The 55,787-nt window shown below is 72.4% G+C and carries 53 protein-coding genes, 1 pseudogene and 1 riboswitch (1 of these 55 running past the window's edge); of the genes and pseudogenes, 32 read left to right on the plus strand and 22 right to left on the minus strand.

From position 1 onward, the window contains the following. A pseudogene (locus ACIQM0_RS37560) lies at positions 1-299 on the minus strand (glycoside hydrolase family 16 protein); the annotation flags it as partial. A gap of 196 nt (positions 300-495) precedes the next feature. After that, the gene (locus tag ACIQM0_RS37565) at positions 496-1,074 is read right to left on the minus strand and encodes a histidine phosphatase family protein (RefSeq protein ID WP_401295373.1); all 579 of its coding nucleotides are present in this window, start codon (positions 1,072-1,074) and stop codon (positions 496-498) included. 137 nt (positions 1,075-1,211) lie between these two features. Continuing rightward, positions 1,212-1,305, plus strand: a riboswitch (adenosylcobalamin (AdoCbl) riboswitch). A gap of 45 nt (positions 1,306-1,350) precedes the next feature. Between ACIQM0_RS37565 and ACIQM0_RS37570 the strand changes: the two genes are divergently transcribed. Further along, positions 1,351-1,566 carry a CbtB-domain containing protein gene (locus ACIQM0_RS37570; protein WP_362964241.1) on the plus strand — a complete coding sequence of 72 codons (216 nt, stop codon included), beginning with the start codon at positions 1,351-1,353 and terminating at the stop codon, positions 1,564-1,566. A 29-nt stretch (positions 1,567-1,595) separates the two neighbouring features. Further along, the gene (locus ACIQM0_RS37575) at positions 1,596-2,366 is read left to right on the plus strand and encodes a CbtA family protein (protein WP_401295376.1); all 771 of its coding nucleotides are present in this window, start codon (positions 1,596-1,598) and stop codon (positions 2,364-2,366) included. 99 nt (positions 2,367-2,465) lie between these two features. Here the strand turns inward: ACIQM0_RS37575 and ACIQM0_RS37580 are convergent, their stop codons facing one another. Further along, positions 2,466-2,972: a GNAT family N-acetyltransferase gene (locus ACIQM0_RS37580; RefSeq protein ID WP_401295378.1), complete on the minus strand. Its 507-nt coding sequence runs from the start codon at positions 2,970-2,972 to the stop codon at positions 2,466-2,468. Between the two features lie 113 nt (positions 2,973-3,085). Next, the gene (locus tag ACIQM0_RS37585; protein ID WP_401295380.1) at positions 3,086-3,442 is read right to left on the minus strand and encodes a tetratricopeptide repeat protein; all 357 of its coding nucleotides are present in this window, start codon (positions 3,440-3,442) and stop codon (positions 3,086-3,088) included. 142 nt (positions 3,443-3,584) lie between these two features. Here ACIQM0_RS37585 and ACIQM0_RS37590 point away from each other — a divergent pair, with 142 nt between their 5' ends. The 4 genes from ACIQM0_RS37590 to ACIQM0_RS37605 all read left to right on the plus strand — a co-directional run bounded on the left by ACIQM0_RS37590 (position 3,585) and on the right by ACIQM0_RS37605 (position 8,988). After that, positions 3,585-4,550 (plus strand): pirin family protein, encoded by a 966-nt coding sequence (locus tag ACIQM0_RS37590; RefSeq protein WP_401295382.1) that lies wholly within the window; start codon positions 3,585-3,587, stop codon positions 4,548-4,550. Positions 4,551-5,147: 597 nt separating this feature from the next. Continuing rightward, positions 5,148-6,074, plus strand: coding sequence for a universal stress protein (locus ACIQM0_RS37595; protein ID WP_401295384.1), 927 nt, complete (start codon positions 5,148-5,150; stop codon positions 6,072-6,074). A 273-nt stretch (positions 6,075-6,347) separates the two neighbouring features. Next, positions 6,348-6,968: a hypothetical protein gene (locus ACIQM0_RS37600; protein ID WP_401295386.1), complete on the plus strand. Its 621-nt coding sequence runs from the start codon at positions 6,348-6,350 to the stop codon at positions 6,966-6,968. A 310-nt stretch (positions 6,969-7,278) separates the two neighbouring features. Continuing rightward, entirely contained in the window at positions 7,279-8,988 is a 1,710-nt protein-coding gene (locus ACIQM0_RS37605; RefSeq protein WP_401295388.1) for a GAF domain-containing protein, read from the plus strand. A gap of 91 nt (positions 8,989-9,079) precedes the next feature. Here the strand turns inward: ACIQM0_RS37605 and ACIQM0_RS37610 are convergent, their stop codons facing one another. Then, entirely contained in the window at positions 9,080-9,790 is a 711-nt protein-coding gene (locus ACIQM0_RS37610; protein WP_401295389.1) for a response regulator, read from the minus strand. 440 nt (positions 9,791-10,230) lie between these two features. Between ACIQM0_RS37610 and ACIQM0_RS37615 the strand changes: the two genes are divergently transcribed. Then, on the plus strand, positions 10,231-11,667 hold the full coding sequence (locus ACIQM0_RS37615; RefSeq protein WP_401295391.1) for an FAD-dependent oxidoreductase: 1,437 nt from the start codon (positions 10,231-10,233) through the stop codon (positions 11,665-11,667). Positions 11,668-11,698: 31 nt separating this feature from the next. Here ACIQM0_RS37615 and ACIQM0_RS37620 read toward each other — a convergent pair whose 3' ends face one another. Next, complete coding sequence (locus tag ACIQM0_RS37620) at positions 11,699-12,520, minus strand: NAD-binding protein (RefSeq protein WP_401295393.1); 822 nt, start codon at positions 12,518-12,520, stop codon at positions 11,699-11,701. A 224-nt stretch (positions 12,521-12,744) separates the two neighbouring features. On the opposite strand from ACIQM0_RS37620, the gene ACIQM0_RS37625 reads away from it, so the two are divergent. The 3 genes from ACIQM0_RS37625 (at position 12,745) to ACIQM0_RS37635 (ending at position 15,960) form a co-directional block, all read left to right on the plus strand. After that, positions 12,745-14,358, plus strand: coding sequence for a class I adenylate-forming enzyme family protein (locus tag ACIQM0_RS37625; RefSeq protein ID WP_401295395.1), 1,614 nt, complete (start codon positions 12,745-12,747; stop codon positions 14,356-14,358). Positions 14,359-14,379: 21 nt separating this feature from the next. Beyond that, entirely contained in the window at positions 14,380-15,222 is an 843-nt protein-coding gene (locus tag ACIQM0_RS37630; protein WP_326733357.1) for a DUF4437 domain-containing protein, read from the plus strand. A 318-nt stretch (positions 15,223-15,540) separates the two neighbouring features. Then, positions 15,541-15,960, plus strand: a complete 420-nt coding sequence (locus tag ACIQM0_RS37635) for a hypothetical protein (protein WP_401295397.1) — start codon at positions 15,541-15,543, stop codon at positions 15,958-15,960. Between the two features lie 20 nt (positions 15,961-15,980). On the opposite strand, the gene ACIQM0_RS37640 is transcribed toward ACIQM0_RS37635, so the two are convergent. Genes ACIQM0_RS37640 through ACIQM0_RS37690 form a run of 11 tightly spaced genes read right to left on the minus strand, consistent with a single transcriptional unit; the run spans position 15,981 to position 26,088 of the window. Next, the gene (locus ACIQM0_RS37640; protein ID WP_401295399.1) at positions 15,981-16,832 is read right to left on the minus strand and encodes an HpcH/HpaI aldolase/citrate lyase family protein; all 852 of its coding nucleotides are present in this window, start codon (positions 16,830-16,832) and stop codon (positions 15,981-15,983) included. A gap of 4 nt (positions 16,833-16,836) precedes the next feature. Further along, complete coding sequence (locus ACIQM0_RS37645; protein ID WP_401295401.1) at positions 16,837-18,000, minus strand: acyl-CoA dehydrogenase family protein; 1,164 nt, start codon at positions 17,998-18,000, stop codon at positions 16,837-16,839. Between the two features lie 3 nt (positions 18,001-18,003). Beyond that, entirely contained in the window at positions 18,004-18,453 is a 450-nt protein-coding gene (locus tag ACIQM0_RS37650) for a Zn-ribbon domain-containing OB-fold protein (RefSeq protein WP_401295403.1), read from the minus strand. Next, positions 18,450-19,592 (minus strand): acetyl-CoA acetyltransferase, encoded by a 1,143-nt coding sequence (locus tag ACIQM0_RS37655; RefSeq protein ID WP_401295405.1) that lies wholly within the window; start codon positions 19,590-19,592, stop codon positions 18,450-18,452. Before ACIQM0_RS37655 ends, ACIQM0_RS37650 begins: the two co-directional genes overlap by 4 nt. Then, entirely contained in the window at positions 19,589-20,035 is a 447-nt protein-coding gene (locus ACIQM0_RS37660; protein ID WP_401295407.1) for a MaoC/PaaZ C-terminal domain-containing protein, read from the minus strand. Before ACIQM0_RS37660 ends, ACIQM0_RS37655 begins: the two co-directional genes overlap by 4 nt. Next, a complete protein-coding gene (locus tag ACIQM0_RS37665) occupies positions 20,032-20,568 on the minus strand; it encodes a MaoC family dehydratase N-terminal domain-containing protein (RefSeq protein WP_401295485.1) in 537 nt (178 codons plus the stop codon). Before ACIQM0_RS37665 ends, ACIQM0_RS37660 begins: the two co-directional genes overlap by 4 nt. Positions 20,569-20,570: 2 nt before the next feature. Next, positions 20,571-21,620, minus strand: coding sequence for a RidA family protein (locus ACIQM0_RS37670; protein WP_401295409.1), 1,050 nt, complete (start codon positions 21,618-21,620; stop codon positions 20,571-20,573). A 29-nt stretch (positions 21,621-21,649) separates the two neighbouring features. After that, positions 21,650-23,233 (minus strand): MmgE/PrpD family protein, encoded by a 1,584-nt coding sequence (locus ACIQM0_RS37675; protein ID WP_401295411.1) that lies wholly within the window; start codon positions 23,231-23,233, stop codon positions 21,650-21,652. Next, complete coding sequence (locus ACIQM0_RS37680) at positions 23,226-24,452, minus strand: CaiB/BaiF CoA transferase family protein (RefSeq protein WP_401295413.1); 1,227 nt, start codon at positions 24,450-24,452, stop codon at positions 23,226-23,228. The genes ACIQM0_RS37675 and ACIQM0_RS37680 overlap by 8 nt, the downstream gene beginning before the upstream one ends. Then, positions 24,449-25,489 (minus strand): LLM class flavin-dependent oxidoreductase, encoded by a 1,041-nt coding sequence (locus ACIQM0_RS37685; RefSeq protein ID WP_401295415.1) that lies wholly within the window; start codon positions 25,487-25,489, stop codon positions 24,449-24,451. The genes ACIQM0_RS37680 and ACIQM0_RS37685 overlap by 4 nt, the downstream gene beginning before the upstream one ends. Further along, positions 25,486-26,088 carry a MaoC/PaaZ C-terminal domain-containing protein gene (locus tag ACIQM0_RS37690; protein WP_401295417.1) on the minus strand — a complete coding sequence of 201 codons (603 nt, stop codon included), beginning with the start codon at positions 26,086-26,088 and terminating at the stop codon, positions 25,486-25,488. Before ACIQM0_RS37690 ends, ACIQM0_RS37685 begins: the two co-directional genes overlap by 4 nt. 464 nt (positions 26,089-26,552) lie before the next feature. Between ACIQM0_RS37690 and ACIQM0_RS37695 the strand changes: the two genes are divergently transcribed. From ACIQM0_RS37695 to ACIQM0_RS37720, 6 genes are all read left to right on the plus strand, one after another. Continuing rightward, positions 26,553-28,169 carry a hypothetical protein gene (locus ACIQM0_RS37695; protein WP_401295419.1) on the plus strand — a complete coding sequence of 539 codons (1,617 nt, stop codon included), beginning with the start codon at positions 26,553-26,555 and terminating at the stop codon, positions 28,167-28,169. A gap of 119 nt (positions 28,170-28,288) precedes the next feature. Further along, entirely contained in the window at positions 28,289-29,296 is a 1,008-nt protein-coding gene (locus ACIQM0_RS37700) for a WxL protein peptidoglycan domain-containing protein (RefSeq protein WP_401295421.1), read from the plus strand. Further along, complete coding sequence (locus tag ACIQM0_RS37705) at positions 29,293-30,480, plus strand: hypothetical protein (protein ID WP_401295423.1); 1,188 nt, start codon at positions 29,293-29,295, stop codon at positions 30,478-30,480. Before ACIQM0_RS37700 ends, ACIQM0_RS37705 begins: the two co-directional genes overlap by 4 nt. Further along, positions 30,477-32,360, plus strand: a complete 1,884-nt coding sequence (locus ACIQM0_RS37710) for a hypothetical protein (RefSeq protein ID WP_401295425.1) — start codon at positions 30,477-30,479, stop codon at positions 32,358-32,360. The genes ACIQM0_RS37705 and ACIQM0_RS37710 overlap by 4 nt, the downstream gene beginning before the upstream one ends. Continuing rightward, on the plus strand, positions 32,357-33,016 hold the full coding sequence (locus ACIQM0_RS37715) for a neocarzinostatin apoprotein domain-containing protein (protein ID WP_401295427.1): 660 nt from the start codon (positions 32,357-32,359) through the stop codon (positions 33,014-33,016). Before ACIQM0_RS37710 ends, ACIQM0_RS37715 begins: the two co-directional genes overlap by 4 nt. Next, positions 33,016-33,702 (plus strand): neocarzinostatin apoprotein domain-containing protein, encoded by a 687-nt coding sequence (locus tag ACIQM0_RS37720; protein WP_401295429.1) that lies wholly within the window; start codon positions 33,016-33,018, stop codon positions 33,700-33,702. The genes ACIQM0_RS37715 and ACIQM0_RS37720 overlap by 1 nt, the downstream gene beginning before the upstream one ends. A gap of 101 nt (positions 33,703-33,803) precedes the next feature. On the opposite strand, the gene ACIQM0_RS37725 is transcribed toward ACIQM0_RS37720, so the two are convergent. Both ACIQM0_RS37725 and ACIQM0_RS37730 read right to left on the minus strand, forming a co-directional pair. Further along, on the minus strand, positions 33,804-34,448 hold the full coding sequence (locus ACIQM0_RS37725) for an isochorismatase family protein (RefSeq protein ID WP_401295431.1): 645 nt from the start codon (positions 34,446-34,448) through the stop codon (positions 33,804-33,806). Beyond that, the gene (locus ACIQM0_RS37730; RefSeq protein ID WP_401295433.1) at positions 34,449-35,642 is read right to left on the minus strand and encodes a CaiB/BaiF CoA transferase family protein; all 1,194 of its coding nucleotides are present in this window, start codon (positions 35,640-35,642) and stop codon (positions 34,449-34,451) included. A 65-nt stretch (positions 35,643-35,707) separates the two neighbouring features. Between ACIQM0_RS37730 and ACIQM0_RS37735 the strand changes: the two genes are divergently transcribed. Continuing rightward, positions 35,708-36,694 (plus strand): hydroxymethylglutaryl-CoA lyase, encoded by a 987-nt coding sequence (locus ACIQM0_RS37735; RefSeq protein ID WP_401295435.1) that lies wholly within the window; start codon positions 35,708-35,710, stop codon positions 36,692-36,694. 8 nt (positions 36,695-36,702) lie between these two features. Next, positions 36,703-37,395: a hypothetical protein gene (locus ACIQM0_RS37740; protein WP_401295437.1), complete on the plus strand. Its 693-nt coding sequence runs from the start codon at positions 36,703-36,705 to the stop codon at positions 37,393-37,395. A 63-nt stretch (positions 37,396-37,458) separates the two neighbouring features. Here the strand turns inward: ACIQM0_RS37740 and ACIQM0_RS37745 are convergent, their stop codons facing one another. Continuing rightward, positions 37,459-38,244, minus strand: coding sequence for an IclR family transcriptional regulator (locus ACIQM0_RS37745; RefSeq protein WP_385354404.1), 786 nt, complete (start codon positions 38,242-38,244; stop codon positions 37,459-37,461). A 238-nt stretch (positions 38,245-38,482) separates the two neighbouring features. Here ACIQM0_RS37745 and ACIQM0_RS37750 point away from each other — a divergent pair, with 238 nt between their 5' ends. The 5 genes from ACIQM0_RS37750 to ACIQM0_RS37770 all read left to right on the plus strand — a co-directional run bounded on the left by ACIQM0_RS37750 (position 38,483) and on the right by ACIQM0_RS37770 (position 45,356). Next, entirely contained in the window at positions 38,483-39,760 is a 1,278-nt protein-coding gene (locus ACIQM0_RS37750; RefSeq protein WP_401295439.1) for a flavin reductase, read from the plus strand. 116 nt (positions 39,761-39,876) lie between these two features. Further along, complete coding sequence (locus ACIQM0_RS37755) at positions 39,877-41,160, plus strand: acyl-CoA dehydrogenase family protein (RefSeq protein WP_401295441.1); 1,284 nt, start codon at positions 39,877-39,879, stop codon at positions 41,158-41,160. Then, entirely contained in the window at positions 41,157-42,662 is a 1,506-nt protein-coding gene (locus ACIQM0_RS37760; protein ID WP_401295443.1) for an aldehyde dehydrogenase family protein, read from the plus strand. Before ACIQM0_RS37755 ends, ACIQM0_RS37760 begins: the two co-directional genes overlap by 4 nt. Beyond that, positions 42,659-43,867, plus strand: a complete 1,209-nt coding sequence (locus tag ACIQM0_RS37765) for an FAD-dependent oxidoreductase (RefSeq protein ID WP_401295445.1) — start codon at positions 42,659-42,661, stop codon at positions 43,865-43,867. The genes ACIQM0_RS37760 and ACIQM0_RS37765 overlap by 4 nt, the downstream gene beginning before the upstream one ends. A 31-nt stretch (positions 43,868-43,898) precedes the next feature. Continuing rightward, the gene (locus tag ACIQM0_RS37770; protein WP_401295447.1) at positions 43,899-45,356 is read left to right on the plus strand and encodes an aldehyde dehydrogenase family protein; all 1,458 of its coding nucleotides are present in this window, start codon (positions 43,899-43,901) and stop codon (positions 45,354-45,356) included. Positions 45,357-45,426: 70 nt separating this feature from the next. Here ACIQM0_RS37770 and ACIQM0_RS37775 read toward each other — a convergent pair whose 3' ends face one another. Beyond that, entirely contained in the window at positions 45,427-46,353 is a 927-nt protein-coding gene (locus tag ACIQM0_RS37775; protein ID WP_401295449.1) for a hypothetical protein, read from the minus strand. A 269-nt stretch (positions 46,354-46,622) separates the two neighbouring features. On the opposite strand from ACIQM0_RS37775, the gene ACIQM0_RS37780 reads away from it, so the two are divergent. Beyond that, a complete protein-coding gene (locus ACIQM0_RS37780; RefSeq protein ID WP_401295451.1) occupies positions 46,623-47,618 on the plus strand; it encodes a hypothetical protein in 996 nt (331 codons plus the stop codon). A gap of 61 nt (positions 47,619-47,679) precedes the next feature. Here ACIQM0_RS37780 and ACIQM0_RS37785 read toward each other — a convergent pair whose 3' ends face one another. Further along, positions 47,680-47,973 (minus strand): Dabb family protein, encoded by a 294-nt coding sequence (locus ACIQM0_RS37785; RefSeq protein WP_401295453.1) that lies wholly within the window; start codon positions 47,971-47,973, stop codon positions 47,680-47,682. 105 nt (positions 47,974-48,078) lie between these two features. Between ACIQM0_RS37785 and ACIQM0_RS37790 the strand changes: the two genes are divergently transcribed. From ACIQM0_RS37790 to ACIQM0_RS37825, 8 genes are all read left to right on the plus strand, one after another. Then, the gene (locus ACIQM0_RS37790) at positions 48,079-49,845 is read left to right on the plus strand and encodes a nitrilase-related carbon-nitrogen hydrolase (protein WP_401295455.1); all 1,767 of its coding nucleotides are present in this window, start codon (positions 48,079-48,081) and stop codon (positions 49,843-49,845) included. Between the two features lie 157 nt (positions 49,846-50,002). Beyond that, positions 50,003-50,809 carry a hypothetical protein gene (locus ACIQM0_RS37795; RefSeq protein ID WP_401295457.1) on the plus strand — a complete coding sequence of 269 codons (807 nt, stop codon included), beginning with the start codon at positions 50,003-50,005 and terminating at the stop codon, positions 50,807-50,809. After that, the gene (locus ACIQM0_RS37800; protein WP_401295459.1) at positions 50,806-51,798 is read left to right on the plus strand and encodes a hypothetical protein; all 993 of its coding nucleotides are present in this window, start codon (positions 50,806-50,808) and stop codon (positions 51,796-51,798) included. Before ACIQM0_RS37795 ends, ACIQM0_RS37800 begins: the two co-directional genes overlap by 4 nt. A gap of 40 nt (positions 51,799-51,838) precedes the next feature. Continuing rightward, entirely contained in the window at positions 51,839-53,029 is a 1,191-nt protein-coding gene (locus tag ACIQM0_RS37805; protein ID WP_401295461.1) for a Rieske 2Fe-2S domain-containing protein, read from the plus strand. After that, a complete protein-coding gene (locus tag ACIQM0_RS37810; RefSeq protein ID WP_401295463.1) occupies positions 53,026-53,805 on the plus strand; it encodes a hypothetical protein in 780 nt (259 codons plus the stop codon). The genes ACIQM0_RS37805 and ACIQM0_RS37810 overlap by 4 nt, the downstream gene beginning before the upstream one ends. Beyond that, positions 53,802-54,785 (plus strand): hypothetical protein, encoded by a 984-nt coding sequence (locus ACIQM0_RS37815; protein WP_401295465.1) that lies wholly within the window; start codon positions 53,802-53,804, stop codon positions 54,783-54,785. Before ACIQM0_RS37810 ends, ACIQM0_RS37815 begins: the two co-directional genes overlap by 4 nt. Then, complete coding sequence (locus ACIQM0_RS37820; protein WP_401295467.1) at positions 54,782-55,645, plus strand: SDR family oxidoreductase; 864 nt, start codon at positions 54,782-54,784, stop codon at positions 55,643-55,645. Before ACIQM0_RS37815 ends, ACIQM0_RS37820 begins: the two co-directional genes overlap by 4 nt. After that, on the plus strand, positions 55,642-55,787 hold the beginning of the coding sequence (locus ACIQM0_RS37825) for a hypothetical protein (RefSeq protein WP_401295469.1). 550 nt of this gene lie beyond the right edge of the window; the window shows 146 of its 696 coding nt (coding positions 1-146); it begins with the start codon at positions 55,642-55,644; its stop codon lies beyond the right edge, outside the window. The genes ACIQM0_RS37820 and ACIQM0_RS37825 overlap by 4 nt, the downstream gene beginning before the upstream one ends.

Below are 55,787 nucleotides of genomic sequence, written 5' to 3' on the forward strand. Positions count from 1 at the left end.
AGATGACCCTGGCCGTCCAGCGCGGCGTTGCTGTTGCCCGCCGTGTAGTACTGCCGCTCGTGGTTGTCGACGTTGTCACCGGTCTCGATCTGCCACTTGCTGCCGTCCACGGCAGAACCGGCGGCACCGTCGAAGTCGTCGGTGAAGGACGCGGCGGCGGACGACTGGGTGGTGCCCGATTCCTGCGCCGAGCCGGGCGCCGCCGGGGCGCCGGAGGCGAAGCCGGAGGTGGCCGAGACGAGGGCGAGCACCGACAGTGCGGAGACCAGGAGGCGCCTGGTCAGGTGGGGGGAACTCATGGAATTTCCTTTCCGTACAGGACGGAGGAAAAGTGACTAACCATGCATATGACAAGTGGGGGCATGGCGGCCACGTGGGGGAGAGTTGGGGCCTTAGTTCACTACGTGATTTAAGAAGTGAACCAAGAGCGTGTCAAGGCTCCGTACAGGCCACAGTTCTTGCACGCACCGAATCCGCGCTGCTCCGGTACGTTCATCAGCTGGCCGGCTCCGGTGCGAGCGGCCTGCCGCAGCGCAGGTTCCACCGCCCCGACCTGCCGCTGAGCTCCGTGACCGTCAGCGGGACCACGTCGAGGCGCCAGAAGGCCTGCGGCGGGAGATCCAGTGCACGGACTGCCGCGGCGCGGATCACGGCAGGCTCGGCCACCCCCAGCACCCGGCCGCCGTCACTGCCGTCGGGGGAGTCGAGTGCGTCGAGCCACGCGCCCACTCGGGCGCACAGCTCCAGCAGCGACTCGCCCCCGTGCGGAGCGGCTGACGGATCCGCCAGCCAGGCCGCCACCCCCTCCGGCTCCCGCGCACTCACCTCGGAGAGCCGTGCGCCGGACCAGCGGCCCATCTCCCAGTCCCGGAGCGCGTGTTCGACGCCGGCCCGGAGGCCGAGCGCGTCCGCGGTGCCGGCGCAGCGCAGTGACGGACCCCGCAGACACCGGTCCGCGGCCGGCACCGCGTCCGCGGCTGCTCCGGCCTGCCGGAGCCCGGAGTCGTCAAGCGGTGCGTCACCGGCGAACCGGGCCTCGCGCAGCGCGGCGTTCATCGCCGGTGAGATCAACATCACCCGTACCGTCACTACCGCTCTCAACTCCCTGAACTGTGGCCACTTGGCCAAGCACACCATGACATCCGGGCCCTCGGTGCCGCGGACGGCACCATGGCGGCGCCCACGTCCAGGCGGTATGGTCGCGACGACATGACGAGGGTGTGACGGAAGTCCGGTGAGAATCCGGCACGGTCGCGCCACTGTGAACCCGTACCTGTGCGGGAAGTCAGACCCAGCACCTTCGTCTCAGGCACCACGATCGGGACGCGTGTTCCCTCAGGAGGTTCTGCCATGGCACAGACTGCTGCCCCCGCCACCGGCGCACCCGCCATCACCCCCATCTCGCTCAAGGCCATCGCCCCGTGGGCGGTCTTCTTCGGCATCGTCATGCTGATCCTGCTGTACTTCGTCGGCGCCGAACAGGGCGCCACCTCCGTCATCTCGGGTGCGGGCGTGCACGAGTGGGTCCACGACGGCCGTCACCTGCTCGGTTTCCCCTGCCACTGACCCACCGGGCTGATCCAGGGGAATCCCTCATGAACTCCATATCTGTCAGAGCCATCCTGGTCCGCGGCATGCTCGCGGGCCTCATCGCGGGCGCGCTCGCGATGATCGTCGCCTACTGCCTCGGCGAGTCCCGCGTGGACGCGGCCATCGCCCTCGAGGAGGCGCACAGCCACGAGCACGGCGGCGAGGAACTCGTCAGCCGCACCCTGCAGTCCACCGCGGGCCTCGCCACCGGTGTACTCGTCTTCGGGGTGGCCATCGGCGGCATCGCCGCACTCGTCTTCTGCTACGCGCTCGGCCGGATGGGCCGGTTCGGCCCGCGGGCCACGGCGGCGCTGATCGCGGCAGCGGCCCTGCTGACCGTGTACGTCGTGCCGTTCCTGAAGTACCCGGCCAATCCGCCGGCCGTCGGCAACCCCGACACCATCGGCAAACGCACCGGGCTGTTCTTCCTGATGGTCGCCCTCAGCGTGTTGCTGGCCGTCGCCGCGGTCATCCTCGGCAGGCGGCTGGCCCCCCGCCTGGGTGCCTGGAACGCGACGATCGCCGCAGCGGCCGGCTATGTGCTGCTGATCGGTCTCGCGTACGCCTTCCTGCCCGCGTTCAACGAGGTGGGAAGGGACTTCCCGGCCACCCTGCTGTGGCAGTTCAGGCTGGCCACGCTCGCGGTTCAGTTCACGCTCTGGACCACCTTCGGGCTGGTCTTCGGCTACCTCACCGAACGGCTGCTCGTGCCAAGGGCCGAGGCGGCCGAGGCCGGAAGCGGAACGGCGAAGCGAGCCGTCACCGCCGCAGGCTGACCGACGCGAACGCGCGGCCACGGACACGCGGTCCGGGCCGGAGCACGGCGGAACCCGCAGGGCGAATCCCTGCGGGTTCCGCCGTGCTCCGGCCCCGGCTCACTCCTGGGCGGGCCCGTTCCAGTCCACCCGGTAGTGCTTCAGTTGGGAGTCCTGCTTCACGAGGCGCATGCCCGCGGCGGTCATGACGCGCTGGGACGCGATGTTGTCGAGGTCGGAGTCCCCGTGCACGCAGGCGACGCCCCGGGCACGGGCGAACCGCAGCAGCGCGCGGAGCGCCTCGGAGGCGTACCCCATACCCCGGACCGACGGCACGAGTCCATAACCGATCACGACGTGCCCGTCCTCGTCGGGTACTCCGTGGAACCCCAGCCCTCCGATCACCGGCCCGTCCTCGCCGAGCCGTATCTCGTACGAGCCGAACGGGCTCGGATCCCCGGTGTCCGCACAGGTGTTGAGCAAGCGCGTGGCCGCCGCCCGCTCGCCGGGCGAGGGGTACCCGGCCGCCCAGCGGACGCCGTCCGGCGGCCGGCCCGCCACCACGTGCTCGGCGTCAAAGATGCTCATCGGACGGAGCAGGAGGCGCGGGGTGCTGAGGACGGTCATGGTTCAGGTGACTATCACGCGGTACAGGCGGGCCGCATCCGGATATCCTCCGGCCGAGGCCCGCCCGTACCGAACGTTTCGCATGTCTCCGGTGATCCCCGGGGGACCTGCGGCTACTCGCCGCCGGCCGGGGTGAAGTCCCCGGACAGTGCGGCGGCCACCCGCAGGTGCGTGGCCGCCTCCGTCGGGTGCCCCTGCCGCTCCAGCGTGCGGCCGAGCATCAGCCGTGCGTAGTACTCGACGGGATCGAGCTCCAGCACCGCGCGCAGCTCCGTCTCGGCCCGGCCCAGCCGCGCCGAGTGGTAGTAGGCCCTCGCCAGCAGCAACCGCACCGCGACCTGCTCCGGCGCCTCCTCGACGAGCCCGCCCAGAATCCGGGCCGCGACCATGTACTCCTTCGACTCGAAGAAGAACTGCGCCCGCTCCCACCGCTCGGCGGCGGTACCGAACTCGTAGTAGGTGTCGCTCATTCGTCCTCCTCGGTCGAGGCTCGCCGCGGGCCGGTCCCGTACGCGTCGCATCGCCACAACGCATCGAGATGGTTTAACATTCCACTAAATATTCGGCGTGGGCGACGCCCGCCCGGATCCCCGCGGGAATAGGTTGAGCGCCATGAGCAATCTCGATCGGCAGGCAGCACTCTCCGTCTGTGGAGGGCGCGGCTTCGTCGTCGCCGAACCGGTACGTGAACTCCTCACCCCGCGCCGCGTGAAGCTCGGGGAGTCCACCGAAGTGCGCAGGCTGCTGCCCAATCTGGGCCGTCGCATGGTCGGGGCATGGGCCTTCGTCGATCACTACGGCCCCGACGACATCGCCGACGAGCCCGGCATGCAGGTGCCGCCCCACCCCCACATGGGCCTGCAGACGGTCAGCTGGCTGCACGAGGGCGAGGTCCTGCACCGCGACAGCCTCGGCAGCCTGGCCACGATCCGCCCGTACGAACTCGGTCTGATGACCTCGGGCCGGGCGATCAGCCACTCCGAGGAGAGCCCCAGGTCGCACGCCGCGCTGCTGCACGGCGCCCAGCTCTGGGTCGCGCTGCCGGACGCCCACCGCGACGTCGAGCCGCACTTCCAGCACCACTCCGGCCTGCCGACGGTCACCGCCCCGGGCCTCACCGCCACCGTGATCCTCGGCGACCTCGACGGCGCGACCTCGCCCGGCACCGCGTACACCCCGATCGTCGGCGCGGACCTGGCGCTGAGCCGCGGCGCCGAGGCGCGTCTCCCGCTCGACCCCGACTTCGAGTACGCGGTGCTGTCGATGTCCGGCGAGGCCGAGGTCGACGGCGTACCCGTCCTGCCCGGCTCGATGCTCTACCTCGGCTGCGGTCGCACGGAACTCCCGCTGCGCGCGGAATCCGACGCCGGCCTGATGCTCGTGGGCGGTGAGCCCTTCGAGGAGGAGATCCTCATGTGGTGGAACTTCGTGGGCAGAACCCAGGACGAGATCGAGCGGGCCCGCGAGGAGTGGATGAACGGCGATCGGTTCGGCACCGTACGCGGCTATGACGGTGCACCGCTCCCCGCTCCGGCGTTGCCCCCGGTGCCCTTGAAGCCCCGGGGACGGGTCCGCTGACCTGCGCGGATACCGGTACCGGGTCGTCCTCGTGCCGGGCGATTCCGGGATCGGCGGCGGTTTTCGCCGAGGTGTGCCAGGAAGGCGACGGGGCCGAGGGGCCGTCGGCGCTCGCCAGTTCTTGCGCCAAGGTCGGTGCCGCCCAGGTGCTGCCTCTCACCCTGGCCCGCGGCCGCCGCACGTTGTCAGAGCCCCGCGGGGAGCGGCTTCGGTTCGCCGGGAGCCGCCCGGTTGCGACACGTGCGGCGAGGGCCGCATGCCCCGACGAGTGGCCAACTCGCCCTTCCGCTCGGCTCTGTCCTCAGTGACAGGTGCAGCTGGACATGCTCCCGCCTGTCAGTGGCAGTGGGAACGGTGCTGACGACCGGCCGGCGGCGACGCGTATCCGCTTGAGTTGTTGCTGGGCTGGAAGCACGCCGTGAGGCCGACGGATTGCCGATGGTCCCCAGAACGGGGCCGGTTGACCCCTGACCTGGGCGACGGGTGGGCCGGATGCTGGGGGCGAGCCTCCGGCATCCGGACAACGGAACAGGGGGCTGTTCACGGGCCCATGCGCCACAGGTTCGCAAGGGCCCCGGCATATCTGAGGAGCGAACCATGAGCGGTTCCAACGTACGAAGTGTGGTGGTCGGTGTAGATGCCTCGGCCCACGCCCAGGAAGCTCTCGACTGGGCCGCCGACGAGGCTGTCCTGCGCGGTGTGCCACTGCGTATCGCCCATGCCTGGACCATGGCCCCGCATCGTGTGCCGGGCACCGGCGGGGTCGGGGCCGCGAAGAGCCTGCTCCAGGCGGCGGAGGAGATTCTGGCTCGGGCCGGCAGCCGCGCCCAGGCGCGGCACAGCGGATTGCGGGTGGACTTCGAGGTGCTGCCCGAGGAGGCGGTGCCGGGGCTGATCCGGCTGGCGCGCGACGCCGAGCTGCTGGTGGTTGGCTGCCGGGGGCTGGGCCGCTTCAGGTCCGTACTGATCGGTTCGGTCAGCCAGAGCCTGGTTGCCCATGCGTCCTGCCCGGTCGTCGTCTTCCGCGGCCCCTCCGAGGCGGCTGATCCGGTGGCTGACCGGGCTGAGCCGAACGATACGTCGACGAGGTGCGATCCCGGTGCGGTCGTCCTGGGAGCGGCTCCGGGCGAGACGGCCGGGCCGGTGGCGTTCGCGTTCGCCGAGGCGGCCAGGCGCGGAGTCCCGCTGCTGGCCGTTCGCACCTGGATGTACCCGGCGAGTTACAGCCCCTACGTGGCGGTGCCGCTGGACGGCTCGGATATGTGCGACGAGCAGGAGAGCCGGGACTTGCTGGAGGTCATTGCCGCACCCCGCGAGGAGTACCCGGACGTGAAGGTGTTCACGGAGGTCGGGATGAGCGAGGCGGCCACGACACTGGTCCGCCTCTCAGCCGGGGCCGGTCTGGTGGTGCTCGGAGCCGACCGCAACCGCAACCGTTTCGCACCACCGACAGGCCGCGTCACCCAGCAAGTGCTGCACCACGCCCACGCTCCCGTCGCCGTCGTGCCCCACGGGCACTCCTGACGGGCCGTTCGGGTCCCCGCCATCGAAGGACGGTGAACGGCAGTGCCGCGAGAACCCAGCCGTCCGGCGGTCGGAGCACCAGGGCCACCACCTCGCCGAGCAGTGACGGCCTGCCGCAAGAGCCTCTTGGAATAGGGCCGTTCGGCTGCTGGATGGGGCCGGTGAGCCTCTGCGGTCCCGGAACCGGGCTCGGCAGGATACGGAGCAGCAGCACCACACACGGGATTGCGCACCGCGCATTGCCCACCGGAGTCCCGAAGGGACGTGCACACCATGGCAGTCAACGAGCGCACACACCGAAACACCGGAATTCGGTTTCCCGGCTGGCACCGGACCGCTTCACCCGCTGACCCCGGAGAGATCGCGGCAGGAGCGTCCAGCACCCGTGCGCAGGTGTTCGCCGGCGTGCGGCTGCTGCTCGGGGCCGTCTTCCTGTGGGCTTTCCTCGACAAGGCGTTCGGCTGGGGATACGCGACCCCGTCGGGCAAGGGCTGGGTCGACGGTGGCTCACCCACCAAAGGCTTCCTCAGCGGTGTAGCCGCAGGGCCGATGGAGAGCACCTTCCACTCCTGGGCAGGAGCCGGCTGGGTGGACTGGTCGTTCATGCTCGGACTGCTCGCCATCGGCCTGGCCCTGGTCAGCGGGATCGCCCTGAGGGCCGCCGCCGTGGCCGGCACGGTCATGATGGCGTTCATGTGGGTGGCCGAATGGCCGCCGGCCAGGCACCTGTCCGACGGATCGCCGAGCATGTCGAGCAATCCGATCGTCGACTACCACGTCGTGTACGCCGCCGCCATGATCGCCCTCGCTGTTGCTTCCGCCGGGACCACCTGGGGATTCGGTCGGATCTGGGCACGGTTGCCGATCGTCGAGCGCTACCGATGGCTCCGCTGAACCTTCAGCTGAAGGCATCGCCCACCCCGTGTGCGCCGCCCGGATCCCCGGGTCGGCGCACATGGCCGTCCGGCCCGCAGACACGGGACCAACGGCCCACTGCGTGGGACCGGGTGCGAGGCCGGCTCACCGCCGCAACCGAGGAAGCGAGTACCAGCCCGCTGCGCGTTGCCCGTAGACCTGTCCGTTTGCGGTGGGGTGGGCCGAACAGGGCGGGGCAGAGGGCCGGGCCCCCGACGGAATGCACGTAACGTGGCCTGGACCGCCGCCTCAGCGGCCACGGGCGGTCGGCGTTCCCAGGGAGACCCACATGATCGGCGAGACAGAGGACGACCAGGGCACATATCAACTGGACCCGTCGCTACGCGAACTCCAGACGCGGCTGGACCTGACCCGTGACGCGAGGGACCGGGTGCACAGCCTGCTGGGAGCGGTCCTGGCGGTGGGAAGGGAACTGGAGCTGGACCAGGTGCTACGGCACATCGTGGAGTCCGCGGTGGCACTGGTGGACGCCCAGTACGGGGCGTTGGGGGTGATTGGTGTGGGTCAGCGGCTGTCCCAGTTCATCACCGTCGGCTTCGATGACGCGCAGGTGGCGGCGATCGGTAGGCTTCCGGAGGGACACGGCCTGCTCGGGGAACTGATCCGGAACCCGGAGCCGCTCAGGCTGAGGGAGTTGTCCACGCATCCGGCTTCGTACGGCTTCCCACCCAACCATCCGCCGATGGACACGTTCCTCGGTGTGCCGATCTGGGTTCGCGGTGAGGTGTTCGGCAACATCTATCTGGCCGAGAAGCACGGTGGCGGCCAGTTCGCCGCCGAGGATGAGGAAGTGCTGAAGACCCTGGCTGTGGCGGCCGGTGTGGCGATTGACAACGCTTCGCTCTACAGCCAGGCACGGCAGCGCGAGCGGTGGCTCACTGCCAGCGCCGAGGTCACGAACAGCCTGCTCACCGGGTCCGGGCGTACTGATGTGCTGCAGTTGCTGGCCGAACGGTCACGGACCATTGCCGAATCGGACCTGGCCGTGATCGCTCTGGCCTTCGGCCCGGACCAACTCATCGTCGAAGTGGCTGTGGGCGAGGGGGCCGCGGCCCACCGGGGCTTGGTTCTGCCGGCGGAAGGGTCTTTCGTCGGGGCGGCCCTACACTCAGGAGAGCCGATCATCAGTGCTGCCGTCAACAAGGACGCGAGGATCACGGCCGGTTCGGCGCGCTGGCAGGGGCTCGGGCCCGCTGTCGCCGTGCGCATGGGGACGGCCAAGGGCGGAGTGCGCGGGGTGTTGATGCTGGCCCGCACCGAGGGGGGCGTCGAGTTCACCGCGGAGGACGCGGGCCCGCTGCTGGGTTTTGCCGGTCAGGCCGCGCTGGCCCTGGAACTGGCCGAGCGGCGTCGTGACGTCGAGCAGATCACCCTGCTGGAGGACCGTGACCGGATCGCCCGCGACCTGCACGACCTGGCGATCCAGCGACTCTTCGCGACCGGCATGACGTTGCAGAGTGCGGAGCGTTTCATAGAGCACCCGGAGGCACTGGAGCGGGTCCACCGCGCCGTGGACGATCTGGACGCCACCGTGAAGATAATCCGGTCGACCATCTTCGGTCTGCGGGCCCGCGATATCGGGCCCGGCGGCCAGGGCCTGCGGGCTCGCGTGGTGGACACCGTGGAGCGGGCGGTCGCCACGCTGGGCTGCACGCCCGCTCTGCGGATGGAGGGCCTGCTCGACACCGAAGTCCCCAGCGACCTGGTCGACAGTCTTCTGGCTGTGCTGGGCGAGGCGTTGAGTAATGTGACCCGCCACGCCGAGGCGCGGACCGTCGAGGTCGTGGTCGCGGCGACACGCACGGATCTGACGCTCACCGTGGTCGATGACGGGGTCGGTATCGCGGACGGCGCGGTTCGGAGCGGATTGGCCAACCTCGACGAGCGGGCCCGGCAGTGCGGGGGAACATTCGTCGTCGCTCCGCGGATCCCGCGCGGGACCCGACTGGAGTGGCAGGTGCCGATCAGGCGCGCCTGACATCGGGTTGCTGGACGGGGGCACGGAGACCGCGCGTCCTGGGACGCGTCGGGCCGGTCGGACGGCGGGCAGCAGCGCTCCGGAGCCGGTACTAGCGGAGACTCTGGTCCCGGTCCCTGCCCACCAGCATCGCGGCCTGAATGCGGCGCTCGACGCCGAGTTTGGCCAGGATGCGCGATATGTGGTTCTTGATGGTCTTTTCGGCGAGGAAGAGGGTCTCACCGATCTGGCGATTGGTCAGACCGTCTCCGATGAGGTTGAGAATGGCCATTTCGCGTTCGGTCAGTTGGGCCAGCACCGGATCGGCCTGCGGGGTCGGTGCCTGCGGACGTCGCAGACTCGCCATCAGACGTCCTGTGGTCGCCGGGTCGAGCATCGACTGGCCGGAGGCGACCGTGCGGACGGCGGTGACCAGATCGGATCCCTTGATCTGCTTGAGCACGTAGCCTGCCGCCCCGGCCATGATCGAGTCGAGCAGAGCATCATCGTCGTCGAAGGAGGTGAGGATCAGGCAGGCCAGCTCGGGCATCCGTGAGCGCAACTCCCGGCACAGGGTGACTCCGTTCCCGTCCGGAAGCCGCATGTCCAGGACAGCGACCTGGGGGCGGAGTGCGGGGATTCGGACCAATGCCTGTGCGCACGTTCCGGCCTCGCCCACGACCGCGATGTTCTCCTCTGCCTGCAGCAGGTCGCGCACTCCGCGCCGGACCACCTCGTGGTCGTCCAGGAGGAACACCTGGATCGGTTGGGATGCCCCGCTCGACGAGGAAATGGGGTCTTCCGGAGGACTTACCGCGTTCATGGGTCTTTCCTCGCAAAGGTGTGTCGTCGGACACCGGGCGGCAGGCGCGGCCGGGTGCTGCCAGCATGACCCTTGCGGAGGCCCTCCGCACAGGGCCGACCGGTCCCCTCTTCGACCCGTACGGCGTGGGGCGAGGGTATGTGGGAGCACGTCGCGGACGATCTCTTCTTGGGTCGCTGTGTCGTTACGCAGGAACACACGAAGGACGTCGCCGCGGCCTCCGCCTTCTCCTTGTCCTCGCTCAAGCAGAGACCGTCCGCGGTGAGGTGTGATGACGTCAGTTTCCACCGCGGGTCGGGGCCCGGCCGACGGTCGCCACGCGTCCGTCGTCTTCGCGTCGCGTCTTGACCGATCCGCCTCCTGTCGGAAACGGTGTCTCCTGGAGCGGAACGTTTCTCGGTTGGCCGGCCGCCGGTCCGACAGTGGGGGAGAGGTTGTCTGTGGGCAGGGAAACGGACATCGTGGTGGTCGGTGCGGGACCCGGCGGGATCGCGTGTGCGATCGCGGCGGCCGAGGGCGGATCACGCGTCGTACTCCTGGAGAAGACCGCCGACATCGGCGGAGCCCTGCCGTGGTCGGGCGGCCATCTCTCGGCCGGTGGCTTCTCGCTCCAGCGCGCGCGGGGTATCGAGGACGATCCCGAGCAGCACTGGCAGGATATCGCCCGGATCAGTAGCGGTACCGGGCGCGAGGACCTGACCCGGCTGTCGCTGGCGGAGCAGCCGTCCGTGCTGGAGTGGCTGCTCGACGCGGGTTTCGCCGTCGACCCGACGACGCCGCGCATCGTCCACGGGCACGAGCAGTACCTCGTCCCGCGCACTGTCCACGCGGCCGAAGTGCCGGGCGGGCCGGCCCTGCTGGCAGTTCTGCGCCGCCTGCTCGCTCCGCACCTGGCCTCCGGTGCCGTCCGGCTTCACTGTGGTGTCCGGGTTGTGGAGCTCTGTGCCGCCCCGGACGGCCGGGTGGCCGGCGTACGGACCGAGGGCGGCCGAGGTTTCGACGCGGCGGCCGTCGTCCTCGCCACAGGAGGATTCGGCCATGATCCCGAACTCTTCGACGAGTTGGACAACGCCCCGCTGACCACCTCGGCGGCGCCCACGGCGACAGGCGACGGTATTCGTCTGGGGCGTTCGGTGGGGGCGGGCATCCAGGGCCGGGGGAAGTACCTGCCGACCTTCGGCGGCCTGCCGCCAGAGCCCGGCACGCTCCGCGTGGACTGGCTGCATCGCCCGCAGCTCGTCGCCCCGGAAAGGCCGCCGTGGGAGGTGTACGTGGATGTGCGCGGGAGGCGCTGGACGGCGGAGGACGAGCCGTCCATCGACCGCAAGGAGCGTGCCCTGGCTCGCCTCGACCGGATGACCTTCTGGACGGTCTTCGACGCGCGGGCGCTCCGATCATCCCGGCCGATGGTGCACGGCTGGAGTCCGGAGGAGTTCGATGCCGCCTGCGGCCGCCGCCCCGGCCTGCACCGCGCGCCGGATGTCCCCGGCCTCGCCCGCCTGGCCGGCATCACACCGGGCGGCCTGGCCGAACAGGTGGCGCGCTACAACGGCTTCGTCGCAGCCGGGCGTGACCCGGAATTCGGCCGGACCCACCTGCCCGCGCCTCTGGTGGAGCCGCCGTTCTACGCGGTGGAGAACCGGCCGGTCACCGTCATCACCTTCGCGGGACTGGACGTCGACACCCGCCTGCGGGTGCTCCGTGAGGACGGGCGTGCGCTTTTGGGCCTCTACGCGGTGGGCGAGGTCATCGGGTCGGCGGCGGTCAACGGCAACTCCTTCTGTTCCGGGATGTGCCTCACTCCAGCCATGGCCTTCGGTCGCATCCTCGGACGTGCGCTGGCGGACCAACCCGGCACCCCGGGGCCGGCGGCTTGACCCCGGCGAGGGCCGGCCGCCGGCGGTGGTCTCACGAGTGCTGGAACGTGAACCCCGCCCGGCGCAGCAGTGCCGAGGAGATCGGGTGCGCCGGAGTGCGGATCTGCTCCCCGAAGGTGAGCGGTGGGAGGCCGGCGGCCGCGCACACCTTACCGAAGGACTCGGCGTTGGTGGGCGGCACCGTGGTGTCGGGCACGGCGTTGTAGAGGCCGCTCAGTTGCTCGGTCAGCACGAAGGTGAGCGCGCCCGCGGCGTCCTGGTGGTCGATGCGGTGGCGCAGAGCGCCCGACGCGAACGGCACGGTGCCACCGAGGTGTTCGTGAGCAAGTCTCACCCGCGCGGTGTCGTCCAGGTCTCCGGGATGCCCGGTGACGTCGGGGAGCCGTACGACCGCGCCCCCGGGCAGCGCCAGCACGGCGGCCTCGGCCGCCAGGAAACTCCGCGGGGACGCGTCCTCGCTCGTGGTCGGCGCCGTGTTCTCGTCGACGACCGGGCCGGCGGCGTCACCGTAGACGGAGACCGACCCGGCCATCACCACCCGGGGGTGGGCCGTCGCGGCCGCCCATGCGGTCGCCACCAGCGCTTCGGCGTACTCCGCTGCCCGGGCGGCCGGGTCCAGGGCCCGTCGCAGCCGGGGGCTGACCGTGAGGACCAGCCCGTCCGCCCCCTCGGCGACCCGCCGGATCGCCTCGGTGTCCCGGCCGGAAAGCACCACCGCCTCACCGCACACCTCAGCCACCTCCGCCCGTCGCTCCTCGGAGGTGGTGGTGCCCACCACCTCGTGCCCGTCCGCGCGCAGCAGCCGCGCGACGCCCCCGCCGACATTGCCGCAGCCGATCACGACATAGCGCACCCGACACACCTCCAAAAGGAAACAGTGTTCCACTGTGGCGCACGAGGCGTCGGCGCGCCAGTGCCGAAGCGCTGTTGGCCGCGGCGACGGTCCTGTGCCGCCGGGCCGCGCGGTGCGTCGTCGCGTTTCCATCAGGGAAACTATGTTGACGTAGGTGGAACCGTGGCAGTAGACAAGGGGGGTGCTCATCTCCGATCACCGCTGGGCCCGCGGAGGACGTCGTCATGCCTGATGCACCATCCCTGCCCGACCCGGTCCGGCGGATCATGGCCGGCGGGGTCACCGTCACCATGGCGGACGGCGTGCGCGAACGCGCCCTCGACTCCGCCGGCCGGACCGCGGTGGTCGACGGGGAACGCACTCTGACCTTCGCCGCGGTCCACGCGCGGTCGAACCGGCTCGCCCAGGCGCTGCTCGGTGCCGGTCTGGTACCGGGCGATCCGGTCGCGGTCCTGCTGGGTAACCGCCTGGAATACCCCGAGGTGGCCGCCGCCCTGGCCAAGGCCGGACTGCCGATGGTGCCCCTGGGTATCCGTCAGACCGGCCCCGAGGCCGCCTGGATCGTCGGGCACAGCAGGGCGCGCGCCCTGATCGTCCAGGGCGAGCGGGCCGAGGAAGTGCTCGACGCCCTTTCGGCGAGCGCCGACCGGATCGCCCTGGTGCTCACTGTGGGCGGGCCCGGCCCCGGGCGTGCGTACGAGGAGGCGCTTGCCACCGCACCCGACCGTGACCCGCTGGTACGGGTCGGCGGCGAAGACGTCTTCTGCATCCAGTACACCTCCGGGACCACCGGCCGTCCCAAGGGCGCGCTGCTCACCCATCGGGGCCGGGCACTGACCGCGCTGCTCTCGGCCCACGAGTGGGGGCTGGGGGCCGGCCGGACGAGCCTGGCGGTCGCTCCGATGAGCCATGGGGCGGGGTTCATGTTCGGCTTCGCGCCGGTCCTGACCGGTGGCACCGTCGTGATGCTGCCCCGCTGGGACCCCGCCCGCATGCTCTCCCTGGCCGAGGAGCACCGGGTCCAGTCCGTGTTCCTCGTGCCGACACATGCGCAGACCCTTCGGGCGCTGGGCGAGGACGCACCCGCCCGGCACCGTCTCGACGCCCTGGACACGCTGTACTTCAACGCCGCCGCTCTGCCGGTTCAGTTGAAGGAATGGGTGCTGGACGCCTTTCCGCTCTGCGGGGTGCATGAACTGTACGGTTCGACCGAGGGCGGCGTGGTCACCGACCTGCGCCCTGAGGACGCCCGCCGCAAGGCCGGTTCGGTCGGTCGGGCCTGGCATCTGACCGAGGTCCGCGTGGTCGACGACGAAGGCCGTGCCGTGCCCTCCGGCGAGCCCGGCGAACTGTTCAGCAGCTCTCCCTTCCTGATGGCCGGATACCTCGACGACCCCGAGGCGACCGCCGCCTGTACCGCGCCGGACGGCGCGCTGTCGGTGGGCGACGTCGCGACCATGGACGACGAGGGGTACGTGACCATCGTCGACCGGAAGAAGGACCTGATCGTCTCCGGCGGGCTCAACGTCTACCCGCGCGAGGTGGAGGAGGCGCTCCTGCGCCACCCGGCCGTGGCCGAGTGCGCGGTGGCGGGGACGGCCGACCCGGTGTGGGGTGAACGGGTCACGGCCTTCGTGGTGTGGGTGCCCGGCGCCGTCCCGGCCGCCGTCGAGGACCTCGCGGACTTCCTGCGTCCCCGACTGGCCGGATACAAGCTGCCGCGTCGGCTGGAGGCCGTGGACCGGCTCCCGCGCAACTCGGCGGGCAAAGTGCTCAAACGCGAACTCCGCGACGGGGCAGCCCCGTCGCGGCCGCAGAAAGATCCCAGTACGGCATGAGAAACGAAAGGCGGTGGCGCGGTGCGCCCGCATGTGGAACTCATCCATGAGGACGACTACGTATGGCACGTGGCCGAATTGCCGGGGGGTGCGGGCGAGGTGCGCGAGCGGCGGCTCAGCACCGACGAGGAGGACGGCTCCAGTGCGCTCTCCCTCGAGTTCGACACCGACTGGTCACGCGGAGCGGGTGTGCCCGCCGCCGACACCGAGTTCTTCGTCGTGTCGGGGCGGCTGACCTACGGCGACACACCGCTGGGGCCGGGAGGGTACGTCCAGGTGCCCACCGGGGTGCCGATGGAAGCCGTGTCGATCGACGCGGGCAGCCGGGTGCTGCACTGGCGCGAGTACGGCCCTGCCGACTTCGCCCTGGACGGTGAGCGCGCGGTGGAGGCCGACGGTGAGGTCACCGTGCGGGACCCGGAGGACATGGAGTGGGTGGCCGCCCCGACCGTGGGGCCGATCTCGCCGCTGTTCATCAAGTTGCTGCACCGTGACGAGAAGACCGGCTTCTACACCCGGCTGATCCTCGCTCCCAAGGGCTGGACGGATCACCGCCTGGCCCACCACCCCTGCTACGAGGAGTTCTACACACTCGCCGGGCGGATGACGTACAACTTCGGCGACATCGACCCGGGCACCTACTGTTTCCGCCCGCCGTTCGTCAAGCACGGTCACTTCGTCGCGGAGGAGGACACCACGTGGATCATCCGCTCGGACGGTGAACTCATCAACTGGTACACCACCGAGGAGTGGATCAACTGGGGAGGTGAGGCGGAGAACTACGAGCCCCACCAGGCACCGCAGCCCTCCACCATGCCGCTGCGTTCCCGCTCCCGGGGTGAGTGGACCCGCGACGGCATGTGACGGATCCTCCGGCGGAGCGGATCGCGGTGACGCGGTCGGCCCCGCCGGAGTCTGTACGTTCCGGCTGGTGGCCGGCTGGGCCGAGAACGGCTCGGCTATCCGGCGCAGCGGCACTCCCCGCCGGTGGTAACCCTCCGGAAGCGGCAGGGGATAGGGCAGGGCGGTTCCGTCGGACCCCGGCAGAGCGGGCCACAGTGCGTCGCCCTTGCTCTCCTCCATGCGACACGCGTGGTCGGAGGCCACCCGGTCGACCGTGCCGTCCGCTACACCCGCCCACGGCGCCTCGTTGTCCGCGGACGGACGTTCGGCGGACTCGCCTTGCCGCGCCCTCACCGGTCATCCGGAAACCGCGGGCGTCGCGGGAGCCTCGCCGACTTCACCCCCAGCGCCTTCGAGGACCCGCGGCGCCGGGCGCTCGCCGCGCGCGTCGAGGTCGTCCAGGACGCCGTCTGCGACGACGAGTTCCCGCACGCCTTCAGCGCTGTCCTGCGGGTCACCACGCACGACGGCGTCCATGTGGAGCACCGCGTGCCCGGTTCGCGCGGCGGCCCGGCGGCCCCTCTCACCCTGGAGGAACTGGAGGCCAAGTACCGGCTGGGTGCCGATCCGGTCCTCGGTGCCGACCGGACGGAGCGACTTGCGGTCCGGACGCGGGCGTTGCCGAGAGCGGGCAAGGGCTGCGCCCGACGGCTCCTCGACGGGTGCCGCCCGGAGGACCCGGAGCCGTCGGACGACTGACCGGGGCCCCGGTGGCGCTCTCAGCCGCCCGCCGCCAGTGTGCGGCGGGCGGCGCGCACCACGGCCTCGTCGACCATGCGGCCGTCCGCGCCGACGATGACCGGGTGGCCGTCCCGCACCGCCGCGTCGAACCGGTTCACCAGTTCGCTCGCCGCGTCGAGTTCGGCCTCCGACGGAGTGAACACCTCGTGCACCACTGGGATCTGCGCCGGGTGGATGCAGGCCCGGGAACGGTAGCCGAGGGCGCGCAGGGCCGTGGTGGAGCGGCGCAGGGCTCCCGTGTCGCGGTAGTCGGTGCTCACCGGGCCGACCGGCGGACCCACCCGGGCGGCGGCGCAGGCCAGCACGAGTGAGACCCGTAGCGGCAGCAACTCGCGCTCATCCGGGCTGGGTTCCATGCCCAGCTCGGCACGTAGGTCGGCCTCGCCGGCCTGCAGGTGCGCCACCCGGGGGGACGCCGCGAGCGCGGGCGCCGCCAGGACCGCCCCGGCCGACTCCAGCAGGGGCGACAGGGCGACGGACCCCGGAGTGAGTCCCAGCGCGGCCTCTCGCTCACCCACCACCTGGTCCACCGCCACCACATCGGCCGGGCTCTCGCACTTCGCGAGGCACAGCCCGTGGAGGGCGGGCGCGACCACGGCGGCGGCGTCCGCGAGACCCGTCGGGCCGGGGTTGACCCGGACCCACACCTCGGTCGGGCCACCGGGCGTGAGCCGGGCGAGCCAGTCGGCGGCGGCCTGGCGGGCCGCGTCCTTGGCGTCCGGGGCGACGGCGTCCTCCAGATCGACGATCACCGCGTCCGCGCCACGCTCCAGTGCACGGGCCAGCATTGCCGGACGGTCGGCCGGCACATAGAGATAGGAACGGGCCACCGGGTCACCCGATCCTGGTCGCGCCGGAGGTCAGCCGACGGGCGATCACGGTGCGCAGGATGTCGTTGGTGCCCTCCCCGATGCTCATCAACGCCGCGTCCCGGTACAGTCGTTCCACCACGAACTCCTTCGAGTAGCCGTATCCGCCGTGCAGTCGCATGGCGTCCAGGGCGGCCGTGATCGCCGTCTCGGAGGCGAACAGCTTCGCCATCCCGGACTCGGTGTCCACCCGTTCTCCGCCATCCGCGCGGGATGCCGCCCAGTACACGAGCAGCCGCGATGCCTGGAGGCGGGTGGCGATGTCCGCCAGGCGTAGTTGTACGGCCTGGAAATCATGGATCGGGCTGCCGAACGCGTGCCGTCCCGCGGTGTACGACAGCGCCGCGTCCAGCGCCGCCTGGGCGATCCCCACCGAGCGTGCCGCCACGTTGATCCGGCCGGTCTCCAGCGCGGACAGCGCCTGCTGCATCCCCCGCCCCTCGACCCCGCCGAGCAGGCAGTCCGCGGGCACCCGCAGATCATCGAGCAGCAGTTCGCAGGTCTCCGTCCCCTTGTAGCCCAGCTTGGGCAGGTCCCGGGTGACGGTGAAGCCCTCGGTCGCGGTGTCCACGAGCAAGATGCTCATGCCCCGGTGAGCGGGCTGAGCCTGCGGGTCCGTTTTCACCAGCACCGGCAGCACACCGGCGTGGCGGGCGTTGGTGATCCACGTCTTGGCGCCGTTCACCACGTAGTGTCCGCCGTCGAGCCGGGCCGTGGTGCGGATGCCCTGAAGGTCGGTGCCGGCGTCGGGTTCGGTCAGGGCGATGCCGCTGCGGCACTCACCGGTCGCCATCCGGGGCAGCCAGCGCGTGCGCTGCTCCTCGGTGCCGTGCCGGGCGATCAGCAGACAGGCCAGGGAGTGCGAGCCGAGGATCCCGGCGATGCCCATCCAGCCGCGCGAGATCTCCTCGAAGACCAGCGCGAAGGAGACCATGTCGGTCTCCAGCCCGCCATAGGCTTCGGGCACGGTGAGGCCGAACAGGCCCATCGTGCGCATCGTCTCGATGATCTCCGCGGGATGCCTGCCGGACTCCTCCCACTCGGTGGCGACCGGTTCGATCTCCCGGGTGACGAAGTCCCGCAGGGTCCGGCGGAAGAGTTCCTGTTCGGGGCTGAGGGTGAAGTCCACGGTTCACGGCTCCGGTTCGTCGGGCGCCACAACGGGCGCCGGGGTGAAGGCGGGCTGGCGCCGGCCGTCCGGCAGCGGCAGCCAGACGAGACGTACGAGCTGGTCGCAGCGGAACGAGTCGGGGTCGCCGAGCAACGGCACCAGCAGCACCGGGCCTTCGGCGAGCCGCACCCGGCCCACGGTGTACGGCACCGCGCGGCCCTCGGGCGCGCGGTGCACAGTGGTGAACGAGTCCAGCACCGCAGGACCGCGCACAGGCACCTGGCACAGTCCGTCGACGCCACCGCAGTGCACGCACAGCACACGCGGCGGATGCTGATGGCCCCCGCACGCCGGGCAGTGCTGGACGCTGAGTGTCCCTTCCCGAGTCGCCTGCCAGAACTCCTCCGTGACGGCGTCGGCGGGGGCCGGCGGGGGGCCGGGCAGGGCGGACGCCCCGGGGGCGCCGCTCACCGCGCGTCCTCCCGGCCGAGCACCACGGTCGCGTGCGTGGACAGGATCCCGCCGATGCCGTGTGCGACAGCGGTACGCGCCCCGGGGACTTGGCGGGCCCCGCACTCCCCGCGCAACTGCCGCACCGCCTCGATCAGCAGGAACAGCCCGAACATGCCGGGATGCCCGTACGACAGGCCGCCGCCCGAGGTGTTGACCGGCAGCTTGCCGCCGGGGCCGATGCGCCCATCGGCGACGAGCTCCCCGGCGCCGCCCGGCGGGCAGAAGCCGAGGGCCTCCAGCGACAGGAGCGTGGTGATGGTGAAGGAGTCGTATACCTGGACGACGTCCATGTCCCCGGGGCCCAGCCCGGAGCTGACCCATGCCCGGTCCGCGGCCGCCCGCGCGCCGCTGTCCAGCAGGTCGTCGGAGCCCGCCGACCCGGTGTGGGAGGTGGCCTCGCCGTAACCGAGCACCAGCACCGGGGGGCGGGGCAGATCGCGGGCCCGTTCCGCGGTGGTGAGGACCAGGGCGCCGCCGCCGTCCGTGATCAGGCAGCAGTCGGCGGTGGTGAGCGGGCTCGACAGCATCGGTGCGGCCAGCACCTGCTCCACCGTTAGCGGTCCGGCCGCGTGGCGATATGCCTCCGGGTTGAGCAGGGCCCAGGCCCGCGCGGCCACCGCGACCTCGGCCAGTACGCGACGGTCCAGGCCGTGCACGTGCAGATAGCGGCGGGCGGCCAGGGCGTAGTGCGAGGCGGGGAAGAGCGGTCCGGCCGGCGCCTCGAACTGCGCCTCCGGCGCGGCCACGTCGTACGGCTCCGACCGGCGGCGCCCCGACCGCTGGTCGGAGCCGTACGCGATGACGACCGTGCGGCACTGCCCGGCCGCCAGCGCCTGTGCGGCCCGTGCCACGTACATCTCGAAGGCGCTGCCGCCCGCGAACGTGGAGTCCGTCCACGCGGGCCGGATGCCGAGGTAGTCGGCGGCCTGGGTAGCGGCGAACCGGCCCGTCCCCGCGGTGGCCAGGCCGTCCACGTCGGACAGGGCCAGCCCGGCATCGTCCAGGGCCCGGGTGACGCCCTGGGCCAGCAGGGCGAGTGCGGGCAGGCCGGTGACGCCCAGATCGGACGTGGCCGCTCCGACGATCGCCGCCGTCATTCGGGGCCTCCGGCGTCCGGACCCGGTGGTGGCGGGGTGAGCGTCAGGGTCGCCCCGGCCGCACTCACCGCTGTGCGTGGCTTCGGGCCGGTCACCTCGACGCGTTGCTCGACGGTCACGAGGCCGTCGTCCCCGACCGTGGTGACGCGGCCGGTGCACACCACGCTCTCCCCGGCGAAAACCGGCTGTGCGAACCGGAAGTGGAGGGTGCGCAGCACGCACTGCGGGCCGAGCCAGCGCTGGAGCTGCTCGGCGAGGAGCGCGCCCAGCACCTGCCCGTCGACGACCGGCGCGGGCAGCCCGCGGGCCGCGACGTACTCGGTGTCGTAGTGCAGGCGGTGCCAGTCCCAGGTGGCGCCGGCGTAGGCCACCATCCGGTCGAGCGGGAAGGCGCGCCGCAGGGGCGGGACCACAGCCCCGGGCAGCAGCTGGGGGCCGGTCATCGGCCGCTCCCCTCGTCAGCGGCGGGCACGTCGTCGGCCGGGGCGAGGGCGATGTACAGCACGGTCTCCTGGTTCTCCGCCAGCAGCTCCCCGTCGGAGGTGTAGGCGCAGTGCGAGCGCACCACGAGCATCGGCAGGCCGTCACCGGTGGTCCGCTCGGTGACGGAGGAGAGCGTCCAGGTCGCGGTGATCCGGTCGTCCGGGCCCACCGGCCGGTGAAACGTGTAGGAGTTGCCGCCACGCACGGTCCGGGTGCCGGGCAGGGAGATGCCCCAGGTGTGGCCGGGGTATCCGTCCTCGTCCGGGGGCAGGTCCGCGTACTGGTTGGTCTCGCACACCAGGGTGGGCGGGGCGATCACGTCCGGATGGCCGTGGGCGCGCGCGTAGTCGGGGTCGAGGTGTAGCGGGTCCGCGTTTCCGGTGGCGAGCGCGAAGTAGCGGATCGCGGCCCGGCCCAGGACCTCCGGAGCGGTGTAGACGGCGGTGCGTCCGGTCAGCCGGGCGCGCAGTTCCTCGGTGAGCAGTGTGGGCATGGTCACCGCGCACCTCCCTCTACGGGGGCGGGCAGGACTGCGGTGGGGAACACCTCGGTGAGGAACTCCCGCCGCAGCAGGGTGGCGCAGCCGACGGAGGTGACGGCCGGCGTGGACGTGGCGCCCAGGACCCGCGCACGGGCGACGGCGACGGCGTACCGATCCCCGAGAGCGGGCGGGCACAGGTACTCCTCCACGGAAACCAGGTGCTCCGGGCCACCACCAGCGGCGGCCACCACCTCCAGGACGGCGCGCATGACGGTCTCGGTCTGTGCCACCGGGTCGCCCGGATACAGAGCCTGCTGGGTCTCCATGTCCAGTGCGGCGAACCCCGACATGTGCAGGGTGCGGCCGGCCAGCACGCCCGGACTGTAGGTGAGCGTGTCGTAGCGGCTCCAGCCGGGGTTGACGGAGCTGAGCGGGTGTCTGGACGCCGTGACGTCCAGCGCCACCAGGATGCCCGGCGCGTGCAGCCGGCTCATCAGGATGCCACCGGCGCCGGGGAACACCCCCGCGCCGCCCAGGAGTTCGCGGCGCGGTCCGGCGCAGCCCGGGTAGGCGCGGCGTGTGGCGGGGGTGGTGTAGTCGAAGGTTGTCACGGCGTGGTCGAGGCTCAGCCCGGCGCTCTTCAGGAGCCGGCCCGCCTTGCGCAGGCAGAACGCGTACTGGGCGGGGAAGTCGTCCGGGTGGGCGACGTCGCCGTGATCGTCGAGGGGCAGCACAGTGGGGAGGTGTACGGTGCCGTCCCCGGCAGCGGATCCGGTCCCGGCCCGTACGGCGAGCAGCGCGTCGGGATCGGGGAGGGACTCCACCACCACCGTGCGCGCGGAGCCGGCCGCGTCGGGGAAGACGGCGGCGCGGGCTGCCGTCAGCTCGTGGTGGGCGTCGAGCGCGGCGACGGTGACGAACTCGGTGAGCCGGACGGCCCCGGGGTGAGTGAGCCGGGCTCTCAGCGCGCCGTAGGCGGCGCGGGCCTGGGCGGCCGGCCCCGTCCCCCGGCCGAGGACGGTCACATCGGCGCGGCGGGTGGCCGGGGGGTGTACGGCGGTCAACGGGGCCTCCGGAGGGGGAGATGGACGGGTCACGGGACAGAGGGGCCGGCGAGGACCGCAGAGGCGAGGCGCAGCACGGCTTCGATGCCGCTCTCGCGGTCCAGGCGCAGGACGCGTTCGGCGAGTTCACGGGTGAGGGCGGTCTCGCCGCCCGCGTTGGCGTGGAACGCGGCGACCACGCGCGCGGTGTCAGGGGGCCGCACGGGGCCGCCCTCGATCCGGACGTTCAGCGTGGTCCCGTCGTGCAGCAGCGCCCGCAGCACAGCGGGTGCTTCGGCGTCGGGGCCGTCGTACGGGCGGACGGTGTGGGTGACGCGTGCCGCGAGTGCGGTCACGTCCGGCCGGAGCAGGGCCTGCGGACGGTAACTGGCGAGACTCAGCTCTCCGTCGCACAGCATCAGGGCGGTGCTGAACGGCAGGGCGAACTTGGCCTCGTACGCGGTGCGCGGCGCGACGCGGTACCGGCGGGGCACGCAGACCACGGGCTCGGTGCCCGCAGGGACCTCGGCGACGACGGAGGCGAGCGCGGCCGCTCCGCCGTACGGGACCAGCCGGGAGCGCAGCACCGCTGCCGCGTCGAGGGTGCGGTGCAGCAGGTGGCAGCACGGGTGGAGCTTGCTCTCGACCGCGCTGACGTGCCACATCTCGCCGAGGTCGCCCGTGATCTCGTCAGCCGTGACGCTGTGGCCGGCCAGTGCGGCGAACACTCCGTGCCGCCCTTCCAGAACGGTGGCCGGGCCCTCGGCACCCGCCGCGGCGAGGCGCGCGGCGAGCAGCCCGGCGTGCGCGGCAAGCCCCGGGTGCAGGGCCTTGGTGTCGCTGCCCGTGTCCAGGAACTCCAGCAGCCCGCCCGCGCTGCTGCCGGCGATGCCCAGTGCGTGGGCGGTCACCTCGGCGGATCGCCCCTCCAGCACCGAGGAGATGACGGCGGAGGCGAAGACGGCGGCGACCTGGGTGGCGTGCACGCCCCGGGCGTGGAATCGGTAGGGGGCGCCAAGACCGATGCGCAGCGCGGTTTCGTAACCGGCCGTGGCAGCGGTCAGCAGGGCGGGGCCATCGGCGCCGGCGGCGGCTGAGGCGAACAGGGCGGGCAGCACGGAGGCCGTGGCGTGTACGAGAGCCCCGGGGTGGGTGTCGTCGCAGTCCAGGGCGTGCACCAGGGCGCCCAGCGCGAGGGCCGCGGCCGGCGCCCCGACCGGCTCGGCAAGACCCGGCACCACGGCCTCCGGCGGCCCGCCGAGCGCGGCGGCCACGGCCAGTGCGGGCGCGGCCTCTTGACCGCGGGCCGCCGCGATCACACAGCCGAGCCCGTCGAGCAGTTGCCGGCACACGGCCCTGCGGATCACGGTGGGGACCTTCATAGGGGTTAGTTCGGTTGCCCACCGGGCGAGTTGGACGGCAGCGGGTGCGTGCTCCTCGTGGTCGGGGTGGGCGTGGGGGTGGGGGTGGCTGTGGCCCGGCTCATGAGGACCGTGCGGGTGCGGTGCGGGCTCTTCGGCGGCTGAAGCGGCCTGGGGCGTCTCCGGGACCGACGGGATGGTGGCCGGGGCCGCTTTCCGGCCCGACCAGGCAGCGGCGGCCGCGGCGGTGAGCGGGCGGACGGGGTCAGTCACCGAAGGCCCCCTTCGCGCGCAGCCCCGCCATCCGGCCTGCGTCGTAGCCAAGCAGGTCGCGCAGGACGGTTTCGGTGTGCTCGCCGCGCTGCGGTGCCCGCAGCGCCTTGCCGACGGGCCGCTCGCCGACCCGGACCGGGCTGGCCACCGAGCGCACGGTGCCGAAGCGGGGGTGCTCGCTCTCGACGACCAGGCCGCGCGCTTCGGTGTGTGGGTCGGCGAGGGCCTGTGGCACGGTGTGCACCGGCCCGCACGGCACCTTCGCCGGCGTGAGAACCTCCAGCCAGGCGGCTACGGTCCGGGTCGCGAACAGGGCTTCCAGCTCAGGGACGAGCCGGTCGCGGTGTTCGCCGCGGCCCGCGAAGTCGGCGTAGGGATGGCCGGGTTCGGCCCACTCGGGATGCCCGAGCACCCCGGCGAGCCGCTGCCAGAACTTCTCCTTGGCGCAGCCGACCACCAGCCAGCCGTCCTCGGCCTCGAAGGCCTGGAAGGGCACCAGTGAGGGATGGGCCGAGTGACGGGTGCGCCGGGGCTCGTAGCCGGCCGTGAGATTCCAGGTCGCCGGGTACGTGAGCATCGAGACGGCCGTGTCGTAGAGGGAGACGTCGCAGTCGCAGCCCAGCCCGTCGCGCCGGGCCGCGTGCAGCCCGGCCAGAAGCGCCAGCGCGGCGACGTATCCGCCGGAGTAGTCCACCAGCGACAGACCGGACTTGGCGGGCGGGCCGCCCGGCTCGCCGGTCAGGTCCATCCAGCCGGCCAGGCCCTGGAGGACGTAGTCGTAGCCGGGCTGGGCCGACCGTGGCCCGGTCAGCCCGAAGCCGCTCAGCGAGCAGCAGACCACGGCCGGGTTGAGGTGGCGCAGGTCGGCGTGGGTGATGCCGATCCGGGCCGGTACGTCGCCGCGCAGGTTGGAGTAGACGGCGTCGCTGTGGCGCACCAGGTCCTCGAACACCTCCCGGCCCGCTGGAGTGGTGAGGTCGAGGTGGACGCTGCGTTTGCCACGGTTGAACGTCTCGAAGAACAGGGAGTCCTCGCCCTCCTGGTACGGAGGGACGTAACGGCCGACATCCCCGCCGGAGCCGGGCTCCTCGATCTTGATGATCTCGGCGCCCAGTTCCGCCAGGTGCCAGGTGCCGAACGGTCCGGCACCGTACTGCTCCACGGCGATCACCCGGACGTCTTCCAGCGGGCGGCGGGCGGGGGAGGGGGCGGTGGTCATGGGCGCAGCTCCCGGATGAGGTCGATGACGTGGGTCTGGGACTCGCGGATCTCATGTGCCGTCAAGCCATGTACAGGCGTGGTGAGTTTGAGGCTGTCGGCACTTCCCGCGTAGCCGGTGAGGAGCTCCGCGACCTGTTCGCGGGTGCCGCACAGAGTCAGCGCGCGGGTCATCGCGGGGTCGACTGCCGCGGCCAGTCCGTCGGCGCGGGCGCCGGGGCGGCGGAACTCCTCCGTGACCCGGCGCTGCGGCTCCGCGAGGCCGTGCGCCGCGAACAGCGGGGTGTAGGTGCGTACCGAGGCGTAGAAGCCGACGTTGCCGGCGGCGCGGCGCAGGGCTTCAGCGGGGTCGGGGTGGACCGAGACGCAGACGGACGCCACCACTTCCAGGTCCTGCGGCCCCCGGCCGGCCGTGCCCAACCCGGTGTGCAGGGAGGGCAGTACGGTGTCCCGCAGATGGGCGGGGGAGCCCAGCTCGTGCCCGATCCAGCCGTCGGCGATCTCACCCGCGAGCCGGCAGGTCAGGGGCCCGGAGGCAGCCAGGTGGACCGGGATCCTGGTACGCAGGGGCCGGGGCCGGCGGTAGCCGCGTACCCGCAGCGAGGCGAGCGGACCGCCTGCCTCGAACGGGTCGCCGTCGGCGCAGCGGGCGATGAACGTCCTTACGCAGTCGACGGTTTCGCGTAGCCGCTGCGCGGGGTGGTCGAACGGGACGCCGTGCCAGTCCTCGTTCAGCCGGCGTACCCCTGTGCCGAGCCCCAGCACGGCCCGGCCGTCGGAGAGTTCGTCGAGATCCAGGGTCTCCAGCGCGCAGGTCATGGGGGAGCGTACGAAGGCCAGCGCAACGGCTGTGCCGATGCGGGCGGTGGTGGTGGCGCAGGCCAGCGCGGCGGCGGTGACGGTCGCGCTGCGGTGGAGTTCCGACGCCCACAGGGTGTCGGCTCCCGCATCCTCGGCGGCTCTCCCGGCGGCGGTCAGTTCGGCCAGGTTCTCCCCCCAGGGCGCGTAGCCGATGCGGGGCACGGCCGGGGCGGTCACTTCGGCTCCGGGGCGGTGGCCGGGCGCGGGCGCTCCGGAATGGGCTGCGCGGGAGCGGGATGTGCGGTCAGCGGGGTGCCGGGCCGGGGACGTACGTCCACCAGGGCCGAGGCACCGCGCTTGTGGACGTAGAAGGTGCGCAGGAACGAACAGACCTCGGTGCCCTGCTGGTTGATGGTCCGGGTGCGTACGGTGACGATGCCGGCCTCCGGGCGGGAGGCGGACTCGCGCTTGGAGACCACCAGCGACTCCGACCACAGAGTGTCGCCGGCGTGCACCGGGGCGGTCATGCGGATGTCGTCCCAGCCCAGGTTGGCGAAGGCGTTCTGGGTGAGGTCGGTGACGCTCTGGCCGACGGCGATGGCGACCGTGAGAGTGGACACCACCAACGGGCGCCCGAACTCGCTGCGTTCCGCGTAGGTGGTGTTGAAGTGCATCTGGCTGGTGTTCATCGTCAGCAGCGTGAACCAGGTGTTGTCCGCTTCGCTGACCGTGCGGCCGAGCGGATGCTCGTAGATGTCACCGGGGGTGAAGTCGTCGTAGAAGCGCCCGGTCCAGCCCGGACGGACGACGGGTTCGGGCTCGGCGGTGGAACTCATGGCGTCCTCTTTCGGATGCGGGCTCCCGGGGGCCGCGACGAGAGGCCGTGCGCCGCCCCGAACGGCGGGCCGGGGCAGGCGGCGGTCCGGCTCGGCCGGCTGCGGCGATGCGGTGGAGAGACAGGCGGGCCCCGGATGCGGCGGGGCAGTGGTGTGACGGGCGGGCCGGGGCGGTGTCCCGTCTCGACCCTAGGAGCGAGCCAGGCCCCCGTCAAGAGCATTGTTTCCCTGTGCGGTCCGGCGTTTCCCTTTCGAGGAAGGTGTCCGACTCTCCGCGGAAACAGGGTTTTTACGGCCCGGAGGCCGTATGCGCCTTGACAGGGGGGCGTGGCGGTGGCTCCATGTGACCCACTGATTCGAAACACCGTTTCCCGATAAGAAACACTACCGGGCGCCGCCGGTGCCCGGGTTCCACGGCACGTGCGAGTGCACGTGCCGCGCCATGGAGGGGGCAGTTTCCCGCTATGAGAGCCAAGACCATCGCACCGTGCTCGACCCGCACCGCCGCCGCGCTCGCCGCGCTGGTCGTCGCCGCGGCTGGATCGCTCGTGCTCGGCGGCGCGCGACCGGCGTTCGCCGGCAGCGCCGCAGTGTCGTACGACTGCGTGTTCTCCTCGTCCCACTCGGTGTTCAGCACCACGGCGACACTGAAGGCCGCTGACACCACCACCGCCGGCACCCCCGTCGGCCTCACCCTCTCCTTCGCCGACGGACCCGCCAACGGCCCGGTGGCGCTGACCGCGAACACCGTGGCCGTCTCCGCCAAGGTCGGCGTCTCGGGCCAGGGCGCGGTCACGGTGAGCGCGCCTCCCTCCAACGCGGCCGTCCCCGCCTACGCGGAGATACCCATCCCGGAACTCACCGGACAGCTCACCGTCGCCCAGCCCGGCACCGTCCAGCTCACCCCCGGGGACATCACCCTCAATATCACCAACTACGGCCTCACCATCGCCTGCACGGTCGAGGGCACGGCCCCCGTCCTGTCGACGGTGACCGTCACCGACGGCAGCGTCGGGTCCGCCGCCGCGTCCGTCCAGTCGATCTCTGGCCGCCCCGCCGCCGACACCACGGGAGCCCGCCGCGGTGACGTCGTCACCCTCGGCGGCAGCGGCTGGACCGCTGGCGAAGCGGTCGTCGCCGAACTGTGCGCTCTCGACGGCACCACCGCCTGCGCGGCGGACGCCGTCACCCCCTCGCTCACCGTGAACGGCGACGGCAAGCTCGCGGGTACCGTCGAGATCGGTGCCGCCGCCACGCCCGGCCCGCACAGTCTGGTGGTCACGCAGGGCTCGCTGAGAGCCACCGTGCCCCTCGGCGTCCTCGGTACCCGCGCCATCCAGCTCAGCCCGTCCACCGGCGGACCCGGTACGACCACGACCGTTACGGGCGCCTCCTTCGACCCGGGCGACGAGGTCACCGTCACCGGCGTCGACGCCGACGGCAAGCCCGTCGGTGACACACTCACCGCGCCCGTCAACGCGCGCGGCGGCTTCACCGCCTCCCTCACCCCGCCCGCCGGCACCGTGAAGATCCTGGCCACCGAGAAGGACGGCACCGCCGCGGACTCTGCCGAGGTCGCCTGGACGGCGCTCGCCGACGGCGGCAGCTCCGAGCAGACCCTCAAGGTGGTCGTCTCCGGCGGGGCGCTGACCATGGCCCAGGAAGCGGGCGAAGTCACCCTCTTGCCCGTGTCGGTGGACGGAACCGAGCACTCCTCGACCGGCGACCTCAAGGCCGTCGAGGTCAAGGACTTCCGCGGCAGCACCCGCGGCTGGTCGCTGGTCGGTACGGTCACCGACTTCACCAACGCCGCGGGAGCAGCCATCCCGGCCGGCAACCTGTCGTGGACGCCCACCTGTGACGTCCACGACGGCGCCGCCGCCGCCTCCACCGTCACTCCGGGCAGCGCGGGGGCACTCAGCTCCACCACCGCCGTCCCGCTGTGCACCCAGGCCGCCAGCAACGATCCCGCTTCGGTCACCGGTGGCGACTTCGACGCCGGCGCCGCGCTCGACCTGAGCGTGCCGGCCATCACCCAGGCCGGCGAGTACGCGGCCGTCCTGCGTCTGACCCTCTCCTGAGACGCGCTCGGCTCCGCCCACGGGTGCCGGCTCCCGTGTCCGGTCCGAGCGAACGACCCCAGCCCCCCGCGGGCCCCGTACTCCGGGGCCTGCGGCCGTCCGGAGGATCTGACAGACCGATGCGTCCTACCGCCCGCGGCCGCGTGGCCGCTCGTACGGTTCCGATCGCCGTGCTCGCGCTGCTCACCGCCCTCGTCGGCTGGCTGCCGTCCGCGGCCGCGGACGGCAAGGACGGGAAGTCCCAGGCATGGTCGGTACAGCCCACCGACAAGGGGTCCGGCGCCGCCCGGCGGCTGGCGTTCCAACTGGACGCCCCGCCCGGCGCCGTCATCCGCGACTCGGTGCGCATCAGCAACCTCTCCACCGAACCCATCTCCTTCCAGGTGTACGGCGCCGACGCCTACAACACCCCCCGCGACGGCGGTCTCGCCTACCGCCAGGCCGGCGAGGCCCAGCACGACGTCGGCGCATGGGTGCAGCTGCGGACCAACGCGATGGTCATCCCCGAGCGCCGCGCCGCCGACATCCCGTTCACCGTCACCGTCCCCGAGGACGCCACCCCCGGCACCCACACCGGCGGGGTCATCGCCCTCGACAACGCCCTGCGAGGCGCCGGCACCACCGACTCCGGCGTGGACGTCAGCATTCAGCGGGCCATCGCGGTCCGCCTGGAGCTCACCGTCTCCGGGCCCCGCACCCCGGGCCTGTCCGTGACCGGGGTCCGCCTCGACCAGGCACCGGGCGGCGCCCCCTTCGAAGCGGGCCGGGCCACCGTCCAGTACACCGTCACCAACACCGGCAACACTCCGGTCCAGGGCAAGGCCGCCATCGAGGTCACCGGACTGTTCGGCCGCACCGTCGCGACCCGCACCCGGTCGCTGCCGCTGATCCTGCCCGGCCAGCACACCGAACTCACCCTCGACGCAGGCCGTTCCCCACCGGTCGACCTGCTGACCGCGAAGGTCACGGTCACCGGCACCGGCACACCCGCCACGACCGCCCGCGTCCATCGGCTCGCCCTGTCCTGGCCCACGCTCGCCTCCGTGGCCGTCGCCGCGGCCCTCCTCGCCGTCGGGCTGTCCCAACTCCGCCGGCGTCGCCGCACCCTCGCGCTGGAGCACGCATGACCACTCACCGGGCCTGGGCGCAGCCGGCCGCCCACCGCCTCCTCGCCCCGCTTCCGGGCGCCGCCGCCGCGGCCGTCGCCGCTCTCGCCCTGGCCGCCGGCCCGTCATGGGCGGCGGACGGCGCGGAAGCCGCCCGGCCCGGCGTCACCACCGACGCCACCCGGCTGGTCCCGGGCCGCCCCGTCACCGTCGGCGGCACCGGCTGGCCCGTCGGGGCCACCGTGCAGACGGAGGTGTGCGGACTGCGCGCCGTCCACGGCAGCTCCGACTGCGACACCACCCGCGGCGCGGTCGCCCTCGTCGCGGCCGACGGCACCTTCCGGCTGACCCTCCTGGCCGGTGCTCCGCCCGCCGACTGCCCCTGCGTGATCCGGGCAACCACCGGAGCGGGTCAGGACGCCCGCAGCGCCACGACCGACATCGAGCTGGCCGACGTCCCCACGGGAGTGGTGCCCGACACCGGAACCGATGCTCCCCGAGCAGCCGTCGTCGACGCCGAACTGGCAGGCGGCGGCAGCCTCGCAGAGCTCTTCGGTGGCCGAGCGCACCGCACCCTCGTTGTCACTGTCCGCAACACCGGGACCGCCACGCTCGGCCGCACCCCGCTCATCGTCCGCTGGGGGACCGGCGGCAGCGCCGACACCGACGTCGCCGCCCCCCTCACCTCCCCACTGAAGCCGGGGGAGCAGGCCACCTACCGCATTCCGATAGCCATGCCGCCGGCCTCGTTCGGCCGTTACTCGGTGGGTGGCCGGTACGCGTCCCGGTCGTTCCTCGTCACCACCGACCTCTACCCCTGGGCGCTGATCTCCGTCGCCGGCGCCTCGGTTCTGCTCGCCGTCTTCTCCACGGGCTGGGCGATCCGCCGCCGCCGTAACCGCCCGCCCGCGCCGGTCCCGGCGCCCGCTCCGGCCCTCTTCCCCGCCCCGGCGGCCATCCGGGTCACCGCCGAAGGACTCCACTCGATGCTCACCACGCTGCCCCACACCCCGGCCGGCTCCGGCGATCCCGCGGAGCCGGGCGAACTCCTCGGCCTGGAGGGGCTGCTACGCCGCCTGGCCGACCGGCCTGCCCTCATCGATCCCGTACAACTCAACGTACTGGAAGGTGTGTTGGCCTCCTGTCCCGCCCCAGAGTCACAGGGCATCGCACCGGCGGCGGCCGAGCCCGGGGGGCAGGCGTGAACCGGACCATCCCGGCAGCGCAGCCCCCGACGCCCGCCGCCGCGCCCGCCGCCGCAGCGGGAGCCGCCACCGGACTGGTGCCCGGCGCCCTCGTGCTCGGTGCCCAGCAACTCGGTGGAATCGTCGGCATGCCGGGCGCCGCCGTCCGCTACGTCCTGCTCACCGGGGCCCTCCTGGCCCTGGCCGGGCTGCCGCTCACGCGACGCCTCGTCGCCCGCTGCGGGGGCCACTCGCGCGGCGCGGCACGGTGCGCGCTGGCGGCCTGCGTGCTCGCCGCGCTCGCGGGCGCCTTGCCGCACGTCGCCGTGTTCTGCGGCGCGGTCCTGGTGGCCGCGCCCCTCGGCGCCGCCGCCTTCGCCCTGCGTGCCGCGCCCGTCTGGTACCCGGCGGCGCTGGCCGGGTTCGCCGCGAGCGGGGCGGCCGTCCGGCTGTTCCCGGACCGCCCTGAGACGGCCCTGCTGCTGTGCGGAGCGGCCGGTGCGCTGGTCCTCGCTCCGGTGGCCCTGTCCCGGGCCGTGCCGGAACCTGACTCGGTTCCGGGCCCGGAACCCGAGCCGGGGCGCTCGGCGGCGGCCTCCCACGCCGCTCTCGGCTTCGCCGCCGGGGTGGGCGCCCTGGCCGCCCAGGACTTCTTCACCTTCCGCTTCGAACTGCTCGGTGCGCAGCAGGCCACGTACTTCGCCGCGGCAGCAGCCGGAGCCGCGCTGCTGTGCCTGCTGTTCCGCGTTCCCGCCGGCGGTGGGAACGCCGCTGACGACCGCCGGGCCGCCGCGACTCTCCTGGCGGGTTCCTGCGCGGCCCTGCTCGCACTGGCCACCGCGGCCGGCCCGGACCGGCTGGCCGTCTCCTTCGGTGCCCTGCTCGGCTGCGCCGCGCTCGCCGGCCGGCACCTCGACCGGGCGTTCGCGGGCCGTCGCCCCGACGCGGACGCGGGCCGGCTCGTACTGGGCGCGCTCGTCGGGATCGGCGCGCTGTCCGGCCTGCGCGGCGCCCTGGATGCCGGTGACGCCCTCGCTCTGTGCGCCCTGCCACCCCTCGTGGGGACCGTCCTGCTCGCCCGAGCCGCCGCCAGGGCTCCTGTGCCCGAAGCGGCCGGCGAACCGCTGCTGCGGGTGCACGACCTGACCGTACGACGGAGCGGGAGCACCGAGATCCGGCGGTTGCGCCTGGTCGCCGCTCCCGGCGACGTACTCGTGCTGCGTGACGAGAGGTCGGGGCGGCGGGCGGTCGCCCTGCTGCGGGTTCTCGCCGGGCTGGACCGGCCGGCCGCCGGCCGCGTCCGGCTGCACGGCCAGGACGTACGGCGGATGAGTACGCGCTCGCGCTGGCTGCTCGGCCTTTCCGCGGCGGTGGACCCGGTGAACGCAACCGGCGTCGGTGTACTGCCGCAGATCGCCTCTGACCGGACGGTGCGCGAGGCGCTGCGCGCCGCCGCCGAGCGGCACGGCCCGGTCCGCGCGCGGGAACTGGAGGAGCACGCCCTCGCTGCCTTCCCGGTGCTGTGCGAGCGGATCGACGATGCTCCGGCCGCACTCGAACCCGCAGAACGCTGTGTGCTGGGCCTGGCGCAGGCGCTCCTCGCCCGACCACGGCTGCTCCTGCTCGACCTGACCGCCCCGACTGCCGCGGCCCTCGCCGACGATCCTCAACTGGCATCCCTCGTACGCCGGATCGCGGGACAGGGGGCGGTGGTGCTGGTGGCCACCGCGGGCAGCGCCGCCGCACCGCTGGGTGGCCGGGTGCTCGACCTCACCGAGCGCCGCCCTCCCCGTCCCGGCCGGTTTCGACGTGCGCCCGCCGCCCCCGGCTCCGACGCGGCGCGATCCAGGCAGGCCGTCCCGGGCGCGGCGGCCGACCCTCACGAAAGGAAACCGGCATGACCCACTCCGCACGGTCGCGCCTTTGCCGTGCCGCCACGGCAGCGGCCTTCTGCGGCCCGCTGCTGATCCCCCTGCTCGGGCCGGCCGCTGTGGCCGGGGCCGCGGACGCGGGCGCGACCGTCACGGTGTCGCAGGCCACCGGTCTCGTCGAGGGCGGGCACATCACCGTCACCGGTAAGGGATTCCGGCCGGGACTCACCTCGGTCGCGGTGGGCCTGTGCAAGCAGGGCTACCGCGACAACAAGGACTGCGACCTCAGCGGCGGCGCAGCCCTGGTGAACATCGACGCCCACGGGCGGCTGCCCGAGGTCAGGCTCACCGTGCACCGCACGGTCGCCGGCGCCGACTGCCGCACCGCCCAGTGCGTCGTCGGTGTCTCTCCGCTGCCCGCCGGCACCCCCGCCTCCCTGCGCCCGCCCAACACCGTCGACATCCTGATCGGCCTGAAGGGCGGCACCGTCACCGGTGAGCCCTCCGGGATCGGGCACGCACAGCCGGCCGCCGCAGGAGGCAAGGGTGCCGAATCCGGCTGGGACGGCCCGTCGGTGGCGCTGTGGGCCGCATGCCTGTCCGTGGTCGTGCTCTGCGCCGGGCTGTCCCGGCTCCCGTTCCGCCCGAAGCCCTTCCCGCTCTCCCGTACTGGAGGTACCCCCTGATGCGCATCGTGCTCCGCCGGACCACCGCACTGGCCTGTGCCGGCGCGGTGGCGTTCGCCACTGCCGCCCTCATCGCCCCCACGGCCTCCGCCGCGGGCGTGCTCACCGTCAGCAAGACCACCGGACTCGCGGTCGGCGACACCGTCACCGTCTCCGCGAAGGGGCTGGGCGCGAACCAGCCCTTCGTGCCGCTGGGCCTGTGCAAGCCGACCCCCGCCGCGCCGACCGACTGCGAGACCTCGGCCGACTCCGCCTACATCGGCAAGACCGATGCCTCCGGTGTCTGGCACGCCACCTCCGACAACGCCACCAGCGTCAAGGTGACCATCAAGGCGAAGGCGGGCGGCGTGAGTTGTACCGAGGCCCCCGGAGCCTGTGTGATCGCCGTCTCCATCACTGCCACCAAGGAGATGGTGCAGGTGCCGCTCACGGTGTCTGCCGGCGGCAGCACCCCGTCCACCAGCCCGTCCGCCACCGCTACGTCCACCACCTCGGGAGGCTCCTCGTCCGGCACCTCCTCCGGGGGATCCTCGACCACGTCGTCCGGCGGCACGTCCGGTGCCGACGACAGCCTGGCCAGGACCGGGACGCTGGACGGAATTCCGGTCGGTCTGCTGGCCGCCGGGACGCTGGTGCTCTGCGGCGGCTCGGCCCTGCTGCTGATGCCGCGCCGGCGGCGCGACTGACGAAGGGCCTGCCCCCGCTCGTACGTCCGCTCCCGCGACACAGGCCGTGTCACGGGAGCGGACTGCGTACGAACGAGCAAGAGGAGGGCCGGGCCGGTCGCTCAGCCCGGCCCGGGGCGCGCCGTGAGCCGGTTCAGGGCATCATCCAGCGTGATCACGTCGGCGTACTTCGAGTCCAGGTCGAAGAGGTTGGCCTCGTGCGGCCCCGGGTCCCGGTCTGCCGCGGCCTCCCGTACCACCTGTGGCCGGAAGCCGTACTGGAGCGCGTCCAGCGTGCTGGCCCGTACACACCCGCTGGTGGAGAACCCGCCGACGACCACGGTGTCGACCCCGCGCTCGGCGAGCATCCGGTCCAGGCCGGTGCCGAAGAAGGCGCTCGGGTAGTGCTTGCGCACCACCAGGTCGCCTTCCTCGGGCCGGCAGACGGGGGTGAACTCCGCGTGGGGGTCTCCCGCCCGGAAGGCGTCCAGACCCGGCACCTTACGGTGGAAGTGCGGCGCGTCCCTTGCCGGATCGCCCTCGTAGTGGACGGCGGTGAAGACCACCGGAGCTCCGGCAGAGCGGGCCGCCGACGCGAGCGCCGCCATGGCTGCCAGGGCCGCTGTGCCGGTCTCCAGCCATAGCCGCGAGCCCGGATCGGCGTAGGCGCGGACTGCGTCGACGAGCAGGAGCGCGGGGCGTTCGCCCCAGCCCACGCGGCGGCCGAAGCCGGCCGCCGCGTAGTCGTCGTCGAGCCGGCCGCCCACCTAGATCACTCCGTCCGCGGCGAGCCGTGCGCGTTCGGCCTCGTCCAGGCCGAGCACGCCGCCCCAGATCTCCTCGTTGTGCGCGCCCAGAGCGGGACCCGCCCAGCGGACCTTGCCCGGCGTGTCGGACAACCGAGGCACCACGTTCTGCATGGGGATCTCCCCGAAGTCGGGGTGCGGCAGCCGGACGATGGCCTCCCGCGCGGCGAAGTGAGGATCGCTCAGCATGTCCTCGGCCGTGTACGTCCGCCCGGCCGGTACACCCGCACCGTGCAGCGCCGCCAGCAGTGTCTCGGCCTTCTGGCGGCCGGTCCACTCGGCGATCACAGCGTCCAGCTCGGACTGGTGCGCGCCGCGCGCGCTGTGCGTGGCGTACCGCTCGTCCTCGGCGAGGTCCTGACGCCCCATCACCTCGGTGAGGCGGGCGAAGACGCTGTCCTGGTTCGCGGCGATCAGGACATCCGCGCCGTCGGCCGTCGGATAGACGTTGCTGGGCGCCACGTTGGGCAGGACGGCGCCGGTGCGCTCCCTTCGGTATCCGCCGATCTCCCACTCGGGGATCAGCGACTCCATGTACGCGAGCACCGCCTCGTACAGTGCGGAGTCGACGACCTGCCCGCGCCCGGTGCGTTGCCGGGCGTGCAGGGCCATGGTCGCCCCGTAGGCGGCCATCGTGCCGGCCAGGGCGTCTCCGAGGGAGACCCCGGTGCGGGACGGGGGCCGGTCGGGCTCCCCGGTGATGTGGCGAATGCCGCCCATCGCCTCGCCGATGGAGCCGAAGCCCGCCCTGGGGGCGTACGGGCCGGTCTGGCCGTAGCCCGTGACGCGGACCAGGATCAGGCGGGGGTTGAGGGCGGACAGGGTGGCGTAGTCCAGTCCCCAGCGCTCCAGGGTCCCGGGGCGGAAGTTCTCCACCAGTACGTCGGCGGTGGCGATCAACTCCCTTGCCAGACGCTGGCCTTCGGAGTGGCGGAGATTGCAGGTGACGGACTTCTTGTTACGGGCGACCACCGGCCACCACAGAGAGGTGCCGTAGGGGCGTTCCCGCCCCCACTGGCGCATCGGGTCGCCCTTGCCAGGGTCTTCGAGCTTGACGATTTCGGCGCCGTGGTCGCCGAGCAGCTGGCCGCAGAAGGGGCCGGCCAGCAGCGTGCCGGTCTCCACCACGCGGATATCGGAGAGGGGTCCAGTCATGGGTCTGAGTGTAGATTTGGGAAACGCTGTTCCGCCAGAGGAACCGGGCAGGCAGAATGACGGACATGGAGAGCAGAGCAGCCGAGGCGGCCCCGTCCGCTGTCGGCATCGTCGAAGTCGCCCCGCGTGACGGGCTGCAGAACGAGTCCGAGATCCTGACGCCCGTCGAGCGGGCCGAACTGATCGCCCGCGCCGTCGCCGCCGGCGCACGACGGGTGGAGGCCGTTGCGTTCGTCCACCCCGGCCGGGTTCCGCAGATGGCGGGAGCCGAGGAGGTGATGGCGCTCGTGCCCCGCGCCGAGGGGGTGAGCTACTCCGGCCTGGTGCTCAACCTGCGCGGGCTCGAACGGGCCCTGGCCGGCGGAGTGGACGAGGTGAACTGCGTCGTGGTGGCGAGCGACACCTTCTGCCGCCGTAATCAGGGCGTGGGCACCGAAGACGCCTTCACCGCCTGGGAAGCCGTCGCCGCCCGCGCCCACGCGGCCGGGGTGGCCCCCTCGCTCACCATCGCCGCGGCCTTCGGCTGCCCCTTCGAGGGCGAGACGCCAGAGGACCGCGTGGTGGAACTGGCCCGGCGCGGCGCGCTGACGGGCGCGGTGGAAGTCGTGTTCGCCGACACCATCGGCGTCGCGGCCCCTGACGCGGTGACCCGGGTGCTGCACGGGGCCGCGGAAGCCGCCCCCGGCACCGGGCTGCGCTGCCACTTCCACAACACTCGCAACACCGGCTACGCGAACGCCGTGGCCGCCCTGCACGCCGGGGCGACCTGGCTGGACGCGTCACTCGGTGGCATCGGAGGCTGCCCGTTCGCCCCTGCCGCCACCGGAAACATCGCCACCGAGGACCTCGTCTACCTGATGGAGCGTATGCGGGTGCGTACCGGCATCGACCTGGAGGCCGCGGCGGACATCGGCCGCGGCCTCGGCGACCGGCTGGGCAGCCCCGTGCCCGCACTGCTCGGCAGGGCCGGCGGGTTCCCGCCCGGTGCCGGGTCCGAACCCGCTCCGCCTCCGGCGCCCACCGCCGGCCGACGAGTCCGACAAGGAGAGTGAGGAGCGTCATGGGCGCACATCCGCACGGCTGGTGGATCCTGCTGCACATCGTGCTGTTCGTGTTCTGGCTCGGCGGCGATCTCGGTGTCTATGTCTCCAGCCGCTATGTGCTGGCTCCCCGACTCGGTTTCGAAGCGCGGTCGACGGCTCTGCGCATCATGGGTGCGCTCGACATGGGGCCGAAGATCTGTCTGGTGCTGTTCCTGCCGAGCGGGGTGACGCTGATGGCGCTCGACCCGCACGGCGCCCCTCTGCTGAACGCGTGGACCGCGACGGCCGCCTGGGTGGCCGCAGGGTGCTGGCTGTGGCTGACGGTGTACGACCACCACCACCCGGGCCGGTACCCGCTGGTGCGCCGCGCCGACTGGACCGTACGCGTCGGACTGACGGCGGTCCTGCTCGCTGTGGGCGCGTACACCCTCTTTGCCGCCGAGCCGTTCGGTGTCACCACCCGGCCGCACTGGCTGGGCGCCAAGGTGATGCTCTACGCGACGGCCATCGCCTGTGGCCTCGGCATCCGGCTCAGCCTGCGGCCGTTCGGCGGGGCCTTCGCCGCCCTGGCCCGCGACGGGTCCACCCCCGACACGGAGAACGTCCTGCGCCGCGCGGTCGACGGCTGCGTGCCGTACGTCGTGGGGATCTGGAGCTGCGTGCTGGTGGCCGCAGCCCTCGGCGTGCTCAAACCCGGCGCGTCCCTGTGACGGTGCGGGCCCCCGTGCCGGGGACGGGGGCCCGCACGGCCCGAGCGCGGGCAGGTGAGACGCTCAGCTGGTGCCGGGGCGGTGCCCGAACTCGGCGGAGATCCGCTCCGCGGCGGCCATCAGCAGCGGAACGCAGTCGGCCAGACGGGGCTTGAAGCGCGACTGCGGGCCCGTGACACTCAGCGCGGCCACCACATGCCCGTCGTGTCCGAGCACCGGTGCCGCTGCGGAGATCGACCCTCCCTCGCGTTCGCCGGACGAAGTGGCGTAGCCGCGGCGGCGGATGGCGGTGAGCTCCTTGCGCAGCTTGGCCGGGTCGGTGACGGTCCGTTCGGTGAGCGGCTCCAGGTCGTGCCGGCTCAGGTACTCCTCGATCTCGTGCTCCGGCATGAAGGCGAGCACCACCTTGGAGGAGCTGCCCGCGTGCAGCGGGTAGGGGATGCCGAGGGCCACCTCGATCCGCAACTCCTGCTGCGGGACGACCTGGTCGACGTAGAGCCGGGTGTCGCCGCGCCGGATGGACAGCGTCGCCGTCTCGCCGCACTGCGCGGCCAGTCGCCGCAGCTCCGGGGCCGCCATGGTGCGCAGGTCGGTCCGGGCCAGGTAGGCGCGGCCCAGCGAGATGGCGGCCGGGCCGAGGGCGTAGCGCCGGGTCACCGGATCGGCCAGTACGAGGTCGCGGTTGCGCAGGGCGGTGAGGATGCGGTGCACCACTGCCTTGGTGATGTGGAGTTCCTGCGCGATCTCGGTGACGCCGAGGTCGGCCCGGCCGCTGCGGCCGAAGAGCAGGAGTACGTCCATGGCCCGCTCGACGGCGGCGATCGACCTGCTGCTGTTCTCCTCGCTCACGCTCTTCCTTCTGCGGTGCCGGGCCGTTTGGGGCCGGTCGGGGCGTTTGCGCCGACCAGGTCCCAGCATAGGGCCGTGATTTCCCCAAGGGAAACGTGATCGTCGAGCTGTCACCGTTCGGCATTGACACCGAATGAAGCCCGTCGTTACGCTCAACGTGACACCGTTCCGCTAGAGGAAACAACATGAAATCCGCTCCGAAAGCCGTACCTCAACGAACACACCGCCGGGAGGCGCCATGCGAGCCGCCGTCGACGAGTCAACTTTCCGGCAGACGCTGGCGCGATGGCCCAGTGGCGTCGCGATCGTCACGACCGAGGGGGCGCTCGGCCGCCACGGCATGACCGCCAGTTCCTTCTGCAGCGTGAGTCTCGATCCACCCCTGGTCCTTGTCTGTATGGACCGCAGGATTCGCTCCCATCACCTGATCGAGGAGCACGGAGTCTTCGCGGTCAGCGTGCTCGGCCGCGATCACATCGACCTCGGCCGGCGGTTCGCCGGCATGCAGCCGGGCGTCAAGGACCGCTTCGAGGACACCGGCTGGGAGACCCGTGTGACCGGCAGTCCGGTCCTCGCGGACGCCGCCGCCTGGGTCGACTGCAAGGTCCGGCACGCCTACCCGGGAGGCGACCACACCATATTTGTCGGTGAGGTGGTCGACGCCCGCGTGCCCCGCCTGGTCGCGCCACTCCTCTTCCACTCCCGCGCCTGGGGCCAGATCGCCGATCCGCTGCCGGATGCGGTCACCGTGGCCGACGTGGGCGCGGCCGGCCGGCTCGCGCTTCGCGCCGCGCCGCGCAGGCCCGCCGCCCGGCTGCTGGACTCGCTCGCCAATGCCGGAGTACGGGTCAGGCTGCCCGGCGGCAGGCCTCACTTCGCACGGGCGGGCGAGGACTGTGTCCTTCCGGTGTCGGCCCTGGTTCCAGGCCCCGACGAGGCGGCCGCAGCGGTGGCCTCGGGTGCGACAGCGGTCGAGTTCACGGTGGCCGACCGCCATGGAGCTTTGGGGGTGCCCCTTGCCGGGGTACCGGCGTTGATGTCCGCGGTGGCCGGGTCCGCCGTCGTCGTCGGCCGGATCCCCGACGCCCTGAACCCCTCACGCGCACCGCGCGTGCTGGACCTCGTGGCCGCGCTGCGTGCGGCCGGCTGCGACGAGATCGCCCTGGAGGAGGCCGAGCACACCGACGCCGACGTCTCCCCCGACCAGAGCTCGCCGCTGCACCTGCGACTGCTGCTCCAGGACGCCGTCCAACTGGCCGGTGTGGTCCCGCTGCGGCTGTGCCTGCGCGACGACCACGGCCTGGGGCTGGTCAACGCGCTCACCGCGATGAAGAGTGGCGTCCGCCACTTCGACACAGCCCTCGCCGGCTGCGACGGCACGCTGGACACCGAACGGCTGCTGCTGCTGTGCTCCCGCATGGGCGTCGGCGTGCCGGTGGAATCCGGTCCGCTCGCCGAGTGCAGGGCCGAACTGACCCGCCTCGTGCGGCGCGGCCGGCCCCGTCGGCCCGCCTGACCGCGGAAGCACCCGCCGGAACTCGGCACGGTACGACCCGTCCATCGCTGTACCGCCCCATTTCGGACCGCACACCACACCCTTTTGCTCCGCTCACCCCGCCGAGGAGTCGACGCATGACAGCACCACGTCTGACAGGCGAGCGCCTTATCGATGTCATGACCCCCGAGGAACGGGACCGCGCCCGACGGGTCGAGTCCGTGCTGCCCGCCCTGCGCGAGGCCGCCGCCGGAGCGGATTCCGACGGCGAGTTCCCGCACGGCCATGTCGCCCTGCTGAGGGAGGCCGGCCTGCTGGGTCTGGTCGTTCCCAAGGAGTACGGCGGCCTCGGTGGCGGACTGCGAGACCTCGCAGCCGCGACGTTCGCCATGGGCACCGCCTGCCCTTCCACCGCCCTCGCCTTCTTCTTCCACAACACCAGTGCCTCGCGGGGGCTGCTGCCCCTGGAGGCGATCCGCGCCGGCCTGTTCGAGGACGACGAGATTCCCGAGGTCACCGCCTTCGCCGAGCGAGTGCTGAAAGTGATGTCCGGCGGCCAGTGGCTGGGTAACTTCGCCAGCGAGTCGGTCAAGAGCTCCGGAGCCAACATCTCCATCGCCACCACCGCCCGCCGCACCGAGGACGGCTGGCGGCTCGACGGCGAGAAGTCATTCGGCTGCGCCACCGGCGTCGCCGACCTCTACCTCGTCACCGCCCGCCTGGACGGCGTGGAGGGCCTGGACGGTCTCGCCCTGTTCCTCGTGCCGCGCGAGGCGCCCGGCGTATCGTCCCGCGAGCCGTGGAACGGCATCGGTATGCGCGGCAGCGCCAACCACGGCATCCGCCTCGACGGCGTGACCGTGCCGGACGACGACGCGCTGACCGTGCCCGGCGCCTTCACCCGGATGCTCCAGGTCAGCCGGGGCAGCTTCGTCGGCAACCAACTCGCCATCGCCGCCGTGTACACCGGCGCCGCCCAGGCGGTCTACGACTACACCCTGGACCGCCTCACCACCAAGACCTTCGCCGACACCGGAAGTCCCATCGCCAGCAGCCCCATGCACCAGGTGCTGATCGGCGACATGACCCAGCGCCTGGAAACCGCGTACCTGTGGCTGGGCCGCCAGCTCGAACTGGAGACGTCCGAACCTCCGGTGCGCTCCAAGCCGGAGGTGTTCCGCCAGTGGCGACTGGGCAAGGGATCCGTCACTGAGGCCTGCTTCGACGTGGCGCTTGGCGCGCTCAAGGCGTGTGGGACCTCCGGGGCCACGCTCGACGGGGTCATCGGCCGCACCCTGCGCGACCTCGCCATGGGGCTGGTGATGACGTTCCCCGCGGAACGCGGACGTCTGGAGGCCGCCAAGATGGCCTCCGACGACCGGGCCACCGCCCTGTTCGCGACAGTGGAGAGCGGTCGATGACCTCGCCGTTCATCCCTGAGCCGGTCGCCGACCTCGTCGACGGGCGGACGGGTGTCTGCCCCCCGCTCCCCGGCGGCCCGTTCCGGCAGAACCCCGCCACCGGCGAGGACCTCGACCCGGTGCGCGCCACTACCGACGCCCGGGTGGAAAGTGCTCTGGACGCGGCGGACCGGGTCCACCGCTCCGGTGCCTGGGCCGCACTGCCTGACGTCGAACGTGCGGACGCCCTCGACACCGCCGCCGACGAGGTGGAGGCGCGCGCCGCGGACATCACCCTGGCCGAGAGCTTCGGCAGCGGGGTGCCCCGTACTCAGACCGCCGTGCTTGGAGTCATCCTCGGCGGAGCCTTCCGGCTGGCCGCCGCCCGGCTCCGGAACTCGGTGCTGAGCAGCGTCGTCACCCGGCCCGACGGGCGCACCGTCACCGTCCGGCGGGAGGCGCTCGGCCCCGCCTTGTGCGTCGTCCCCTACAACGCGCCCGCCCCGATGGCCGCACACAAGGCGGCCTCCGCCCTGGCGGCGGGCTGTCCGGTGCTGGTGAAGGCCCCCGAACTCAACCCGTACGGAACCCAGTTGCTGGTGGAGGCCGCCGCTGCGGGGCTCACCGCGGCGGGCGCGCCGCCCGCCCTGCTCCAACTCCTGCACGGAGGCGCCGCGACCGGCGCCCGGCTGGTCGCCGACGGACGGGTGCGTGCGGTCTCCTTCACCGGAGGCACCGCGGCAGGACGCGAGGTCGGTGCCGCCTGCGGACGGGCGCTGAAGCCCGCACAGCTCGAACTGGGCGGCAACAACGCCCTGGTGGTCATGGAGGACGCCGACACCGCCACCGCTGCGCGGATCGCCGGCGAACTGCTCACCACCCTCAACGGACAGTGGTGCCGCGCCCTCGGCCGGCTTGTCGTGCCGGCCGCCCGCGAGGCCGAACTGATCGAGGCCATCGGCGAGGTGCTGGCCTCGCTGCGGACCGGGGACCCACTCGATCCCGCGACGGGATTCGGACCCCTCGCCCACTCCCGCCACCGGGACTCCGCCCGCGCCGCGGTGGCGGCGCTCACCCGTCACGGCGCCCGGGAACACGCTTTCACCCCGGTCCCCGAGCAGGGGAACTGGCTGGCCCCGCTGCTGCTCACCGGGGCGCCCGAGGAGCAGGCCCGGGAGGAGATCTTCGGCCCGGTGGCGACCGTGCACCCCTACGGCAGCCCGGACGAGGCCATCGCACTGGCGAACGCCACCGGCTACGGCCTGGAGGCGTACGTCACGGGACAGGACGAGGAGGCCGCCCTCGCGACGGCCGCCCGGATCCGGGCCGGCGAGGTCAAGGTCAACGGCTCCTCCGTGCTCAGTCTGCACATGGACACCCCCCGCCCCGCCTGGGGCCTGTCCGGCCTGGTCGACGAGGGGACCGACGAGACCCTGCTGCACTTCACCGGCAGCCGGGTCACCGGCGTCGAGGGCGGCTTCGCCCTGCACGCGGTGGCCGGACCCGGCGGAGGCACGCGATGAGCGTCCCCGCCGGCCGCGCGGCCCCTCGTACTCCGGTGCTCGTGGCGGGCGCCGGCCCCGTCGGCCTCACCGCCGCGCTCGTCCTGGCCCGTGCCGGAGTGCCCGTCACCGTCCTGGAGGCGGGCGACGCCCTCGCGGCCGAGTCCCGGGCCTCGACCTTCCACCCGCCGACCCTGGAGATGCTGGACGGCCTCGGCGTCGCCGCGGACCTGCTGGCCCGCGGGCTGATCGCCCGTACGTTCCAGTACCGGGACCGGCGCACCGGGCCCGTCGCCGAACTCGACCTCGCCGTCCTGGATGAGGACACTCCGTACCCGTACCGGGTGCAATGCGAACAGAGCAAGCTGACACCGATACTGGCCGCCGCCCTTGCCGAACTTCCCGGCGCCGAGGTGCGTTTCGGCTGCCGGGTCACCGAAGTCCGGCAGGACGAGGAATCGGTGACCGCGGTCCTCGACGACGGCCGCACCGTGCGCGGCAGTCATCTCGTCGCCGCCGACGGCGCCCACTCCGCCGTACGGCGATCCCTGGGCGTCGGCTTCGAGGGCATGACCTACCCCGAACGATTCCTCGTCGCCTCCCTCGACGAGGACCTCAGCGCCGAACTGCCGGGCCTGGCGCCGATCGCCTATGTGATGGACCCCGACGAATGGCTGGTGCTGCTGCGCACCCCGGACCACTGGCGGATTCTGCTGCCCACTCCGGACGGAACCTCGGACGAGGACGAACTGGGGCGCCTGGAAGCGCGGTTGTCCCGGCTCCGGGCCGACGTAGGTGCAGAGCGGCCCTGGCGCGTCGCACATGCCAGCCTCTACCGGGTGCACCAGCGCGTCGCCGCCGGCTTCCGGCAGGGCCGCGTACTGCTGTGCGGTGACGCAGCCCATGTCAACAATCCGCTGGGCGGCATGGGCATGAACAGCGGCATCCACGACGCGGTCCTCCTTGCCACCCCCCTGGCGGCACTGGTCCACGGCGAGCCCGGCGCCGACGCCGAGCTCGATTCCGCAGCCGAAGCCCGCCGGGTCTGCGCCCTCACCTACGTCGGCGCACAGACCCACCGCAACTGGGAACGGCTGCGGGTCCGCGACCCCGAGGCGCGTGCGGAGCTGTTCGCCGAGCTGCGCGCGACGGCTTCCGACCCCGTCCGAGCGCGCGGCGCCCTGCTGCGCAGCTCGATGATCGCCTCGCTGCGTCCCGTCTCCTGAGCGGTGCGCGGCGCCTGCCCGAGGAGAGGTCATGGCTGACCAGGAACTGATTCACCGTCACAATCCGTCCCGTGCGGCCGAACTGGTCGGATCGCTGCCCGTCGCACGGGACGACGACGTCCGGCGGGCGGTGGCAGCGGCCGGCCCCGCCGCCCGGGCGTGGGCGGCGGAGCCCACGGCGGTACGCGCCGAGGCGCTGCGCGGAGCCGCCGCCGCACTGGAGCACCGGGCCGCCGAGGCGGCCGTCCTGCTCGCCCGCGAGTCGGGTAAACCGCTCGCTGACTGCCGGGGCGAGCTGGCATTCTCCGCGGCCGTCCTGCGTTGGTACGCGGACGCGGCCCCTGCCCTGCTCGCCGACCGCGAGGTGGACGACGGGCAGGGACGCCTGGTGGTGCGCCGACGCCCTTACGGCCCCGTGGCGGCACTCACTCCCTGGAACGCGCCGGTGGTGCTCACCGTCCTCAAGCTCGCCCCCGCGCTCGCGGCGGGGAACGCCCTCCTCGTCAAGCCCTCCCCGCTGGCCCCGCTCGCCCTGGACTCCCTGCTGCGGAATCTGGCCGGCTGCTTCCCACCGGGGCTCCTGCACGTGCTGCACGGCCACGAGGCGACCGCCGCCGCCCTGGTGGGACACCCCGGCGTGTTCAAGGTCGCGTTCACCGGCGGCGAGCGCGCCGGCCGCGCGGTCGGCGCGCTCGCCGCGGCGGCCCTCACCCCGACGACCATGGAGCTGGGCGGAAACGATCCCGCGATCCTGCTCGACGACGCGGCGCTCACCGACGAGGCCATGGACCGGCTGGTCATGGCCTGCCTGGCCACCGCGGGCCAGGTGTGCATGGCGGTGAAACGCGTGTACGTGCCCCGGCGCGCCCACGACCGTTTCACCGCCGCCTTCATGGCGGCTGCCGACCGGGTCGTCCGGCTCGGCGACGCGCTGCACCCCGGGGTGACTGTGGGTCCGGTCATCAGTGCGGCGTCCGCCGCACGGCTCACCGCGCTCACCGACGACGCGCTGCGGCGCGGCGCCCACGCCGCACCCCTCGGCACGGTCTGCCCGGACACCGATGTGTCGGCCGGCCACTTCGTCACCCCGTTCCTGCTCACCGGCCTCGGCGACGACGTCCCGGTGGTCCGTGAGGAACAGTTCGGCCCCCTGGTTCCGGTGCTGCCCTACGACCGTGAGGACGAGGTCGTCGAGCGGGCCAACGCCGGCGAGCTCGGACTGGGTGCCTCGGTATGGAGCGCCGACGAGGACCGGGCTTTCGCGTTCGCCGGCCGGCTCGATGCCGGCTTCTGCTTCGTCAACACCCACAACCGCACCGGCATGTCCCTGCGCGCCCCGTTCGGCGGCGTCAAACGCAGCGGGCACGGCCGGGAGTACGGCGCGGAGGGACTCGAGGAGTACACGCAGCCGTGCGTGGTGCACGCCCCCGAGGCCTTCCGGCAGGGCGGTGGCGGGATGGCGCCGGGCGCGTACCCGGTTCCGGGCTGAGCACACGGTCCGGCACCGGGTGTGTACCCGGTGCCGGGACGGGGACCCGTCCCGGCACCGGGACAGCGCGTCAGTGCGCGCCGGTGACCGTCACGCCCGGGTCCGCGGCGTCGCCGGTGTTCCACACGTAGTCTGCCGCGCCCGTGTTACCGAGCTGGGCCAGCAGGAAGCGGCCCGCCCAGCGTGCGGCGACCTCGATGCTCTGGTCCTGCGTCAGGGACTGCGGGGAGGTCTCGCTCTCCGCGGGCGAGGGACTCTGGACATCCGTGATGCCGTAGTGGTTGACGCCGTCCACCCGCACGATCTGCTTGGGCGTGTTCTTCAGGTGGGTGTACGTCTTCTCGGCGTCGGCCGGGGCCGCGATGCCATCGGCCGTGCCCTGCACCAGTTGTACCGGGATCTTGTTGTTGATGTTGGCGAAGATGCCGAGGAAGGCGTTGTTGGTGCCGTAGAAGGATGCGGCCTTGACCTGGCTCGGCAGGCTGAAGCTCAGCGCGGGACAGAAGACCGTGCTGCACGAGTCCTCGGCGGCGGCGAGCCCGGCGGCCCCGCCGAAGGAGTGCCCGAGCAGCACCATCTTTCCGCTGTCGATCCGCTTGTACAGCGGTGAGGAGGAGTCGTACTTCGTGTTCTTCATCCAGTCGACCGTCCGCGTGACCTGGTGCTCGGCCGCGTAGCGCTCCCACTCGACGATCATCAGACGGTAGTGGTTGGGCACGACGACGACGAAGCCCTGCTGGGCGATCGCGGTGGCGTACCGGGCGTACTGGGCGCGGTCCACCTTCGCGCCCTGGAGCAGCAGGGCCACCGGCAGGTCGGTTCCGCCGGAGGGGTAGTAGATGTCGGCGTCGTCACCGCCGTAGGTGGTCTGGTACGTGGCGACCGTGGTCGTGGCCGGCATCTGCGCGGGCGTCGCCGTCGCGGACACCGGTGCCGCGAACAGGGCGGCGATCAGGGCCAGTGGGGCGATCAGAAGACGTGCATTTCGGTTTCTCACGGACTCTCCGATGAGGGGAGGGGAACGCAGGGCTGTTCCTTGTCGGGAAACAGAGTTCCACTCAGAGGGACAGGTGCGCCAGGGTCCGGCCCGTACGGGGTGAAAATTTCAGGTTGCCTCACGTCACGAATGGTGCACAGGGCACATTGTGGGGCGTCTGCGTGGCTGGCTCTTGACAGTGAGGCGCGTCTTCGCTGTCATCTCCCTCATCGCGGGAGTGGAACAGCGTTTCTACAATGGAAACGCCCATCCCGTATTCGGAGGCCTCCATGCGTGTGCTTTCCCGCCTGAGAATCCTCGTGCCGGCCATCGCTGTGGCGCTGTCGGCCCTTGCTGTCCCCGCGTCCGCACAAGCGGGCACGGCATCGGCCGGCGTCACCTCGGCATCGACCGACGTCGACGTCTCCTGCGCCGCGTTCACCTACCACCCGGACGCCGACTGGTACTTCCCGTCCGGTGCGGCCAAGGGCCTGATCTGGCTCCAGCACGGATTCGTACGGTCCGGCGCCAACATGGCGGACCTCGCCAACCACTACGCCGCCGCCGGGTACGTGGTGTTCGTGCCGACCCTGCCCAGTGCGGACGTCTTCGGCTGCACGCTGCAGAACATCGGCAACAACAAGCCGTTCCTGAACAACGTGGCGACCTGGTTCAGCGGGGCGGACGGCTCGGCCAGCGCTCTCGCGGCCAGTTACCGGCGTGCCGCGGCGAAGGTCGGGCGCACCGGCACCTCGCTGCCCACCTCGGTGCTGTTCTCGGGTCACTCGGCCGGAGGTGAGGCCGTCGAGTACGTCGCCGAGCGGCTGCGCGTCACCTCACCGGCCGCGTTCGCCCGCCTCAAGGGTCTTGTGCTGCTCGACCCCGTGACGTCCGTCATCGGCAAGAACAGCGCGGACTCGCTGGCCGGCCTGTCGACGACACCGCTCCCCGTGCGTGTCATCGCCTCGCCGCCCTACCTGTGCAACAGCAGTGCCTCCGGCACCACCGTTCTCCGGAACGCCTACCCCGCCGCCCCGTTCCTGGGGGTGGAGCTGACCACGGGATCACACGTGGACTCCGAGGGCGCCAGCAGTGACGGGGCCGCATCGCTGGCCTGCGGCACCTCGCAGGCCAAGAACATCACCGCTCTGCAGGCTCTGGCCGTCGGCTGGGCGGGGGACGCCATCGCGGGCACGACGACCGCGACTTACTACCCAGGGGGCTCGTACTACGAGTCTCTCATCACGGCCGGGACCACTGAAACCCTTGCAGGTAGCGGTAGTTGACAGACCGAGGTGCTGCGAGCCCGGCTCGCGGCACCTCAGTTCCGTCCAGGCGGCGCAGAGCTCAGCTCACGTCGGACCCGACATGGTCGACCACGGCCCGGTCGGCGAGACGAGGACGCAGCCACGAGGCGAGTTCCAGATGGCGCGGATGGTTCTGATACGCGCTCAGCCCGGCCGGGTCGTCGTGCCGGGTGATCATGCACAGGTGGAACGACACCGGTGAGCCGACCGTGTCGAGGCCGAGTTCTATCGAGCGTATCTGCGGTACGAGCGGGGCGAGTTCGGCCAGCCGGCGATGCGCTTCGGGCGCGTCGGACGGGTCGGTGAACCGCATCAGGACGACATGGGTGAGCACGGCTGCCTCCGGGATTTTGATGGGGGAATCCCCTCTGTCGAAAGGGCGGCTGCGAGTGTATGTTTGGGAAACGCTGTTCCGCTAGAGGAACCACAGGAGGATGCCATGGCCCGCGTCGCCGGCTCCGTAAGGGTGGCTGCGGCCCAGTTCGCCGTAGGGGAGGACCAGGGGGCGAACCTCGCCGCCGTACTGCGCGCGATCGACGAGGCGGCAGCCTCCGACGCTGAGCTCGTCGTGCTGCCGGAGTTCTGCAACCACCTCTCCTGGTACCGGGACCGCGCCCACGCGCTGCGTGAGGCCTGCCGGCCCGGCGGCCCCTTCCTGGCGGCGGTCGCACAAGCCGCCGCCGGACACCGGATGTTCGTCAAACTGCACGTCACCCTCGCCACGGAGGGAGCTGTGCCGGACCGGGACGACGGCATGCGCATCACCGCCGCGAGCCTGCTGTTCGGTCCGGACGGCGTACTGCTGGGCCGAGCCGACAAGCAGACGCTCATGGGCAGCGAGAACGACCACCTCGACCCGGCCGACACCGCAGGGCCGGTGATCGACACCGCGCTCGGCCGGCTCGGCATGTACTCCTGCATGGAAGGGGTCGTCAACGAGGTGTGCCGCGGGCTGGCCCTGCGCGGCGCCCAGGTACTGCTCAACAGCCTCAACTCCTTCGCGCTCGACGAGGCATCGCTTCACATACCGGTCCGCGCCGCCGAGAACAAGGTCTGGGTGGTGGCCGCCAACAAGATCGGCCCCCTCATCCCCGACGACCACCTCGCCACTGTCAGCGCCGGTCTCGGGGTACCGCCCGAGGCGCTGCACGGAGCGGGGGAGAGCCAGATCGTCCGCCCCGACGGCACGGTGGTGGCCCGGGCCCCCCGCACCCGTGAGGCGGTCGTGGTCGCCGACATCGAGCCTGCCGCCGCCGACGACAAGCAACGCCCGGACGGTACCGATCTCTTCGCCGCCCGCCGCCCCTGGCTCTATGGCCCGATAGCGAGTGAACCGCGCCCGCCCGCCCCCTTCCCCGCGGAGCGAGCCGCGAGTGTCACCGTCGCCGTGCTGCGCTCAGCCGGGCAGGACGAGGCCGCACTCGACGAGGCGGTCGGGCTCGTCGCCCGCGCCGCCGCGGCCGGCGCGCGGCTGATCGTGCTGCCGGAACTGTTCCTCTGGCCCGACGGGGTGGTCCCCGGCGACGCCCCCGATCCGTCGTCCCTGATGGCTGCCGCCGTGGACGCACTGGCTGGGGCGCTGCGAGGGACGGACGCCCTGGTCGCCTGCACCCTGCCCGAGGCCGGTGTGCACACGGGCCTCCTGATCGGCGCGGACGGGCCGGTGCTGCGCGTGCCGCAACTCCACTCCAGCGCCCGGCACTCCGGCTGGGCGGTCGAGAAGCCCGCCCCGCCCCTGACCCACGACACCTCTTGGGGGCGCGTCGCCCTCGTCGTCGGTGACGACGCGCTCCACCCGGAGACCTTCCGGCTGGCCGCGCTCGCCGGCGCCGACACTGTGGCCGTCTGCCACACGGGCGCGGAGCCCTGGGAGCACACTCTCGGCCTGCCCGAGCGCTCGGCCGAGAACCGGATCAACGTGGTCGCGGCCGGCCACGGCCAAGGCGCGATCCACGCGCTGCCCGAGAACTTCGGCCTCTGGCAGAGCCGCGAGGGCGGCTTCACCGGCCGGATCAGCCACCCCCTCACCACACCTGCCGCCGGCCCGCTCACTCTGGCTGCCGTCCACCCCGACCAGGCGGCCCGGCGTCTGGTCTCCCGCCGCACCGATCTCGTCGACGGCCGGCCCTGGCGGCTGGCCGGCGCCCTCATCGCCCCGGACCCGGGCGCACCTGCCGTTCCCGATTCCGGGCCTCGTACCACCTGATTTCCGGCCCTGTCCGAGCCCGGAACTCGTACGACAAGGCCCGCGCAGGCCGGCGTTCGGCATCCGCAGCGGCGGCCCACCGCACGCCCGACCACGTCATCCCGACGGTCGGCCGGCCCCCCGTCACCCTCCCGCCCCCGTCACCCCGAGGAGCGCCATGACCGAGACTCTCAAGGCTGTGCAGGACATGACGGACATGGCCCCCGTCACCGACGTCACCGAGACCTTCCGCCAATGGCAGGAGCTGCTCGGCGAACTCAAGGCGAAGATCGATGGCCGCTTCGAGCTCACCCGTGACCCCTCCACCCTCGCCCTCGACTCCTACGGCAACCCGCCCGAGAGCCCAGGCGGTTCGCTTGCCGCGTACAGCGGGCCCGAGGTCGACTGGATGGTCCACTCCTGGCTCGGCAACCCCACCAAGGGCTTCGCCAACCTCCACCTGACGGTGTGGCTCGGACCGCACATCCGGGTGCCTCACCTCGCCATCGCCCTGCTGTGCTGGCCCGGCGGCTGGTTCTACCTGGACTCCGTGCCCCGCACCAACCTCACCGTCGACGGCGAGGCGTACGACCGCTACTACGCGCCACTGGAGAAGGAGTGGCTCGAAGTCCGCGACAGCCACCCGAAGCTGGACTGGTTCACCAGCCGGGCGGGCTTCATTCGCGCGAGCCTCTCGCCCACCGCCTACTGCTACTCCCTGCCGCGCGACGAGGAGCACATCGACCTCGTGCGCCGCCTCACCCACGCCCACGTGGACCGCTGGCTGGGCTGGGTCGACGTCGCCGAGACCGTACCGGACGAAGAACGCGACGCGCTTGCCGCCGCCGACCTCGCCACCCGCCGCAACATCGCCGAACGCGACCCCGCCAACGTCATGGGCGTGCGCTATTTCGGCCAGGAGACGACCGACCTGCTGGTACGGGGCCTGTGGGGCGGGGACCGCGAACTGCCGAGAGCCCGGTGACCGCCCCCGCGCCGGACACGACGGTCCGCTCGCTGTGGTGGGCATGCCGGGTGCCCGGCCTGAAGGAACCGTTCGACACCGCCCACCTGCGCGTCTTCTACCCGGCCCGCCCTACCGGCTCGCACGCCGAGCGGCTCACCGGTGAGCTGCCCGCCGACCCGTCAGGCGCCCCCTACCCCGTCGTTCTGCTGCTGCCCGGCATCAACGTCGGCCAGGACGCCTACCGCTGGCTCGCCGTCGAACTCGCCCGCGCCGGTCTGGTCGCGGTCACCGCCGACCTGGTCGGCGAGCTGTTCGCCGGCAGCCACGGCCTCACCCCCTCCGTCGACCTGGAGGCGGCCTCGCCCGCCGGCTGGGGGGCGCGCCCCACCAGCCCGCTCATCGGCGCGCTCCTGGGCGCCCTGCCCGAACTCGCCCGCCGTGCCCCGCTCGACGGCCTGCTGGACCTCGACCGGGTGGCGCTCGGCGGCCACTCCGCGGGCGGCACCGTCGCCCTCCAGTCCGCTGCGCTGACCCCGGGCGTACGGGCGGTGTTCGCCTACGGCGCGCACACCCTTGTCGCCGCCATGCTCGGCTGGCCGGAGGGCACCGTCCTGCCGGTGGGGCCGGGCCCGCCGGTTCTGCTGCTCTCCGGCGAGCACGACGGCGTCATCGCGGCCAGCGCCGACCGCTACGCACCCGACGGCGCCACCCACGACCCGGTCCTGCGCACCTTCCGGGAGGCGGTGCCCGACGCCGGCGGCGCGAGTGCATGGGCCCGGCTCGCCGGCGCCGGCCACTTCACCGCCTGCCACCCGCACGACCCCACCACGGCCCGCGGCTTCCTGGAGGAGACCGGCGCCGACAGGACCGAGCCCCGCCGCCTGCTCGGCCGGCTGATCACCGAGTTCTGCGTGGCGAGGCTGCGGGACGACGCCGCCGCCGGCCACCGCCTCGACGAGCTGCTCCGGCCGCCGCACTCCGGCCTGCTCGCCGTTCAACGCCGCTGACCCACACCACCTCGAACGACCCGAGGAGCGCTTCCCCGCCATGTTCAAGAACTTCTGGTACGCGGTCGAGTTCGCCGACCGCGTCGGCCGTAAACCCGCCAAGGTGGTCTGTCTGGGCCAGAGCCTGGTCCTGTACCGGACCAAGGACGGCAAGCCCGTCGCCCTGTCCGACCTCTGCGCCCACCGTGGCGCGGCCCTCTCCGGCGGCAGCCTCTCCGACGACTGCGTCGTCTGTCCGTACCACGGCTGGCGCTTCGATCCCGAGGGCTCCTGCACGTCGATACCCGCCAACATGCCCGGCCGCGGCATTCCCAAGAAGGCCCGCGTCGACTCCTACCCGGCGTGCGAACGCTACGGATTCGTCTGGGTGTTCATGGGCGACCTGCCGGAGGAGGAACGCCCCCCGATTCCGGTGTGGCCGGAGTTCGACGACCTGGTCGAGAACGGCGGCCGCTTCCGCGCCGTCACCGGCGAGTACCTGTGGAACTCCAACTACGAACGGGTACTGGAGAACGGCTGCGACATCGCCCACACCCCCTTCGTCCACGGCGCCGCCTTCGGCAACCCCGACCGGCCCGAGGTCGAGGAGTACACCGTCGAACAGCCCGACGAGTGGTCGGCGTTCGCCACCGTGTCCATGCACCCGCCGGCCGCCAAGGGCCTGTGGTCCAAGCTCTACGCCGACCGCAAGTCCCAGGGCCAGGAACGCCCGCCCGTGGTCACCACAGCCGGCTGGATGCTCCCCAACCTGGTCAAGCTGCATGTACGGCTGCCGTTCGGCAACATGATCATCTACGACACCAACATCCCCGTCGACGAGACCACCACCCTCGTCAAATGGGTCGCCCTGCGCGACTTCTTCACCGGATCGTGGGCCGATGCCAACGCTCGCAAGCGGGTCTACCGCATCTTCGGCCAGGACGCCCCCGTCGTCGACGCGACCCGGCCCGAACTCCTGCCCGCCGACCTCGGCGCCGAACTCCACCTGCGCTCCGACATGATCTCGGTGACCTACCGTCGCCGTCGCCAGGAACTCGCCGCCAAGGGCTGGGCAGTGGGAGCCGGTGACCGGATCACCGGCGACGTGCCCGAACGCACATCCACCGTGATCCCCTCGCCGAGCCGCCGCGAGGTGCCCGAGTTCGGCCGCGCCTGGGACCAGAAGGCCCACGGCTTCCACCCGACGGTCGAGAGCGCCGAACAGTCCGCCGTCCAGCCGGAGAGCGAGTGACCACCATGAACAGCGCCCCCGCCCCGGACGCCCCGTCCAGCCCGCCCACCGCACTCTCCCTGCGGATTCTGGACCGCCTGGTCGCCGCCACCGGCGTCACCGAGGTCCCCACCCCCTGGGCCGCCCTCACCTCGGCCGCCTTCCCCGGCCCGGCCGGTTCCGTCCGCTGCTTCACCGGTGACGGTCCAGTCGCCTCCGTCGTCCATATCTCGCTGGTCGTCGCACCCATCGGGCTCGACAGCCACATGGTGTTCGCCTTCGGCGCCGCCGACGGCCCGCTGCCCCACTTCACCCTGGACGCCGTACGTACCGGCGACTCCTACGCCTTCCACCTCGACCTGGTGCAGCGCGCGGACCTCGCCGCCCACGGCGCCTACACCGACCACGTATACGTCCCCCTCACCACACCGTTCGAGAAGGCCGCGGACATTGCCGGAATCGCCCCGGCGCACATCGGCCCCCGCCAACGGGCCCTGATGTCACCGTGGATGCTGGCCCACCGCGCGGACGAAGCCGCGTTCGCAGAGGTGGGTCCGCTCGCCGACGCCTACCTCGACCACTGGCTCGCGCTCACCGCCGGCTTCCCCGCCGAGGCCGCCGACGACGTCAAGGACACCGGCCTCGCCGACCGTGACCACCGGATGCGGGAGCTGCTCTTCAGCCCGGAGATCGACGCCGTCTGGGCACAGGTCGAGCGACTGGTCGGCCCCGCCGTCACGAACGGACTGCGCACCCTGCTGATCACCGGCCGCCCAGCCGTGGAGGAGACCCCGTGACCGAGAACCATGCCCAGGCCGAAGCCGACGGGCCCAGCGTCTGGCAGCAGCGCATCGCCGGGGAATGGCACGGTCGCCCCTCCCTGTTCGACGCCACCGGCACCTGGTGCGGCTATGAGGACATCCGCCGCTCCTCCGAGTACGCCGAAGGCGCCACCGTCTACCGCATGGACGGCGGACTCGAAGGCGGCGGCCCGCTCGCCGGCCGCTTCCGGCTCGCCGCCCCGTTCGCCTTCGGCGTCACCGACGCGGAGGACAACCGCGTCTACGTCGGCCCCGACTTCCACGGCAGCGGACAGCCCTACGGCACCTTCGTCGACGCCCGCTACTACGGGCCCGGCTGGCAGGTGGGCCTCAACACCTGGAACCACGTGCTGCCCGACGGCGACACCCAGGTCTACTCCTCGGTGCTCTATCAGGGCTGGACCGTCGTCGGCTGCTTCAACGGCGTCTACCGGCGCACCACCGACCACGACGAGAACCCCGCCACCCGTGAGGCGGTCGCCGCCCATCTCGCGGCCGAGACCCGCTGCGGTCCCGTGCCGTGGATCCTGCCCACCAAACAGGCGGGCACATTCAGGGGGGAGTGCGAGGTGTGGGACGCGCACCAGAAGCCCCTCGGCACCGTCCTCATGGAGGACCACCTCACGCCGCTGGACCTGCTGCGCACCGAGCACCGCATCAGCTGGACCGGAAGCGGACTGGACCGTGAGGCCACCGTCGTGCGCCGCCGCGACGGCACCCGCGAGTTCTGGGAGGGCCCCGATGCCTGGGGCAACTCCCAGGCCTTCGGCCGCGCCAACTTCCCCGTCTGGCACTTCGCGGACGGGGGCGCGCAGCGCGTCGTCGGCCGCGAGTACGCGCTCGACGCCACCCCTGGGATGAGCGCCGGCGGCCGGCTCGCCGTCACGTACGAGGTCTTCGACGGGCAGCTCCTCGCCGCCGTCGTGCACGGCGTCCTGGACTGGAGCGCCTCATGACCGCCGCCGGGCCCGTCGTGGTCGTCACCGGTGGCACCCGTGGCATCGGCCACGGGCTGGCCCGCGCCTTCCTCGACCGGGGCTGCCGGGTCGCCCTGTGCGGACGCACCCCCGAAGCAGTCCGGGAGGCCGTGAACCGCCTCGACGCGCCGTCGGACCGGCTGATCGGCAGGCCCGCCGACGTCACCGACCGCGCGCAGCTCGACGCGCTGTGGAAGGCGGCTCTGGACACGTTCGGCACCGTCGACGTATGGATCAACAACGCCGGCTCCGTGACCGCCCGCCGCCCGGTGTGGGAGCTGACCGAGGACGAGACCGGGGCGGTCGTCGATGCCAACCTGATGGGGGTGGCGAACGGTTCGGCCGTCGCCGCGGCCGGCTTCCTCGGACTCGGCCGTGGCGCGGTGTGGAACATGGAGGGCTTCGGCTCGGACGGCCGCGTGCTGCCAGGACTCGGCGCGTACGGCGCCACCAAGAGCGCCGTCACCTATCTCACCCGGGCCCTCGCCGCCGACCTCCGCGCGCATGCCGCCGCGCACCCGCACGACGTACGGGCCATGGCCCTGTCGCCCGGCATGGTCATCACCGATGTCCTCACCCACGATTACACCCCGCAGGAGTACGAGAAGGCCCGCAAGGTCTTCGACATTCTGGCCGACACCGTCGAGACCGTCACACCGTGGCTCGCCGACCAGGTCCTGTCCGGCCGCACCCGCAACGGCGGCCGGGCTGCCTGGCTGACCCGCCGCAAGGCCGCCGGACGCTTCGCGGGCGCGGCCTTCCGACGCCGCCATGTCATGCCCGACCAACCGGCCGGTTCCCCACTGCCGACGCCCCGGAACGAGGAGGCGGGCCGATGAGCGACCTCGACTACCCGGTGTCCCTGGCCGTAGAGGACTTCGTGCCTGTACTGCTGACCGCTCTGGCAGCGGTCCGCCTCGTCGCGCCCGCCGCCCGCACCGGCACCACCGGGCGCACCCTGGCCGCTTCCGGGGCCGTACT

This window comes from Streptomyces sp. NPDC091387, from assembly GCF_044756945.1.
In the GTDB taxonomy this organism is placed as follows: domain Bacteria; phylum Actinomycetota; class Actinomycetes; order Streptomycetales; family Streptomycetaceae; genus Streptomyces.

Coding starts and splice junctions, on each gene's coding strand:
- ACIQM0_RS37565 (WP_401295373.1), bottom strand. CDS start 1,074: ATGTTGATCTCACCGGCGATGAACGCCGCGCTGCGCGAGGCCCGGTTC.
- ACIQM0_RS37570 (WP_362964241.1), top strand. CDS start 1,351: ATGGCACAGACTGCTGCCCCCGCCACCGGCGCACCCGCCATCACCCCC.
- ACIQM0_RS37575 (WP_401295376.1), top strand. CDS start 1,596: ATGAACTCCATATCTGTCAGAGCCATCCTGGTCCGCGGCATGCTCGCG.
- ACIQM0_RS37580 (WP_401295378.1), bottom strand. CDS start 2,972: ATGACCGTCCTCAGCACCCCGCGCCTCCTGCTCCGTCCGATGAGCATC.
- ACIQM0_RS37585 (WP_401295380.1), bottom strand. CDS start 3,442: ATGAGCGACACCTACTACGAGTTCGGTACCGCCGCCGAGCGGTGGGAG.
- ACIQM0_RS37590 (WP_401295382.1), top strand. CDS start 3,585: ATGAGCAATCTCGATCGGCAGGCAGCACTCTCCGTCTGTGGAGGGCGC.
- ACIQM0_RS37595 (WP_401295384.1), top strand. CDS start 5,148: ATGAGCGGTTCCAACGTACGAAGTGTGGTGGTCGGTGTAGATGCCTCG.
- ACIQM0_RS37600 (WP_401295386.1), top strand. CDS start 6,348: ATGGCAGTCAACGAGCGCACACACCGAAACACCGGAATTCGGTTTCCC.
- ACIQM0_RS37605 (WP_401295388.1), top strand. CDS start 7,279: ATGATCGGCGAGACAGAGGACGACCAGGGCACATATCAACTGGACCCG.
- ACIQM0_RS37610 (WP_401295389.1), bottom strand. CDS start 9,790: ATGAACGCGGTAAGTCCTCCGGAAGACCCCATTTCCTCGTCGAGCGGG.
- ACIQM0_RS37625 (WP_401295395.1), top strand. CDS start 12,745: ATGCCTGATGCACCATCCCTGCCCGACCCGGTCCGGCGGATCATGGCC.
- ACIQM0_RS37655 (WP_401295405.1), bottom strand. CDS start 19,592: ATGACGGCGGCGATCGTCGGAGCGGCCACGTCCGATCTGGGCGTCACC.
- ACIQM0_RS37660 (WP_401295407.1), bottom strand. CDS start 20,035: ATGACCGGCCCCCAGCTGCTGCCCGGGGCTGTGGTCCCGCCCCTGCGG.
- ACIQM0_RS37665 (WP_401295485.1), bottom strand. CDS start 20,568: ATGCCCACACTGCTCACCGAGGAACTGCGCGCCCGGCTGACCGGACGC.
- ACIQM0_RS37680 (WP_401295413.1), bottom strand. CDS start 24,452: ATGACCACCGCCCCCTCCCCCGCCCGCCGCCCGCTGGAAGACGTCCGG.
- ACIQM0_RS37690 (WP_401295417.1), bottom strand. CDS start 26,088: ATGAGTTCCACCGCCGAGCCCGAACCCGTCGTCCGTCCGGGCTGGACC.
- ACIQM0_RS37695 (WP_401295419.1), top strand. CDS start 26,553: ATGAGAGCCAAGACCATCGCACCGTGCTCGACCCGCACCGCCGCCGCG.
- ACIQM0_RS37700 (WP_401295421.1), top strand. CDS start 28,289: ATGCGTCCTACCGCCCGCGGCCGCGTGGCCGCTCGTACGGTTCCGATC.
- ACIQM0_RS37705 (WP_401295423.1), top strand. CDS start 29,293: ATGACCACTCACCGGGCCTGGGCGCAGCCGGCCGCCCACCGCCTCCTC.
- ACIQM0_RS37715 (WP_401295427.1), top strand. CDS start 32,357: ATGACCCACTCCGCACGGTCGCGCCTTTGCCGTGCCGCCACGGCAGCG.
- ACIQM0_RS37720 (WP_401295429.1), top strand. CDS start 33,016: ATGCGCATCGTGCTCCGCCGGACCACCGCACTGGCCTGTGCCGGCGCG.
- ACIQM0_RS37730 (WP_401295433.1), bottom strand. CDS start 35,642: ATGACTGGACCCCTCTCCGATATCCGCGTGGTGGAGACCGGCACGCTG.
- ACIQM0_RS37735 (WP_401295435.1), top strand. CDS start 35,708: ATGGAGAGCAGAGCAGCCGAGGCGGCCCCGTCCGCTGTCGGCATCGTC.
- ACIQM0_RS37740 (WP_401295437.1), top strand. CDS start 36,703: ATGGGCGCACATCCGCACGGCTGGTGGATCCTGCTGCACATCGTGCTG.
- ACIQM0_RS37750 (WP_401295439.1), top strand. CDS start 38,483: ATGCGAGCCGCCGTCGACGAGTCAACTTTCCGGCAGACGCTGGCGCGA.
- ACIQM0_RS37755 (WP_401295441.1), top strand. CDS start 39,877: ATGACAGCACCACGTCTGACAGGCGAGCGCCTTATCGATGTCATGACC.
- ACIQM0_RS37760 (WP_401295443.1), top strand. CDS start 41,157: ATGACCTCGCCGTTCATCCCTGAGCCGGTCGCCGACCTCGTCGACGGG.
- ACIQM0_RS37765 (WP_401295445.1), top strand. CDS start 42,659: ATGAGCGTCCCCGCCGGCCGCGCGGCCCCTCGTACTCCGGTGCTCGTG.
- ACIQM0_RS37770 (WP_401295447.1), top strand. CDS start 43,899: ATGGCTGACCAGGAACTGATTCACCGTCACAATCCGTCCCGTGCGGCC.
- ACIQM0_RS37780 (WP_401295451.1), top strand. CDS start 46,623: ATGCGTGTGCTTTCCCGCCTGAGAATCCTCGTGCCGGCCATCGCTGTG.
- ACIQM0_RS37790 (WP_401295455.1), top strand. CDS start 48,079: ATGGCCCGCGTCGCCGGCTCCGTAAGGGTGGCTGCGGCCCAGTTCGCC.
- ACIQM0_RS37795 (WP_401295457.1), top strand. CDS start 50,003: ATGACCGAGACTCTCAAGGCTGTGCAGGACATGACGGACATGGCCCCC.
- ACIQM0_RS37805 (WP_401295461.1), top strand. CDS start 51,839: ATGTTCAAGAACTTCTGGTACGCGGTCGAGTTCGCCGACCGCGTCGGC.
- ACIQM0_RS37820 (WP_401295467.1), top strand. CDS start 54,782: ATGACCGCCGCCGGGCCCGTCGTGGTCGTCACCGGTGGCACCCGTGGC.